This is a genomic window from Shewanella jiangmenensis, from assembly GCF_018596335.1.
Taxonomy (GTDB): Bacteria; Pseudomonadota; Gammaproteobacteria; order Enterobacterales; family Shewanellaceae; genus Shewanella; species Shewanella jiangmenensis.
In genome coordinates, this window is sequence record NZ_JAHEPS010000006.1 from 173,015 (window position 1) to 230,685 (window position 57,671).

The 57,671-nt window shown below is 54.4% G+C and carries 43 protein-coding genes and 1 pseudogene (1 of these 44 cut by a window edge); 23 read left to right on the forward strand and 21 right to left on the reverse strand.

Going from position 1 to position 57,671, the window contains the following annotated elements:
• Positions 1-259 precede the first annotated feature (259 nt).
• Positions 260-1,606, reverse strand: coding sequence for an aminotransferase-like domain-containing protein (locus KJI95_RS15255; protein ID WP_214508050.1), 1,347 nt, complete (start codon positions 1,604-1,606; stop codon positions 260-262).
• Positions 1,607-1,757: 151 nt separating this feature from the next.
• Between KJI95_RS15255 and KJI95_RS15260 the strand changes: the two genes are divergently transcribed.
• Both KJI95_RS15260 and KJI95_RS15265 read left to right on the forward strand, forming a co-directional pair.
• Positions 1,758-2,312, forward strand: a complete 555-nt coding sequence (locus KJI95_RS15260; protein ID WP_214508105.1) for a LysE family translocator — start codon at positions 1,758-1,760, stop codon at positions 2,310-2,312.
• A gap of 244 nt (positions 2,313-2,556) precedes the next feature.
• Positions 2,557-4,290, forward strand: coding sequence for a SulP family inorganic anion transporter (locus KJI95_RS15265; RefSeq protein WP_214508106.1), 1,734 nt, complete (start codon positions 2,557-2,559; stop codon positions 4,288-4,290).
• Between the two features lie 229 nt (positions 4,291-4,519).
• On the opposite strand, the gene KJI95_RS15270 is transcribed toward KJI95_RS15265, so the two are convergent.
• From KJI95_RS15270 to ppk1, 3 genes and pseudogenes are all read right to left on the reverse strand, one after another.
• Entirely contained in the window at positions 4,520-4,717 is a 198-nt protein-coding gene (locus tag KJI95_RS15270) for a hypothetical protein (RefSeq protein WP_214508051.1), read from the reverse strand.
• Positions 4,718-5,043: 326 nt separating this feature from the next.
• Positions 5,044-6,513 carry a Ppx/GppA phosphatase family protein gene (locus KJI95_RS15275; protein WP_214508107.1) on the reverse strand — a complete coding sequence of 490 codons (1,470 nt, stop codon included), beginning with the start codon at positions 6,511-6,513 and terminating at the stop codon, positions 5,044-5,046.
• 230 nt (positions 6,514-6,743) lie between these two features.
• Positions 6,744-8,894: pseudogene (gene ppk1, locus KJI95_RS15280) on the reverse strand (polyphosphate kinase 1); the annotation flags it as partial.
• 273 nt (positions 8,895-9,167) lie between these two features.
• Here ppk1 and yegD point away from each other — a divergent pair.
• Together yegD and KJI95_RS15290 are read left to right on the forward strand one after the other, a co-directional pair.
• Positions 9,168-10,568: a molecular chaperone gene (gene yegD, locus KJI95_RS15285; RefSeq protein ID WP_214508052.1), complete on the forward strand. Its 1,401-nt coding sequence runs from the start codon at positions 9,168-9,170 to the stop codon at positions 10,566-10,568.
• A gap of 286 nt (positions 10,569-10,854) precedes the next feature.
• Positions 10,855-11,304 carry a CreA family protein gene (locus KJI95_RS15290; protein WP_214508108.1) on the forward strand — a complete coding sequence of 150 codons (450 nt, stop codon included), beginning with the start codon at positions 10,855-10,857 and terminating at the stop codon, positions 11,302-11,304.
• A 211-nt stretch (positions 11,305-11,515) separates the two neighbouring features.
• Here KJI95_RS15290 and KJI95_RS15295 read toward each other — a convergent pair whose 3' ends face one another.
• The 4 genes from KJI95_RS15295 to KJI95_RS15310 form a co-directional block, all read right to left on the reverse strand.
• Complete coding sequence (locus tag KJI95_RS15295) at positions 11,516-12,256, reverse strand: carbonic anhydrase (RefSeq protein WP_214508053.1); 741 nt, start codon at positions 12,254-12,256, stop codon at positions 11,516-11,518.
• Between the two features lie 213 nt (positions 12,257-12,469).
• Positions 12,470-13,663 (reverse strand): cystathionine beta-lyase, encoded by a 1,194-nt coding sequence (locus KJI95_RS15300; RefSeq protein WP_214508054.1) that lies wholly within the window; start codon positions 13,661-13,663, stop codon positions 12,470-12,472.
• A 339-nt stretch (positions 13,664-14,002) separates the two neighbouring features.
• Positions 14,003-16,267, reverse strand: coding sequence for a two-component system response regulator (locus KJI95_RS15305; RefSeq protein WP_214508055.1), 2,265 nt, complete (start codon positions 16,265-16,267; stop codon positions 14,003-14,005).
• Positions 16,260-18,293: a sensor histidine kinase gene (locus KJI95_RS15310; RefSeq protein WP_214508056.1), complete on the reverse strand. Its 2,034-nt coding sequence runs from the start codon at positions 18,291-18,293 to the stop codon at positions 16,260-16,262. Before KJI95_RS15310 ends, KJI95_RS15305 begins: the two co-directional genes overlap by 8 nt.
• Before the next feature lie 152 nt (positions 18,294-18,445).
• Between KJI95_RS15310 and KJI95_RS15315 the strand changes: the two genes are divergently transcribed.
• Positions 18,446-20,458 (forward strand): HAMP domain-containing methyl-accepting chemotaxis protein, encoded by a 2,013-nt coding sequence (locus KJI95_RS15315; RefSeq protein WP_214508057.1) that lies wholly within the window; start codon positions 18,446-18,448, stop codon positions 20,456-20,458.
• Positions 20,459-20,792: 334 nt separating this feature from the next.
• Here KJI95_RS15315 and KJI95_RS15320 read toward each other — a convergent pair whose 3' ends face one another.
• The 4 genes from KJI95_RS15320 to KJI95_RS15335 all read right to left on the reverse strand — a co-directional run bounded on the left by KJI95_RS15320 (position 20,793) and on the right by KJI95_RS15335 (position 24,662).
• Positions 20,793-21,848 carry a GGDEF domain-containing protein gene (locus KJI95_RS15320; protein ID WP_214508058.1) on the reverse strand — a complete coding sequence of 352 codons (1,056 nt, stop codon included), beginning with the start codon at positions 21,846-21,848 and terminating at the stop codon, positions 20,793-20,795.
• Positions 21,849-21,984: 136 nt separating this feature from the next.
• Positions 21,985-22,845, reverse strand: coding sequence for a hypothetical protein (locus KJI95_RS15325; protein WP_214508059.1), 861 nt, complete (start codon positions 22,843-22,845; stop codon positions 21,985-21,987).
• A 423-nt stretch (positions 22,846-23,268) separates the two neighbouring features.
• Positions 23,269-24,201 (reverse strand): ATP-grasp domain-containing protein, encoded by a 933-nt coding sequence (locus KJI95_RS15330; protein WP_214508060.1) that lies wholly within the window; start codon positions 24,199-24,201, stop codon positions 23,269-23,271.
• Positions 24,202-24,221: 20 nt separating this feature from the next.
• Positions 24,222-24,662 carry a MaoP family protein gene (locus KJI95_RS15335; protein ID WP_214508061.1) on the reverse strand — a complete coding sequence of 147 codons (441 nt, stop codon included), beginning with the start codon at positions 24,660-24,662 and terminating at the stop codon, positions 24,222-24,224.
• Positions 24,663-24,796: 134 nt separating this feature from the next.
• Here KJI95_RS15335 and hdfR point away from each other — a divergent pair, with 134 nt between their 5' ends.
• Positions 24,797-25,675: an HTH-type transcriptional regulator HdfR gene (gene hdfR, locus KJI95_RS15340; RefSeq protein ID WP_214508062.1), complete on the forward strand. Its 879-nt coding sequence runs from the start codon at positions 24,797-24,799 to the stop codon at positions 25,673-25,675.
• Between the two features lie 34 nt (positions 25,676-25,709).
• Here the strand turns inward: hdfR and KJI95_RS15345 are convergent, their stop codons facing one another.
• Positions 25,710-26,072, reverse strand: coding sequence for a diacylglycerol kinase (locus KJI95_RS15345; protein ID WP_214508063.1), 363 nt, complete (start codon positions 26,070-26,072; stop codon positions 25,710-25,712).
• Positions 26,073-26,548: 476 nt separating this feature from the next.
• Between KJI95_RS15345 and KJI95_RS15350 the strand changes: the two genes are divergently transcribed.
• The 3 genes from KJI95_RS15350 (at position 26,549) to KJI95_RS15360 (ending at position 29,335) form a co-directional block, all read left to right on the forward strand.
• Positions 26,549-27,547: a DNA ligase gene (locus tag KJI95_RS15350; protein WP_214508064.1), complete on the forward strand. Its 999-nt coding sequence runs from the start codon at positions 26,549-26,551 to the stop codon at positions 27,545-27,547.
• Between the two features lie 96 nt (positions 27,548-27,643).
• Positions 27,644-28,120, forward strand: coding sequence for a low molecular weight protein-tyrosine-phosphatase (locus tag KJI95_RS15355; protein ID WP_214508065.1), 477 nt, complete (start codon positions 27,644-27,646; stop codon positions 28,118-28,120).
• A 45-nt stretch (positions 28,121-28,165) separates the two neighbouring features.
• Positions 28,166-29,335, forward strand: coding sequence for a nuclease-related domain-containing protein (locus tag KJI95_RS15360; RefSeq protein WP_214508066.1), 1,170 nt, complete (start codon positions 28,166-28,168; stop codon positions 29,333-29,335).
• Positions 29,336-29,390: 55 nt separating this feature from the next.
• Here KJI95_RS15360 and KJI95_RS15365 read toward each other — a convergent pair whose 3' ends face one another.
• A complete protein-coding gene (locus KJI95_RS15365) occupies positions 29,391-29,666 on the reverse strand; it encodes an HU family DNA-binding protein (protein ID WP_214508067.1) in 276 nt (91 codons plus the stop codon).
• A gap of 789 nt (positions 29,667-30,455) precedes the next feature.
• On the opposite strand from KJI95_RS15365, the gene KJI95_RS15370 reads away from it, so the two are divergent.
• From KJI95_RS15370 to rplY, 4 genes are all read left to right on the forward strand, one after another.
• Complete coding sequence (locus KJI95_RS15370; RefSeq protein ID WP_214508068.1) at positions 30,456-31,862, forward strand: L,D-transpeptidase family protein; 1,407 nt, start codon at positions 30,456-30,458, stop codon at positions 31,860-31,862.
• 162 nt (positions 31,863-32,024) lie between these two features.
• A complete protein-coding gene (gene mepK / locus KJI95_RS15375; RefSeq protein WP_214508069.1) occupies positions 32,025-32,573 on the forward strand; it encodes a peptidoglycan L,D-endopeptidase MepK in 549 nt (182 codons plus the stop codon).
• Positions 32,574-32,623: 50 nt separating this feature from the next.
• On the forward strand, positions 32,624-32,956 hold the full coding sequence (locus tag KJI95_RS15380) for a hypothetical protein (RefSeq protein WP_214508070.1): 333 nt from the start codon (positions 32,624-32,626) through the stop codon (positions 32,954-32,956).
• A 245-nt stretch (positions 32,957-33,201) separates the two neighbouring features.
• Positions 33,202-33,489 carry a 50S ribosomal protein L25 gene (gene rplY / locus KJI95_RS15385; protein WP_214508071.1) on the forward strand — a complete coding sequence of 96 codons (288 nt, stop codon included), beginning with the start codon at positions 33,202-33,204 and terminating at the stop codon, positions 33,487-33,489.
• Positions 33,490-33,684: 195 nt separating this feature from the next.
• Here rplY and tamB read toward each other — a convergent pair whose 3' ends face one another.
• Together tamB and KJI95_RS15395 are read right to left on the reverse strand one after the other, a co-directional pair.
• Positions 33,685-37,827, reverse strand: coding sequence for an autotransporter assembly complex protein TamB (gene tamB, locus KJI95_RS15390; RefSeq protein WP_214508072.1), 4,143 nt, complete (start codon positions 37,825-37,827; stop codon positions 33,685-33,687).
• On the reverse strand, positions 37,824-39,665 hold the full coding sequence (locus KJI95_RS15395; protein WP_214508073.1) for an autotransporter assembly complex protein TamA: 1,842 nt from the start codon (positions 39,663-39,665) through the stop codon (positions 37,824-37,826). The genes tamB and KJI95_RS15395 overlap by 4 nt, the downstream gene beginning before the upstream one ends.
• Positions 39,666-39,808: 143 nt before the next feature.
• On the opposite strand from KJI95_RS15395, the gene KJI95_RS15400 reads away from it, so the two are divergent.
• From KJI95_RS15400 to KJI95_RS15435, 8 genes are all read left to right on the forward strand, one after another.
• The gene (locus tag KJI95_RS15400; protein ID WP_214508074.1) at positions 39,809-40,858 is read left to right on the forward strand and encodes an isoaspartyl peptidase/L-asparaginase family protein; all 1,050 of its coding nucleotides are present in this window, start codon (positions 39,809-39,811) and stop codon (positions 40,856-40,858) included.
• A gap of 167 nt (positions 40,859-41,025) precedes the next feature.
• Entirely contained in the window at positions 41,026-41,442 is a 417-nt protein-coding gene (locus KJI95_RS15405) for a CBS domain-containing protein (RefSeq protein WP_214508075.1), read from the forward strand.
• A gap of 89 nt (positions 41,443-41,531) precedes the next feature.
• Entirely contained in the window at positions 41,532-45,419 is a 3,888-nt protein-coding gene (gene hrpA / locus KJI95_RS15410) for an ATP-dependent RNA helicase HrpA (RefSeq protein ID WP_250885878.1), read from the forward strand.
• A 657-nt stretch (positions 45,420-46,076) separates the two neighbouring features.
• Positions 46,077-46,238, forward strand: coding sequence for a periplasmic nitrate reductase, NapE protein (locus KJI95_RS15415; RefSeq protein WP_214508077.1), 162 nt, complete (start codon positions 46,077-46,079; stop codon positions 46,236-46,238).
• Between the two features lie 46 nt (positions 46,239-46,284).
• Positions 46,285-46,542, forward strand: coding sequence for a chaperone NapD (locus KJI95_RS15420; protein ID WP_214508078.1), 258 nt, complete (start codon positions 46,285-46,287; stop codon positions 46,540-46,542).
• A 2-nt stretch (positions 46,543-46,544) separates the two neighbouring features.
• Entirely contained in the window at positions 46,545-49,034 is a 2,490-nt protein-coding gene (napA, locus tag KJI95_RS15425; RefSeq protein WP_214508109.1) for a nitrate reductase catalytic subunit NapA, read from the forward strand.
• 11 nt (positions 49,035-49,045) lie between these two features.
• Positions 49,046-49,519: a nitrate reductase cytochrome c-type subunit gene (locus tag KJI95_RS15430; RefSeq protein WP_214508079.1), complete on the forward strand. Its 474-nt coding sequence runs from the start codon at positions 49,046-49,048 to the stop codon at positions 49,517-49,519.
• 8 nt (positions 49,520-49,527) lie between these two features.
• Complete coding sequence (locus KJI95_RS15435; RefSeq protein WP_214508080.1) at positions 49,528-50,115, forward strand: cytochrome c3 family protein; 588 nt, start codon at positions 49,528-49,530, stop codon at positions 50,113-50,115.
• Positions 50,116-50,270: 155 nt separating this feature from the next.
• Here the strand turns inward: KJI95_RS15435 and KJI95_RS15440 are convergent, their stop codons facing one another.
• The 4 genes from KJI95_RS15440 to KJI95_RS15455 all read right to left on the reverse strand — a co-directional run bounded on the left by KJI95_RS15440 (position 50,271) and on the right by KJI95_RS15455 (position 54,965).
• A complete protein-coding gene (locus tag KJI95_RS15440; RefSeq protein WP_214508081.1) occupies positions 50,271-51,074 on the reverse strand; it encodes a DUF1338 domain-containing protein in 804 nt (267 codons plus the stop codon).
• A 39-nt stretch (positions 51,075-51,113) separates the two neighbouring features.
• On the reverse strand, positions 51,114-52,628 hold the full coding sequence (gene astD / locus KJI95_RS15445; protein ID WP_214508082.1) for a succinylglutamate-semialdehyde dehydrogenase: 1,515 nt from the start codon (positions 52,626-52,628) through the stop codon (positions 51,114-51,116).
• The gene (astA, locus tag KJI95_RS15450) at positions 52,625-53,671 is read right to left on the reverse strand and encodes an arginine N-succinyltransferase (protein ID WP_214508083.1); all 1,047 of its coding nucleotides are present in this window, start codon (positions 53,669-53,671) and stop codon (positions 52,625-52,627) included. Before astA ends, astD begins: the two co-directional genes overlap by 4 nt.
• Positions 53,672-53,747: 76 nt before the next feature.
• A complete protein-coding gene (locus KJI95_RS15455; RefSeq protein ID WP_214508084.1) occupies positions 53,748-54,965 on the reverse strand; it encodes an aspartate aminotransferase family protein in 1,218 nt (405 codons plus the stop codon).
• A 310-nt stretch (positions 54,966-55,275) separates the two neighbouring features.
• Between KJI95_RS15455 and KJI95_RS15460 the strand changes: the two genes are divergently transcribed.
• On the forward strand, positions 55,276-55,704 hold the full coding sequence (locus KJI95_RS15460; RefSeq protein ID WP_214508085.1) for an Lrp/AsnC family transcriptional regulator: 429 nt from the start codon (positions 55,276-55,278) through the stop codon (positions 55,702-55,704).
• A gap of 49 nt (positions 55,705-55,753) precedes the next feature.
• Here KJI95_RS15460 and KJI95_RS15465 read toward each other — a convergent pair whose 3' ends face one another.
• A complete protein-coding gene (locus tag KJI95_RS15465) occupies positions 55,754-56,653 on the reverse strand; it encodes a LysR family transcriptional regulator (protein ID WP_214508086.1) in 900 nt (299 codons plus the stop codon).
• Between the two features lie 168 nt (positions 56,654-56,821).
• Between KJI95_RS15465 and hutH the strand changes: the two genes are divergently transcribed.
• Positions 56,822-57,671, forward strand: partial view of a histidine ammonia-lyase gene (gene hutH / locus KJI95_RS15470; RefSeq protein WP_214508087.1) — the 5' portion only. It continues 644 nt past the right edge of the window; the window shows 850 of its 1,494 coding nt (coding positions 1-850); it begins with the start codon at positions 56,822-56,824; its stop codon lies beyond the right edge, outside the window.

The following is a 57,671-nucleotide window of genomic DNA, read 5'->3' on the forward strand; positions in this document are numbered from 1 at the left end:
TTGCGAAAAACATATATTACTGAATAGCCCGCAGGCTGTCGCCGGATTTAGGGTGGATTTACAAGGCTCAGGCGATGAGCTGTATGTGTTTTGCGGCAGCGATTTTGCGTTGACTGATTTTAAAAGCCGCAAAGCCAGCGTCACAAAACCAACGCCGCAAAACCAGCGCGACAACACCAGTGCCACAAAACCAGCTTCACAGAATCAGCGCCGCGCAATCAACGCCCAAAACCCAAACTGCAGTTAGTCGCGAAAGCGGTTAAACCACAGGGTCGCCCTCGGTCATCAGCAGCGCAAGGGTCGATTCTATGGCTTCAAACACGGTGTTTTCGTCACCCACAGGGATACGGCCAAAGCTTAGGCGCAGGCCATGGGCTGGGCCGCCAAAATCGGCAAGGCTTCGCACCAGAATACCCTTGGCGGCAAGGTGGGCTATCACCACGCCGGCGCTCATGGTGTCAGGCAGCATCAGCATGGCGTTAAGCCCGCGGCTGCGGCCGTTGAGCTTAAGCCTTGCTGTCATCTCGATAAAGCGGCGTTGCAGCGCCTTGATACGCTGATCCCGCAGCTGATGAATACCGCCCCGTCGAATAATTTCACAGCCAAGTTCCACAATAAGCCCCGATACCATCCAGCACTGAGCGTGGATGCTCTGGTTAACTCGGGCATGCAGCGAGGGTGGCAGCAGCATAAATCCAAACCTGAGGCCGCCCGCGAAGCGTTTTGACAAACTGGACAGGTACACCACCTTGCCCGAATCCCCCGCAAGCTGCCAAAGCGTGGGCTCGCGCTCATCCTGGGTGCAGTAATTAACATCATCTTCAATCAGTAGCAGATTGTGGTTTTTTGCAAGTGAAATCAGCTGCGTGCGCTGAGTCTTGCTGTATCCGAAACAGGCTGGGTTTTGATTGTTTGGCGTAAGGTAAAGGGCTTTGGGGGCGTGGGATTTAATGGCGTCTTCAAGGGCTTCGAGCTCAAGGCCCTCGTCGGTTAAGGGGATACCTACCAGCTTAAGCCCAAGCTCGGCGGCGGCCTTATTGAGCCCCGGGTAGCACCAGGCCTCGTGCAGCACTGTGTCACCCGGCAGACATTGGGCTGACAGCGCGGCAAAAATGCCCTGCTGCGCGCCCTGGGTGAACACCAGTTTGCCATCAAAAAGATTGAAGCCTTCGTCACGCAAAAAGCGCTCGACTGTCTCGTATTGGCTAGGCTGAGGTGAGCCCTGATAACCAAGCAGGTTGGTGAGGCGCTCAGGATCGCGCCCAAGCTGCACCAGGGCTTCGCCAAGGATAGCTGTTTGATCTGTCATGCTCTGCTGGCAGGTCGAAAGGTCGAGCGGCCCGGCAGCCTGAACAAGCTGGGTGTTTCGCACATAGGTGCCATCGCCGACCCGCGCTTCCAGCCAGCCTTGCTCTATGGCCCGGCCGTAGGCGCGGGTGACTGTGCCCAGGGTGATACCGAGTGCATCCGCAAGCCGCCGCTGCGGTGGCAGTTTACTGCCAGCACTCAGACTGCCGTCACTGACCGCTTCGCCGATGGCGCTGGCCAGTTGCTCGTATTTATTACCAGCGAATCTATGCAGTTGCGGCAGCCAAATTGTACTCATGACAATATTCCAATTGATCAACAATTGATCTCTATAGTATTGCTATATTTAGCCGGTATCAAGGCGGTAATGTATCAATACAATTTTCGGAGGAGCTGTGGACACATCACTTGGCGAGCTTATTATTTCGGCGGCACTTTTTTGTGCCACCATGACCATGACTCCGGGGCCAAACAACGTGCTGCTCGCCCAGTCCGGCGCTAACTTTGGGGTGCGCCGAACCTTGCGCCATATTGTCGGCATTCGCCTTGGCACCACGTCGCTGCATTTGGCCATGTTGGCGGGGCTTGGGGCGCTGTTTGAGGGCATTCCGGCGCTGCATCAGGTACTTAAACTGGTGGCGGTGACGTATTTGGTTTGGCTTGCCTACAGCATAGGCACGGCGCCGGTGTCACAGGTAGCAGCGGGGGATGCGCGTCAGCCGCTTGGCGTGGTTGAAGCGGCGATGTTTCAGTGGATCAATCCCAAAAGCTGGCTTGCGGTGATGACCCTTTGCAGCGCCTTTACCCTAAGTGGCGACGGTTACTGGCAAAGCGCGGTATTGATGGTGCTGGTGTTCAATCTGGTGGGGTTTCCGGCATCCTTTACCTGGGTGCTGCTCGGTCAGGCGATTGGCCGCTTTCTTGGCAGCCATAACCGCAAACGGGCATTTAATCTGTCGATGGCCGTGTTACTGCTCGCGACCTTGCCTATGATTATTGTCTGACTGAACTTCCGGCCCATGACCGTATAAGCGTGGGCAAGATGTCATCCCGACGTTTTATCCTGAAATTCAGCCTTGAAATTGTGTCCTAAAATTGGGCCTCGAAATGGCCAGCAGCCCTGACCATTTGAATTATTTTTGCTGGCAGGGATAGACAAACTGCGCTAATTCAAGGATAAGGCGGGGAAAGGCTTAAGTTACAAGGCCGTAGTTACAAGGAGTCTGAGTGTCTGCGTTGTTGTCCCTGATGCCGGGCCTGGCATCGTTTAAAGATTATCGCAAAGAGTGGTTCAAGGACGATCTCCGCGCGGCGTTTTCTGTCAGCGCCGTGGCGTTGCCGGTCGGGATTGCCTATGCCCAGTTAACGGGCGTCAATCCGCTGGTAGGTCTCTATTCCTGCGTGTTGCCCATGTTGGTGTACGCGCTCTTTGGTACCTCAAGGCAATTGATTGTTGGCCCGGACGCCGCGACCTGCGCCGTTATCGCCGCTGTGGTCACGCCGCTTGCCGCCGGTGACAGCACCAAGCACTGGCAACTGGTGATGACCATGACGGCCATGACCGGGATCTGGTGTCTGATTGCCAGCCGCTTCAAACTGGGGATCCTGGCCGATTTTCTCTCCAAACCCATCCTGATGGGGCTCATCAACGGTGTCGCTATCACCATCATAGTGGGGCAGGCCTCCAAGGTGCTTGGTTTCAGTTTTGATGAGCGCTATCTGCTTGACCGTCTGGCAGCGGCGCCCAACTATCTGTCTGAAATCCACTGGGCGACCCTGGCTATGAGTTTGTCGGCGGTGCTGGTGTTTTTGGTGGTGAAGCGTTTTCGCCCGGGCTGGCCGGCAGCCATGATAGTCATTGCCGCGAGTACCACAGTCGCCTGGTTGTTTGGGCTTGAAAAGTTTGATGTGGCGCTGGTTGGGGATGTGACGGTGAATCTCACCTCGCTGCAGATGCCAGCCTTTGATATCGGCATTGCCCGCGAATTGGTGATGCCGGCGCTTAACCTGGCGATGGTAAGCTTTGTCAGCATGATGCTGACAGCAAGAAGCTTTGCTGCCAAAAATGGCTACGACATCGACCCTGACAAAGAATTCCGTGCGCTCGGCCTTGCCAACCTCGCGTCGGCCTTTTCCCAGGGCTTTGCGGTCAGCGGCGCCGATTCCCGCACTGCGGTAAACGATGCCAGCGGTGGAAAGACGCAGCTGGTGTCGCTGATAGCTGCGCTGGTGATTGGACTGATTGCCTGGCTTTTTACCGCGCCGCTTGCCTTTATTCCACAAGCTGCCCTTGGGGTCGTGCTGGTGGTGGCGTCCTGGTCGCTGATTGATTTAAAAAACCTGTGGCGGCTTCGTACCCGAGACCGGCGCGCCTTTTTGTTGGCGCTGACCACCTTTGTGGCGGTGCTGCTGATTGGGGTAATCCCCGGCATCACCCTTGCGGTGCTGCTTGGCTTGTTCCAGTTTTTGCAGGTGGTGATGCGCCCAAGCGATCAGTGTCTCGGGCTTGATTCCAAAGGCACGCTTCGAAGCCTTGATGGCACTGACAAGGCGGCAGCGGTACCGGGCGTGTTTATCTACCGCTTTAACTCGCCGCTGACGTATTTTAACGCCAGCTACTTCAAGCGCCGTTTGCTTGAAAAAATTGCCGCTGAAAGTGAAACGCCGCAGGTGGTGATTATTGATGCGGTGCCCTGTTTTACCCATCCGGATATCAGTGTGATGGCGATGCTGTCGGATCTGTTCCATTTGCTTAAACGTAAGCAAATCCGCCTTATTCTTGCCGGCCGTAAGCGTCAGCTGATGTCCTGGTGCGAGGCGCAGGGCATACCCACAGGTGAGGGTGGGTTGTTGGTACGATCTGATTTGTATCTGGCGCTGAAGATGAGCCAGTCTTATAAGCAGGCGCTGGCGGATGGTCAGGCACCAGTGCTAAAGCGGCCACCGGAAATGGACTTGGTGCTGGAGCACAGTCACCTGTAACCTACAGCACTTTATGCAGAGAAAAGGATTCTGCACATAAAAAAGCCCCGCGATTGCGGGGCTTTTTTGTGACTTTCTTTCGTTATTTACCACTGTGTGTTCGTGACCATTCGTCTCGTGCTTGTTCCGAGCGCTTTAATCTGGAGCATGCACTGAGAGCGTTTACCGAGCTTGCCGTCACTATCCTTCCTGTTGCAAAAGCGCGTTGTGGCTTTGCGTTGGCGCTAATCTATTCACGCCCCAACAATTCGCAGGGGATCATCCCCTGATAGAAGTAGTAACCGGCAGGACCCAGCAGCAAACTCAGTACACACCAGAGCAGCCGTTGACTGCTCTTGATGCTCGCATCATTACGGATTGCTTTGTAACCAAACAGACAGTGCAGCACAACCAAAAGTGCCAGCAGCACTAAAGTAGTGATTTCCATATGCAATTAACCTTAAGAAATGACCTTAAAGGCGCGCATCTTGCGCTGTTCCCAAACTCATTATTGTTATCGACCGGTTGGTGGTGTGCTTGCCGACACCCGAAAAGGGCCTCAAAGGCAGCGCCACCTGCACCATTTTACAGTAGCCAACTGGTACGTATGTAACGAATTGTATCGATATGGCGTAACCTTAGCCACCCAAATTTCACCGCGCTGCCTAAAACTTGCCCGAAATGTGAACTGGAAAGTGGCTCAAAACGGGCTCAATTCCCATACTGAGCTGCCATGGCGGGCGAACAGCCATGGCGCGGCCGGCGGGTAAGATATCAGTCTTCGGCATCCTCTGTCGACAGCTCGCTGTCGAGCCTCAATTGCAGCCCAAGCTGTGCCATGTGCTTTTTCTCACGTTTGAGATCTTTAAGCAGCAACTCGACCCGGGCGCTTTGCTCCGGGATAAGGGCAAGCTCGTTTTCGCCAAGCACACTGCAGCTTAGCCGCAGCGAGCGGGCGACCCGACCAAGGTTAACCAGTATGGCGAGCCTCAGCAGACACAGGAGTTTTACCAATACCTCACGCCGACCATCCGGCAGGCTGTTGATGGTATCGAACTGCGGCTTTTTGTGCTGGCTGCCAATCAGCAGCGCCAGGTCTTGCTGCAGATCCTGACTGAAACCGGGTAAATCACTGTGGGCAATGATGTAACCGCCATGCTTGTGGTGGGCGCGGGAGTTAATGTGAATGCCAATTTCATGGAGCATGGCGGCGTAGGCGAGCAGCCGTGCATGGGGCCGCAGCTGCCAGCTGTCAGCCACCGAATCAAACAGTGCCATGGCCGAATCGCGCACCTTGGCGCCATGTTTGGTATCGACATGATAAAGCTGGGCAATGCTGTCGACAGTGCGGTGGCGTATGTCCTGAAAAAGATCTATCTGTGCAAGCTCATACAATACGCCTTCGCGCAGCGCCGCCGGTGTTGGCGTGAGCTTGTCGATTTCAAGGCGTCTGAAAAAACTGATGAGGATCGCAAGCCCCGCCGGCACCAGCGGTATGCGTTTGCGCTCAATATTGGCAAACTCAAGCTTATCTACGTGTCCTGCCTGTACCAGCTTGAGTTTTAGCTCCCGAAGCCGGCTAAGGGTGACAGTCTCATCCTGAAAATATTCCTGCAGCGCTTCGCAAATGGCTTTGACTGAGCCAGAGCTGCCAAGCACCAGATCCCAGCGACCCTCAAAATACTCTTTTGACAGCGATGAAAACTGCTTGTCGGCGGCGGCCTGGGCGGCGCGAAACGCGCTTAGTGAAAGGCTGCCGTCGGCAAAAAAGCGCTCGTTGTAACTGACGCAGCCGCAGCGCAGGCTTGAAAGCTTAACCGGCTGATTTTTATTGCCAATAATAACTTCGGTCGAGCCGCCGCCTATATCGATGACCAGATTGTGCTTATCCAGCACCTGGCTTTGTGCTATGCCGGCATAGATGAGCCGCGCCTCTTCATGGCCGGAAATCACCTCGATCGGGTAAGGGATAACCTTGAGCGCGGCTTTTAGGAATTTGTCACGGTTTTTGGCGACCCGCAGGGTGTGGGTCGCCACCAGACGCACCCGGGTTTCGCACAGATCGGAAAAGCGCTGACCGAAGTTTCGAAGGCATTCAAGTCCACGGGCGATGGCGTCATCACAGAGATAGCCTTCGGGGCTTAAGCCCTGTGCCAGCCGCACCTGCTCTTTTTCTTTGTGCAAAATCTGCAGGCTGCCATCCTGCTCCCGCGCAATCATCAGATGAAAGCTGTTGGAGCCCATGTCGATGGCGACAAAATGCCGTTGTTGTGATGCAGACAAATTGGGTTCTCCGCAATGGTTTAACTGGCTTGGGGCATGGTGGCGGCCGGACTTTTTACCTGCTCTTCAACCCTGTTTTCAGCTGCATTGCTGTCAGGTGAATTGCTGTCAGTTGAATTGCTATCAGGCGAAGGCGCTGCCTTAGCTGCGCTGGTTTGAGGCTCAGCAAGGCCGCTTTGCGGCTCGGCAAAGGCGCTTTGTGCCATTAATTCCTCAGCTTCACGCGCCGCGGCCTGGGCGAGGCGACTCGCCTCATCCTCTTTGGCAAATCTGGCCGCCTGCAGCTTCTCAAACTGACTCAAATACTGATGAATCGCCGTTTGGGAGCGCACTTTACGTTTATTGCCGCGATTGCGATAGGGGTTACTCTGCTCTTTGTTGATAATTCGCGCTTTGGTGTTGTCTGACCATTGCAGCGCCAGCAAATCCATCACCATTTGCTTGAGGTGCGGGTCGTAAATGGGCGCTGTGACTTCAATGCGGCTGTCGATATTGCGCGCCATCCAGTCGGCCGAGCACAAAAACAGCCGGTTTTCGCCGCCTGCGTGGAACAGCATGACCCGCGAATGCTCAAGGAACCGGTCGACTATGCTTATTACCTCGATATTGTCACTGATCCCGCTGATTTGCGGCACCAGCGAGCACATGCCGCGGATAATGAGACGGATTTTTACCCCAGCCATGGATGCATCATAAAGCTTGCTGATAAGCTGCTCATCCACCAGGTTATTGAGTTTTAAGGTAATGGCGGCGCGGCTGCCCATGCGGGCGTGCAGGATTTCATCGTCAATCAGTGAAATCAGCTTCTGACGCGCATCGAAGGGCGACACCAGCAGGTGTTTAAAGTTATCGCGTCTGTAAGGATGCTCAATTAAATCAAATACCTGCTCAACTTCTTTGGCAATTTCCTGATTGGCGGTAAAAAGCGCCAGGTCGGTGTACACCTTGGCGGTGCCTTCGTTGAAGTTGCCTGAGCCAACGTGGCAATAAAGCCGCGTTTCGCCTTGCTCCTCGCGCCCAATCAGGCACAGTTTGGAGTGCACTTTAAGGCTTGGAATGCCGTGGTGTACCTTAACGCCTGCTTCTGCGAGGATGCGGGTCCATTCAATATTGTGCTCTTCATCGAAGCGGGCACGCAGCTCAATCACCGCCGTGACCTGTTTGCCGTTTTTCACTGCATCGATAAGGGATTGCATCACCCGGGATTTACGCGCCACCCGGTACAGATTGATTTTGATGAACTTCACCGCCGGATCGAACGCCGCCTGACGCACCATCTCAGTAAAATGGGAAAACTTGTGATAGGGGTAGTTCAGCATGATGTCGGCGCGGGAGATGGCATCAAAACTGCTGCCACAGCGCTCAAAACCGCTGCTGTCCAGCGGCGGCAGTTTATCGTTCTCAAGGTATTTGCGGCCGGGATTGGGAAAGGCGATAAAGTCTTTAAAGCTGTGGTAGCGGCCGCCCGGCACCAGACACTCGGTGGAGCTGATGCCAAGCTGCTCTTTAAGCATCACCAGCATGTGCTCAGGCATGTCTTTATCGTACACCAAACGCACCGGCTCGGCGGTGAGGCGTTTTCGAAGGCCGCGGGTCATTTTTTCAAGCTGGCTTTGGTCGAGCTCATCTGTGATGTCGAAGTCGGCATCACGTGTCAGCTTCATCGAATAGGCATCTATGCTGTCGTATTCGAAAAAGGGCGAGAACAGGTCATCCAGACAATGGCGGATAATGTTATCCAGCAAAATCAGGTGCTTTTTGGTCTTGGATTTTTCCGCCGGCAGCTCAACAAAGCGCGGCACGTTTTTGGTCGGCACTTCAACCAGCGCATACTGGCGCCGCTCTTTGCCGTGCAGGCACACCGCGAGGTACGTGGCGTTGTCGTTGATATATTTCATCACCGAGCGGTGATTGGAGACGATAAGCGGCGCGATGTGGCGCTTTAAATGATCGCGAAAATGCACCTTGAGCCAGTGGCTGTGAAACTCACTTAGCTGCTGCTCGTTGATAAGCAGAATATTGCGGCGCACCAGCTCCCGCATCAGCTCGCTGTAAATGGCGTCAAACCGTTCCTGCAGCGTCAGCACCCGGGTCTGAATTTTTGCCAGCAGATGCCTGCTGGTGTTGGGGCCATCCTGCAGGCTTGAGAGCAAAATACTGCGCCGCACCGATGCCACCCGAACCCGGAAAAACTCGTCCATGTTGCTGGAAAAGATGCCCAAAAAGCGAATGCGCTCCACCAGCGGCACCTCGGGATCGCAGGCTTCCTGCAACACACGTTCGTTAAACGACAGCCAGGACAGTTCCTTGTTGATAAACATCTTGTCGGTATTGGGAGACACTCGCAAACTCCTTTGAGCGGCTTGGCAGTGCAGACGCCGGGACGCTGACACAATATCAGCCCTGAGGGCCGATGAAAACCACGGCGGTCACAGTCGATGAAATTGCCTTCAAGTGATTGGCAATATTGAAAAAGTATAGCTACCGCACTGAGGTTATCTCAATAAGATGTCAGAATGATGAACGCCGTCATACCCAAGTCAGACAACAGGGCTTTCAAGGAGGCGGGGATTTTGGTACCTTGGCCGGCTTTTTGATGTGTTGGAGAATGGACCGTGTTTGCAGGCTTTGACTATGGCAGTGCCAACTGTGCGCTGGCGCTGTGTGAAAAGGGCGAGGTATCTATGCTGCCCATTGGCGAGCGCGGCGGCCATTATCTGATGTCGGTGGTGTATGCGCTGGATGTGAGTTTTATCGCCGAAGCCGTGGTTCAGCGCCTTGGCGGTGATGCCGGCCGCGAGCTTGCCAAAGCCCGCAGCGCCGAGCTTGCCCGCGCGAGACGGATGCGTCTGGAGCTTGACCTAAGCCCCGGCGATGACACAGTGTTTATCGGCGAAGCGGCGCTCAATGCCTATCTCGATACACCGGAAGAAGGCTTTTTTGTGCGCTCGCCCAAATCCTTTCTGGGCGCATCGGGGCTCAGACCCGAGCAGGTGGCGCTGTTTGAAGACATAGTCACCCTGATGATGCTTGAAGTTAAAGCGCGCGGTGAAGCCTGCATCAATGCAGGCAAACTCAGCCGGGCTGTGATTGGGCGGCCGGTGAATTTTCAGGGCAGCGGCGGCGAAGAAGCCAACCAACAGGCCGAGACTATCCTTCGCACCGCGGCAATGCGCGCCGGTTTTGACACAGTGGAGTTTTTGTTTGAGCCACTGGCGGCCGCGTTTGATTTTGAGGCAAGCCTTGAAACCGATAAGCGGGTGCTGGTGGTGGACGTGGGCGGCGGCACCACAGATTGCTCGCTGGTCAACATGGGGCCAAATCGGCGCGCCACGCTTGAGCGTGATGGCGATTGCCTTGGCCACAGCGGTCAGCGCATCGGCGGCAACGATTTGGACATTGCCCTCGCCATGGAAACCCTGATGCCCCATTATGGGCTTGGCAGTGAGCTCAATACCGGCAAGCCGATGCCGCGCCAGCCCTTCTGGCAGGCGGTGGCCATTAATGATGTGGGCGCCCAGCGCGAGTTTTTAAGCTTAAGTTATACAACCTTGCTTAAAGAGCTGATGAAAGATGCCAAGGCGCCCGAGGCGTTGCAGCGGCTGGTAAAACTCAGACGCGATCAGCAACATTTTCAGCTGGTCAAAGCGGCGGAGCTTGCCAAAATTGGCCTGAGTGAACGGGAGCTGGTGCAGGTTACCCATCCGGATGGCAGTGATACCGAGGTGAGTGAAGCGGCGTTTTCGCAATCGATTTCGCCCCTGATGCAGCGCATTGAAGAGCTGATGCGCGCCGCGGTGGCAGAAGATGTGCTGCCGGATGTGATTTACGTTACCGGCGGCAGCAGCCGCTGCCCGGCGGTGGCAAGCCGGATTGCCTCTGTGTATCCGGCGGTGCCTGTGGTGCAGGGCGATCACTTCGGCTCGGTGACTTCGGGTCTTGCCCGCCGCGCCGAGCTGTTGTTTGCGGGCGCAGGCACAGGCACAGGCACAGGCACAGGCACTGGCACTGACTGAGGCACTGCCGCTGGCACAGATTTCGGATCTGGCTCTGGCGAGACTTGCGACTGATAAACCCGCCTGCTTTTCTCTGGTCTAAGACTGATTGTGCTGTTTGAAAAAGCAGCTGCTGGCGCTTAGAGCATTCAGCAAAATAACGTTAGAGGGACTGTGGATGATACACACAAACGCAAAGCAGCGCGCCGGCGCTCGGCTTTTAGGCTCAAGTGTCAGAGGCTTGAAGGTTCAAGCCTCTAAGGTCAAAGCCTCGAAGGTCTCGGGCGTGCTGTTTATCGCAGCGGCCATGCTCTCGCTCACAGGCTGTGGTGACGATGTGGGCAAGGTGAGCCTTGGACTTTTTACAACCAAGGATGTGGTGATAGAGGCGCAGGGCGATCCCAAGGTGCCGGGTGTTACCTGCCATATCAGCCGGGTAAAGGCCGATTTGTCGTTGGCCGATCCGTCCGACATGTCGATAAGTTGCCGCCAGACCGGGCCCATCAGCGCCGCTGATATTGCCGCCATTGATAAAAGCAAGGAAGGCGAGGTGGTGTTTTCAAGCTCCTTGAGTGTGCTTTTCAAGACATTGAAAGTGAGGCGGATTTACGATTCTGGCTCGCAAACGCTGCTGTATTTGTCGTACTCCACCAAAGAAACCTCCGGCAGCCACAAGCACTCGCTCTCCACCGTACCGCTGTTTGGCACCGACGCCTGGCAGGCGCCGGTAGCTTCCAGCCCAGGCAAGGGTAACTGAGCTTGATAAGTCAGGGCTTTATAAGTCAGAGCTTTATAAATCATAGCTTTATAAATCAGGGCGTTATCAAGCAGAGCTGCAAACAGCGTTGAATGCTCCAGAAGTTCATAAAGACAAAAGCTCATCAAGACAAAAGCCCGGCACGTGCCGGGCTTTGTTTTTGGGTAGGTTTAACCTACATCACTTTTGAACCGCCGTTATTGAACCGCCGTTATTGAACCACGATGCGGGCGTTAACCGGCTGCACCGGACGGGCATTGTTCGGATACAGTTTGGTAAAGGCCTTCAGCTCATCGGCTGACAGGGTTTGCACATCTTTAAGCACCACCCAGCGTACGCCCTCAGAGCAGGGAGGCGTGGTCAACGAGCCGCTGAAGCGGTAGTAATCCAGCGACTTGGGGAAAAAGGCGTTTGGCGACAGCTCGCCGCTGAAGGGCACGGCATCCGATGCAGATTTGGGGTAAGCGCCGGACAGGGTAGCAAAACCGCTGTTGGAGGCACCTTCTTCAAACATGATGCCAATCACCGCCAGGCGGCCGTCGCTGTCGGCATGAACAAAGTGGGCTTCGAGCGGATATTGCTTGCCATTGATGGTGTTTTCGCTCGGCGCATGCATGTGTACCTGCTTGAGTTCGAAGCGGTTGCCTTCCAGCGTCAGGCTGTTGCCTTCACCAAAGTTGGCCTGCAGAGTGTGACCGTTATTGATAACGCTGGTCACCTTGCCCTGATAGTCGAGTTGTAGCGGTGACAGCGGAGCATCAGCCACGGGACGAATGTCGATTGGGCTTTGGTTGACGCCGTCTTTACAGAGGGCGAATTCACTTTTGAGTGAGCCCCAGTACTCAGGGGCGCCTTTTCCTTCGTAAGACCAGTGGCCGTCGCCGGCAAGGGCATTGCCGCAAACGGCCAGCAAGGCGCCGGCAATCAATGTCTTGGTGAATGAAATGCTCATGTCAGTTTCCTTTTCTACTTGTTTTTCACTATTGAAAGTTCACTTGACGCTAAAGTAGAGATGCAAACTTAACTGAGACTTAACATTTGCCCTGTGTGGCCGTCGCCATTAGACAAAAACCTCACAAAAGTGAGGTTTTTAGTATAAACGCATGCTGTGCTGAAACCTGTTGGCAGCAAGTATGCGCTAAAACCAAGTGTTTGGCGGCGGTAATTACCGCCCCATCAGTTGGTTATAACGGGCAAAACCCTGCTCCAGATCGGCAATCAAATCCTCCGGATCTTCAAGACCAATGTGCACCCGAATAAGCGGCTTGCTGCTATCCCATGTGGTGGCCGAGCGAATATTCTGAATACCGTTCACCCACAGGATAAGGCTTTCAAACCCGCCCCAGGAAAAGCCCATTTTGAAGTGATCCATACCCTCGACAAAGGCCTGCATGGCGTCACTGCTGCCGTCTTTTAGCACGAACGAGAAAAGGCCGTTGCTCGCGGTAAAGTCACGTTTAAAAAACGCGTGGCCCGGGCAACTTGGGAAGGCCGGATGGCGCAGATGATCCACTTCTGGGCGCGCCGCAAGCCAATTGGCAACGGCGAGGGCATTCTTTTCGTGCTGCGCCATCCGTACTCCCAGGGTACGAAGGCCGCGCGCGGCAAGATACACATCGTCCGGCGAGGTGGTTTGCCCAAGCAGGTAGCTGTGCTCACGCAGTTTGTCCCAATGGGCGGCATTGGCGGTGGCGGTGCCGATCATCACATCCGAGTGGCCGACAATATACTTGGTGGCTGCCTGAATCGAAATGTCGACCCCAAGCTCAAACGGGCGGCTGTTGATGGGCGATGCCCAGGTGTTATCAAGAATAACCACCATGCCATGTTCATGGGCGATGCGGGCGAGGGTGGGTACGTCCTGTACTTCCATGGTGATGGAGCCGGGTGACTCGACAAACAGCACCTTGGTATTGGGGCGGATAAGCGCCTGAATTCCTTCGCCAATCAACGGATCGTAATAGGTGGTTTCGATGCCGTAATTGGCCAGCAGCTTGTTGCACAGGTCGCGGGTGGGCTCGTACACGCTGTCAACCATCAAGAGGTGATCGCCTGCTTTAAGAAACGCGAGCAGCGCCGCTGAAATCGCGGCGGCGCCACTGGGATACAGCGCCGTGCCAGCGCCGCCTTCAAGCCCGGCAATGGCAGCCTGAAACCCAAAATGGGTTGGGGTGCCGCGCCGGCCATAAAAGAGCTCGCCTTCATGCTTGTGCTTGGCCGCGTGGCGCATGTCATCAAGGGTATCGAATACCACAGTCGATGCGCGGAACACCGGCGGGTTAATGACGCCTTTGCTGTATTTCTTTTCCCGCCCAAGACTCACGATTTTGGTGGCGGTTTTCATGGATTTATCTGACATAGGCTTCCTGAACTGGGATATCCGAATTTTGGCCATCTTACCATGCAGACGGCTGAAATCCAGTTCACAGGCAGGGGATAAGGCGGCCTTAGTGTCAGCCTGGGCTGACACGCCCGCGAACAACAGTCATGGGCAACCTCACGGTATTGTTAACAGACCTCGAGCCCTTTGCATCAAGGCAGGGAATCTGTGCGCTAAGGCGGGGAGAGTGGCAACGGTAGCCTGTGCCTCTGTTGCAGTAGCGTCAGTCCTTGGAAAGCAGAGTATCTGACGGGCACTCATTGCAGAAGTATTCCAAGTACAAGCATCAACGGCTCAGCCCATGAACGACTCAGCCCATCAACAGCCACAGAGCGACAGTGCCGCCTCGATGGCGAGTGGCCGATAATAGTAGTAGCCCTGTACGTAACGCACCCCGAGGGCTGCGAGCAAATCAAGCTGCGCCTCGGTTTCAACGCCTTCGACTATAATGCGCTTGCCAAGCTCGTCTCCAAGGCGCAGCACACAGTTAAGCACGGCAACTGCATCCGGGCTTTGGTCGAGGGAGGCGACAAACGCCCGGTCGACCTTGATGATTTGCACCGGCAGGTTGAGAAGGTAGCTTAAGGATGAAAATCCGACCCCAAAGTCATCAAGACAAATGACAAAGCCCAACTGATGCAACTTTTTAAGATGCGATATCGCTTCATCCGACTGAATAAGCACGCTTTCGGTGACTTCAAGCTCGACCTCGTCAAAGGCGATGCCAGCCTGCTCAAATACGGCGGCAAGCTCGGTGACAAAACTGCCATATTGCAGTGAATTGGCCGAGATATTGATGGAGACGGGCAGTGTAAGGGCGGGGTATTGGCGGCGAATATCGCAGTACGCCCTTGCGATATAGAGGTCGAACTCATAGTAAAGCCCGGATTTTTCAACCTGCGGCATAAAGTCGCCGGGCGGAATAAGGCCTTTTTGCGGATGTTGCCAACGCACCAGCGCTTCGTAGCCGATAAGGTTGCCACTTTGTACCTCAACCTTGGGCTGCAACATTAAAAACAGCTCATTATTTTCAAGCGCATTACGCAGGTCACTGATAATACTGACATTGTCCAGCAAGGCACGCTGATAGCCGTGGCTGTAGTCTTCACCCGCGCCGCGCCTGTGGGCCTTGGCGTAGCGTAGCGCCGCTTCGGCCTGACTGATGAGTTCACTCATATCGCACCGCTCCAGCCGTTCATACTGGCTGGCTCCGAGGGTGATGCTGAAACGAATTTTGTCTTTACAGGTCGCAAGGGCGGAAGTGAGCTGCACCGCAAGGTCTTTGGCCGGCATGGTGCTGCCCGGCAGCAAAATGGCAAACACGTCGGAGTGAAGTCTTGCGCAGCGCGCTTTATCGCCGAATGTGCGGCGCAGCAGCGCCGCCACATCACCAAGGAGGGCATTGCCATAGTCAAAACCCATGGAGTCAGTGACCTGATGAAAATCATCAATGTCGAGAAGATAAAGCGTGCCTGCACCTGTTTCGCCTTTGGCGCAGAGCACTTGCGCCTGCTCGGTCAGCCCAAGCCTGCTGTTAAGCCCTGTCAGCTCATCGACATAGGCGGCGCGGTTTAAATGGGTAAAAAATTTGGCGTTCTCAAGCCCAAGCGCCACGTTTAAGCAAAACATCTGCAAAAGTTCATGGTCGGCATGGGCAAGGTTCTGGGCATTGTCGGCAACGATAACGCCGCGCCAGCCAGAGGGCGTACTGAGGTAAAGGCAACTTGTTTGCTCCTGAAACAAGTGGGTTTGCGCGGCCAATGTGGCGTGCACCAGGGCCACTTCCCGCATATCGCCGTGGATCTGATCGAGCCCCATGCCGCGAAGCTGCTGGAATTTATCGCTGGTGGCCACCACAAAAAACTCATCCGCGCTTTTTGGGAGTGCCAAAGGCGCGTCGCTTGGGCGCTGCGACACGCAAAACAGGCTATCGGCCTCGATATGAAACAGGGCGTTAATCTGCTCAAGTACGCCGCCGGCAAAATCATGCACCGAGCGCTCCTGAAACAAGTCCGCTGCCGCCTTGATAACAGCCCGTAATCCCTCGCGGCTGCGGGCGATGGCGGCAAGATGCTGGTAAGCACGAATACCCGCTGCCACCACGGCAAACAGCCGTCCACGGGTCAGCTCGCTCTTGGTCTTGTAGGAGTTGATTTCATATCTCAGCATCACTTCTTCTTCGGGGGAGTAACCCGGCTGACCGGTGCGAAGCACAATCTGCAGATGGTTGTTTTTAAGCTCATTACGTATTCTGTCGACCAGCAAAAAGCCGGCATCGTCGGATTCCATCACCACGTCAAGCAGCACTATCGCCATGTCCGGGTGAGCTTTAATAAGCTCAAATCCTTCGCGGGCACTGTAGGCACTGACAAATTCCAGCGGCCGGTCGTAAATAACGAGGTTTTTAAGCGCGAGGCGGGTCACATCGTGCACCGATGCTTCGTCATCGACAATCCCAATAAGCCAGCTGCCATTATCGCAGCCGATTGCGCCAGCACCGGGCGTATCGGCTTTGGCTGGATTGCCATCGGCGCCTTTTGGGTGCTCGTGCCTGTCGTCGAAAATATTGATGAAATCACTCATTGGCGTGTTGGTCCGGTGCGTTGATTGGCAGGCTGATATTGAACTGGGTACCCTCGGCTGAGGAGTGAACTTCGATGGTGCCACCCAAAAGGGCGGTGACTATGTTGTAGACTATGTTAAGCCCAAGCCCTGAGCCGCCCTGGCCCATCTTGGTGGTGAAGAAGGGGTCGAAGATCCGGCCAAGGTTTTCTTCCGTTACGCCGCCGCCATTATCGGAGACCTGCAGTAATACGTTGGCTGAGTTTGGCTGGCGCGCCACCGTCAGGCTGATTTTGCCTTCGCTTCGGCCATCAAGCCCGTGGATAAGGGCGTTGTTAACCAGATTGGTCACCACCTGACCCAGCGGGCCTGGGTAGCTTTGCATCTGTATCGCGTCTTCGCAGTCGATGTGATACTCATAGGGCGTTTTTTTGAGCTGGTGATGCAGAGTGAGCATCACTTCGTCGATGACTTCTTTAAGGTTAAACGAGCGGCGCACCTCACTGGACTGGTCAATTGCAACCTGTTTGAAGCTTTGCACTAAATTGGCCGCCCGGCCCAGTGCCCGCTGCATTACATCGAGCCCTTCCAGGCATTCGTGTTCAAACCGCTCGACATCTGTCATCCGCATCTGGCCATTTTTGAGCTTGTCGATAAAGGAGCGCAGCTGCACATCAAAGGTGGAGCTCATGGTAACAGCGACCCCGATGGGGGTATTGACCTCGTGGGACACGCCGGCAACCAGCGAGCCCAGCGACGCCAGCTTTTCTGACTGAATAAGGCGGTTTTGGGTTTGCTGTAAATGGGTTAATGCCGCCTGCAGCCGCTCACTCTCTTTGGCAAGTTGAAGCTGATTTTGCCGCTCTGCGTCGCGCAGTGAATCAATTTCCTTGAGCTCCGTCTGGAATGCATCGAGCCCTGAAAAGATGTCGCCAAGCTCGTCCTGCTCGTGTTTGAGAGTCAAATCCCGCTCGCCGCTACGCATCCTGTTGACCGCAACCACGAGTTCAGCGACCGGCAGGTAAATACGTTTCTGCACAAACCAGATAATCCAGCCAAGCAGCAGGGCTCCGGCCACCACCAATACCGACACGATTATCTGGTGCGTCCGGCTGGTGTCGTTGATGCTGCTTACACCTTCTTTCACTTTTAAACGGTAGGTGGTGACCGCATCAAAGATTTGCTGCTCGAGCTTGGTGTATTCCTGATGCTCAATATCGTCAAGGGCCTTGGCGGTCACTTTTTTATTTGCCGGGTTATACAGGGCAAACAATGCTTGTCCCTCGGAGCGAATGCTGTTTATTAACCGTTTGATTTCATTCAGCGTGATAACTTCAACAGGCCGCTGCTCCAGCGGCTCAAGGGCTGCCATGGTTGAGTCGAAACTATACAGCACCTCATAAAAGCGTTTTTTCGCATTAGGGTCTTCCAGCAGATACGCCGACAGTATGTTTTCCAGAGCGTCCGCATAGGCGGCAAGCTGGGTGTATAGCTTTACACCGGGTAAATCGTCGTCACGGATTTCGTCGATTGAGGACTTGCCGGCATCTTTATATTCCTCATCGGACGCCCGCTGTAAAAGTGCCACTAACGGCATGCAGGCGTCGGTGATGAGCCGCTTGACCTGTTCCTTACTCTCCAACTCTTTTGCCGGTGAGTAGGTGTTAAATATCCGGCTTTGGTAGTCGGTTTCAAGATTGCCAAAGCTGCGTGCTATTGCCTGGAAACTGTGCTCGGTTTCAGAATCGAGTTTGAGCGCCAGCACGCTTGCGATAGCGTTTTGAAATACCTCGCGATTATCTTCAAATTCTTGTTTTTCTTCCTGTTCACCAAGCAGGTACTCGGTGGCGTTGGAGTTCATCAACCTAAGCCGCCCAAGCATCACTTCGGCGGCCTGGGAGATAGGTAGGTCTTCCTCAAGGATAGGGCTGATAATGTGCTGCGCCTTGGCAGACAGATACAGCAGCAAACCACCAAACAGCAGCTGTAGTACAGTCTGCACCACCAAAAACAGCACAATGCTGGTTCGTAACGAAAGATGCGGCATAGGAAATGTTTGCTTAATTTTTCCTTAAAAATAGCAGCTAGGTTGCGACGCTACCAAAGTGCTACTTAACTTAATTCACAGCGGAACCTGCCGCTGATTGCCTGTTTAAAGACGGCAACTTGTTAAATGGTGATGCCAAAAAAGGTTGATTTATGAACATGAAACTCTCGCACACCCTATATTCCGGATTCGGCTTATTGCTGATTATTTCAGTGGTGCTGACCTTGATAGTCTGGAAGGAAACACTTGATACCAAAAGTATCGCCAAGGAAGTGCAGAATGATGATGTACCCGGATTGGTACAGTACGTCGCAGTGCGTAAGTCGTTATCTTCAGTAAAAGCATCCGCAATGGAATACCTGCATCGTCAGACTGAGGCCAAGGCCGAGTTCCAGTCTGGCAAAGCAGCACTGCAGGAGGCGTATCGCAAACTGGTACCGCTCGAAAATATTAAAGACAGCGACAAAGAAAAAATGCGCAAGATTGAGCAGCTTTTCAGCGGTTATCTTAATGTGGTTGAAGCGCAGGTGTTTTCGCGCTATCGGCCGGAAGACGAATCTTGGGTCAAAGAAGAGTTAAACAAGTACATAGATACCACCGGCAAAGACATCGAGACCCTGCTGGACACCCTGAAGCAGGAAGAATTTGATGAAGCATTGCTGTCGGCGGATCTGGCGGAGTCAATTGGTGATGATTTGCCTGGAGTAAGATATTACCTTGAGTTGGTTGATGAAATCGGCGATATGCAAATGTCCCTTGTGAAGTACGTCGGTGGCGATATGGGTCAGAAAGCGGCTTTCGAAAAAGATCGCGATACCTTTAAAGAGTATTTGGCCAAATTACGGCCACTGGAGCAAAAGCCTTCCGATATCGCTAACTTCCAGCAAATCGATGCCGCTCTATCTGAATTGGAAACGCTTGCTCAGGAGATATTCAGCCGTTACGACTCATCGGCCAGAAGCAACGCCATAAAGGCGATGCAGCAAGCTGAGAAGGATTATCTGTTGCCGCTTGAAGAGATCCTCAATGTGTCTGCTGATGAGGAGCAAGCTGATTCCGGTAAAGGTTTGGATTCTTTGGTGTCATCTATGGATTTTATCGTAACCTTGCTGCTGGTGAACTGCGCGGCGGTGATGGTGATTGGTATTGCGATTGCCATGTGGATCACCGGCTCTGTTGGCCGGCGTTTGGGCACTGTGATGGACAAAGCTCGGGGTATCGCCGCAGGTAACCTTACTCTTGCCACGCTGACCGACGACAGAGGCGATGAAATCAGTCATGTCAGCAATGCCGTCAACGACATGCAGTCGAATTTACGCAACCTGATTGGCCAAATTCAGCAGGTTTCATCGGAAGTCAGAAGCACCTCCCAGTCGGTGGAGCAGCTTTCTTCTGAGCTTGATAAAGGCAGCCAGGAGCAGGCCGATAAGTCGCAGATGATTGCCGCCGCGGTAGAAGAAATGGCCGCCTCGGTCGATGAAGTGAGCCACCAAAGCCATGATGCCGCCGATGCAGCCCAGCTTGCCGGTGACAATGCCCAGCAGGGCGGCAAACTGATGCAGCGCACCGTGGACAGTATCAATAAGATTTCACGGGTGGTGAACGACACCTCCACCACAGTGGTGCACCTTGGCAAGCGCAGTGATGAAATCGGCACTGTGATAAGCGTTATTACCGATATCGCCGAGCAAACCAATCTGCTGGCGCTGAATGCCGCGATTGAAGCGGCCCGTGCCGGTGAGCTTGGGCGAGGCTTTGCGGTAGTGGCCGATGAAGTGCGTGGCCTTGCCGAGCGCACCTCCCGCGCCACCAAGGATGTGAGTAACCTTATCACCTCCATTCAGCAGGAAACCCAGCTTGCAGTGTCCCGCACTCAGGAAGGTACAGTTCTTGTGGATGAAGGGGTGAAACTTGCCAATGAGGCAGGGCAGGCACTGCATCTTATCGTTGAGCGCTCCCTTGCCCTTAACAACATGGTGCACGCCATTGCGGCTGCGAGCAATGAGCAATCGAAGGCGACACAGGAGATCTCCCGTGATATCACCGCGATAAGTGATATTGCCCAGCACGCCGTGCAGCTTAATCGCAATGGCGCCGCGGCGGTGAACGCACTCGATAAAGGGGTGCAACGCCTCGACCAATTGCTTGGCCAGTTCAGGCTCTGAGCATACAGCGCCAGCCCAGCGACGGCAGCTGCGAAGTTGGGTTAAAAGCGATGCTGAAAAAGCGCTGGTGAAAAAGTCAGTCAGAATAGATTAGGTCATTAGTGCTGAGCTAGTACAGCTGAGCTAGTACAGATGAGTTGGTACAGCTGAGTAATCAGCACTGGCCCATGCAAATAAAAAACGCCCCGACCAGTTGGGGCGTTTTTGTGTAGCGTAAACGCAGTGGTAACTGTTATCCAACGAGCCCTCAGCGCGCTTATCTTTGATTTACCCTTTGCAGTGCTATCCCGGACTTGCCCTTTTCGGCACTATCCCGGACTTGCCCGCTGCTGCGTTAACCCTGGATCGGCATTACCCGGTTGCGGCCGAGGCGCTTGGCTTCGTAAAGTAGTTTGTCGGCGGCTTCAATCAGCTCAATTGCGCTGGTTTTTGGCTGCCACTGGGCAACCCCAAAGGAGGCGCGGATGGTGTCAATTTTGGCATCGCGGCGCCTGTCTTTGAGGGTGAGCTTTTCAATGCCGCGGCGCAGTGCCTCGGCCAGTTGCCGTGCGACTCTGAGGTTACTTTTAGGTACCAATAGCGCAAATTCTTCACCGCCGTAGCGGTAACATTTAATGCCGTCGCGGCAGGCGTCTGTCATACGCTTTGCGACCAGTTTCAATACCTGATCCCCAAGCTGATGGCCGTAGTTGTCGTTAAAGGCCTTGAAGTGATCGACATCGGCAAGGATAAGGCAGGTACCTTCGGGTGCCTGCGCCAGAATCCCCTGCAGATCGGCATCAAATGCGCGCCGATTAAAGCAGCCGGTCAGGGCATCAAACAGCACATCTCGCTCACTGGCCGCGAGGCGCTCCTTAAGTGCAGAAATCTCCTGCTGCGCTTTGGATAACTGGCCGGTGAAGTAGCTGGTGGACTGACGTATTGTGTCTGACTCTTTCACCAGGCTTCGCACTAAATCAAGTACCTGCTCAAGGCTGACACCTTCGGATTCAATCCGCTCGAGCCGATTGAAATTTGCATCGATTTTTTGCTGAAACACCGCCGCGTCGAGATTGGTGTCCTGCAGCTGATTGGCAAGCTCTGCGGCCATGGCTTCCAGATTCTGGCGCATATCCCGTACATCAAGCTCAACCGGATCGGCCACAAACTCTCGATACAGTAATTCGCCATTGACCGGCGGGCAGGTTTGGTAGCGGGACAGGGTGTCATCCATCGCTTTGTTCAGCTCGGGTTGCTGCTCGCCGACGTAGGCGTACCAGAGCGCGTAATTGGTTGGTGTAGTTGGAATTTGATGCTTAAGCATCAGCGGCACTGCTTTTTTTAACCGGCTGGCGGCGGTTTGCAGCAGGGCTTTGGCGCCTTCGTCTGGGGCAGGGGTGGTGTCGGACATGATTTCCTGGGCGCAAACATGCTTGAAAATAATATTTCAATCATAGCGTTATTGCGCTCGGATTCAAATTTCCCTTTGCTGAAAATGCGCCCATTTAGGGGGCGCATCCAGGTTCAACCAGCGCGGTAACAGGGAGTTAAAAACGGTAACTGACGGAAATCACTGGACCAAGGAAACTGAAGAAAATGTTGTAGTCGGCAACCTTGATGTTATCGCTTGCCTGGGTGATATCCACATCGACCCGGTAGTAGTTGTACGCCAGTGCCAGGGTCCAATTGTCAGCGAGGTTGGCGGTAACGCCGGCTCGGACATCGGTCAGGGCACCTTCCATATCATTGAGCTTAAGATAAAAGTATTGGCCATGGGCACTGAGTTCCCAGTCTGGCAAAAACTCATAGCGTGCCATCAGGCCAAGATCCGGCAGCGGCGCAGTCACATCGTTGCTCACTATCTGCGGAATAGGGCGCTGGCCGCAGAGGTTGCCGTTAAGCTCGGTGGCAAGACAGGCGCCGATTTCACCGGAAAACTCTGACTTGATAAACATGGTGTGCAGACCGAGGGTCAGTCCAAGGCTGTAATGGGTGCCTTCGAAGAGATCGTAACCGTAGCCCAGGCGCAGTATGTCGATGTTCAGGGTGGTATTTAGCCTGCCACCGGCGCGGATTTCATAGACAGTGTCATCTATCTGCACCTGAAACGGGCGGCTTATGGCGTTGGTTTCGGCGCTGCGGTGCAGCTGCTTCCAATCGGCAAACAAATGATGGCGATCGCCAAGGGCGTACTCGAGTTCGAGAAACGGCAAAAACTGCTGCTCAGCAAGTTGCAGATCGCCTTCAAAATCAAGCCGGAAATCTTCGCCGACTATTGGGTCGGTGACATCGATGCTGGAATCAGACTGAGAGTAAAATCCTCCCACTCGGATAGTCATGTCCTTGGCGAGCAAACACGGGCTGATCCCTGCCAGTGACAAACACAATACAGAAAGAAATCCCCGCATTGTCGCTCCTGATGTTTTTATTCGTTTGTTATTGTTTTAGGCGCAAGTGCACAACCTTGTTTTTGCAGCGATGGGGCTTTGTTGTATTCGCTAAGCCTTGATGCCGGGGGGCAGTGGCGTACCCATCAACACAAAAGTTACTGCTCATTTCAGGGCAATTGCGCTTAAGGGCTATCAAGCTTAAGGGTTATCGCCGGTTTACGCTGCAGGGATGAGTTTAACCACAATTCAGCCGGATTGTGAAATAAATGTATGCAAATGTGTTGGCTTTTTGCCGAAGATCAAAAAAGCACCCGATTGGGTGCTTTTGATAATCGCCAAACGCCAACTTTCATCTTGGGGGCAGTGTTTAAGGCAAGTGCGTTAGAAAACGCAGCATAGTGCTGTCTGAAAAACCGCCCTCAGTTTGGCAAAGGCGGCATTTTAGTCTGACGCCAACTCACTGCTGCCATTGAACATGCCAAGGCGGATGCGGATAAAGTGCAGGATTTGTGAGGCAATATCCACCTTAAGGCATGACTCGAGTCCTTCAAAACCCGGCGAGGAATTGGCTTCACAGATTTTATAGTGGCCGTTGTCGAACAGCAGGTCGATACCGGCGACGTCCAAATCGAGGATGTTGGCGGTCTGGGTGGCAAGCCACTCGATTTCGGGTGTGATTTCAAAGGGCAAGGCCGAGCCTCCGGCGCTGACATTGGCTTTGAAACTGTCTTCGGCGGCGCGCCGCTCAAAGCAGCCCACCACACGGCCACCAATGGTGAACACCCTCAAATCGCGGCCATGGCTGCTTGCGATAAATTCCTGCAATATGATGTTGGCATTTTTGTTTGTTGCCTCAATGAGTTGCATCAAATCATCGAATTCACGCGGCTTGTGGGATAAAAATACGCCGCTGCCCTGAGAGCCGGAAAGGGTTTTAATCACCACCGGAAAGCCGAGATGACTTTGCACCAGTTCAATATCGACCGGAAATTTGACCAGCATGGTCTTGGGGGTTGGCATGTTCTTTTCAGCCAACAGCTGCTGGGAGAACAGCTTGTCTTTCACGGTTTCGATGGCGCGGGACGAATTGAGGCAGTAAACCCCAAGTCGCTCCAGGTGGCGGATGATGGCGAGGGCAAAATACGTCGTGCCCGAGCCCATGCGCGGAATAATAAAATCGGGTAATTCCACCGGTTGGCCATTGAGCAGTATGCTCTTGTTGTCCTCCCGGGTGACGGTCAGATCGAATTCATCCGGCGCATAGACCTTGAGATCTATGTTGTCGGCCTTGGCGGCCTCCAGCAAACGTTGAATTTCGTAAAGTTCAGGTTTGAGCTGAGTGGCGGTTTCTTTATATAAAATCCAGCCGCGCATTCAGGGGTTAACCTTAAAAATCATGGTGTGTCCTCAGCTTCCTCGTCATCGGAAAGCTCATCGTCATCACCGATATCATCGACTTCGATATCGGTTTCAGGGGCGGTGGCGGGCACATGCACTGTGCCTGTCACGGCGTAGAAAGGCTTGCCTTTGGCAAGTTTGCAATACTTTATCCAGATCTGCTCCAGTATGCTACCCGGAGCCTTGTTGTTGCGCACAACATCGACAAAGTGTGCTTCTTCCGTGGTCAAGGGTTGACGAGAGCCCTCTGACAGGGCACGCATGGCGTCGCCATGAAGCTCGAGCAGCTCGGCTTCTTTATTGGTAAAGTCGCCGGAGCGACGAAACCCTTTGGGGAAATTGGCATCGTCATAGAAACGTTTTTTTGATTGAAAGCTGACCGGTTCAACTGTGCTGTACCCTTGGCAGCTTCCATAGGCAACTGACTGTTCTGACATTGTCTTTTCCTTGCAATAAACAAAAGCGTGTAGCGGGCTTTCCCTAAGCTGTGGGATAATTTGCAACTGGAGTATTGGCTAGTATCCTTGATTTAGGAATCAAAAAATTTTGGTCTTGTTGGTCAAAGAATTTTATGGACACTGATCTGCTTAAAACCTTTCTGGAAGTCTCCCGCACCCGACATTTTGGTAAGGCGGCAGAAAACCTGTACTTAACCCGAAGTGCCGTGAGCTTTCGGGTAAAACAACTCGAAACCATTCTCGGAGTCGAGCTGTTTGAGAGACAGCGAAACAATATTCAGCCGACGCCTGCGGGAGAGCGGATGCTTAACCATGCCGAGGCTGTGCTGACCGCATGGGAGCGCGCCAAGCAGGACGTGTCGTTAAGCCGGCTGCAATCAACCCAGCTGACCATAGGTGCTGGCCCCAATATCTGGGATGCGTTTTTGCAGGGGAATCTGCAGTCGCTGCATCAGGGATTGCCCGGCGTGGCGCTGCGCACAGAGGTATTGCCGCAAAATGTGATGACTCGTCAACTGATGGAGCGCACGCTCGACATGGCGATTTCGTTCGATCCACCCAAAATGGAAGATTACGAACAAATCCGCATCGGCGTGGTGCAGCTGTATCTGGTGAGCAGTGAGGGGCCGTTAACGCTGGCGCAGTGTCAGGAGCGGCATTACATCAAAGTGGACTGGGGCACGGCGTTTAACATTCTGCATGCGCAGGAGTTTGGCAATTTGCCGCTGCCGGTGCTGCATACCAGCTCATCCCGGATAGCGCTGGATTTTGTGCTCAATAATGGCGGCAGTGCGTTTTTGCCCGATCATATGGTCAGCCAGTTGCTTGAGCGCGGCGAGCTTTTCAGGGTGTCCGGTGCCCAGTCTATTCCGCGTAATGTGTACGTGGTGTATTGGGCGCAAAGTGATCGCCGTGACCAAATCGAGCGCGCGGTGTCGCTGTTGCAGCGGGATGACGACGAGCTTGCCGCCATCGCCGCATCGCAGTCGTAGCAGTAGCAGTAGCAGTAGCATTAGCATTAGCAGCTTAGAACAGCAGTACAGCTCCCCACACCACAACGCAGAGGGTCAGGCTCATAAATACCGCCGCAGAGGCGATATCTTTGGCCTGGCCTGAAAGTGGGTGGATTTCATCGCCAATCCGGTCGACCACGGCTTCAATGGCGGAGTTTAGCAGCTCAACGATGAGCACAATAAACACCGCCATGATCATCAATACCTTCTCGATGACAGTCACATCAAACCACAGCGCCAGCGGGATCATCACCGCCGCGAGCAGCAGCTCCTGTCTGAAGGCTGCCTCGTGAGTCCAGGCCGATTTAAGCCCCTTGAACGAAAAGCCGGTGGCGCGAATTACCCGTTTTATGCCGTGATTGTTGGCTGGTTTCATTGAGTTCCCCCGAAAATACATCTCACCGGTGCCGGATAAGACCAGCCGGTACGGTTTTGTTTGTTATCTTTTTGCCCCTGTACTTATAAAGCCAGTGCTTATAACGCCAATACCGGTATGCACACAGCTTGCGTGTACATCGGCAGGTCGCAAGCCGGTGCAGCAAAAATGGCGGCCAGTATATGCCAGTGCCGTCGACAATAACAATGAGTTAACGGGGCTGACTTGCGGATATCACTGCCGTTAACAAGGTCCGGTTTCGGGGCTTAGTAGAAGTTCTGTCTATACTAAAGGCCTCGGCCCGTGAATGCTTGCAGCAGCAATGGATTCAAGGCGCAGATGATGGCGGCAAAGCCGGTGATTGCCGCTGCAATTTTTTGACGAGTGTTTACCTGAAGCATTCACGCCACCGCTTCGGGAAGAGCTTGCGAAAGAACAGGATTTAAGCCGCTTAAAGTGGGAACAGGGAGGTTGCCATGAAACATGACAACATTCATTTTTTCTGTCTTTCGGTGTTTTATCGCCGTATTGCCCGCAGCGGCTTGATAGTTTGTGCTGGGCTAATTGCCGGTATGCTGCCACCAACTTTTGCCATCGGAGCCGAGAAGCCGCAGGCGGCAGATCAAAGCACAAGTCAGACATCTAAGCGCGCCGAGCCTGCTTCGATACCAGCCACTGCGCCCTTACAATTTGCTTCCAAAGTTCCTTTGCAACTTGCTACCAGCGCACCGCTGCCGCCTGACTCTGAAATTGCCGCCTACCTTGTCAGTGAAAAACTCGATGGGGTTCGCGGCCGCTGGAACGGCCGTACCCTCGAGTCAAGAACCGGCAATCTGATTGCTGCGCCTGCCTGGTTTACTGCGAAGTTCCCCAAAAACGTGACGCTTGATGGCGAACTTTGGGCTGGCCGCGGGCGGTTTGAATGGACCAGTGCACTACTGCGCTCAAGCGGGCGTGATAGCGACTGGCAGGCGCTGCGCTTTATGGTGTTTGACTCGCCCATGAATAATTTACCCTTTCGTGAGCGCCTCGTAAGGCTTGAAGATGTTATTGCAGCGAGCCACTGTGATTATCTTTTGCTTATTCCTCAGCTTACTTTCACCGATGTCGATTCACTTAAGGCGCACTTTTCACTCATGGTTAGTCACGGCGCCGAGGGACTGATGTTGCACCACGGTGATGCCCGCTACATTGATGGCAGAAATCCTTTGCTAATCAAGCTTAAACCCCTTAACGATGCCGAAGGGGAAGTGATAGGCTATAAGCCGGGCCGCGGTGAACTGACCGGCCTCATGGGCGCACTTAAATTGCGACTTGCAGACGGCAGTGAGTTTTTTCTGGGCACAGGTTTTGATTTGGCAACCCGCCGCACGCCGCCGCCCATAGGCACCATGGTGACCTTTGAGTACAACGGTCTGACAAAGAGCGGCAAACCCAAGGGAGCGCGCTTTTTACGGGTAAGGCCGCGGGAATAGCAGTGAGAATGCAGTGGATGTGGCCTAAACATATGCCGTTGAAGCGCGCTATTGTCACAATAACAACTTGATTTGCAAATAAGAGGTAAGACGCCGATGTCAGAGCCATTAAAGTCAGTGCTTTTTGTGTGTATGGGGAATATTTGCCGCTCACCGACAGCGGAGGCTGTGTTTCGAAAGCGCTCAGCGGCAGCGGGGCTCAGTCTTGAAATCGATTCTGCGGGCACCATTGCCTACCATCAGGGCGAAGCGCCGGATCCGCGGACGGTGGCCGCAGGCGCCGCCCGTGGATATGATTTTTCCGGCATACGCGCCAGACAGGTAACGGATAGCGATTTTGACCGCTTTGACCTGATTTTGGCCGCAGACAGGCAAAACCTTAAGGATCTCACACAGCGCTGCCCAGCAGAATATCAACACAAGCTGAGATTAATCTTGTCATTTGGCCACAGCAGCAATCAGGAAGTGCCGGACCCTTACTATGGCGGCAAGGCGGGATTTGAAACCGTGCTGGACTTACTTGAGCAAAGCAGCGACGGCTTGATTGCGGCTATTCGTGAGGGTGGCCTCTAACTGCCATCTCCGCACAAACTGCAGGTGTGACTTGGCTCTTAAGGATTGAAAAGGAATTTAATCATTAAAACAATATATTATTTTTTCTGCCTGATGCTGCTGCCTCTGAATGTTGGTTTTGCTGCTGCCAACGCATCCGAGGGTGACGCTCAGTCCAGTCCAATTCAAGCAAACACTCTGCAGCAGGGCAAGACATCGGTTAAACCTGATCAATATACCGAAGGGACCTGTTTGCTTATTGCCAGCGAGCGTGACCGCTACGCCGAAGGCAGTCGACAGCAGCAGGAATTGACTGCCAGCTTTCAACGTCACTGTGTCTCGCCGCGTAAAGTACAGGGGAAATCACTCGCTGAATTGGTAGAGAAAGCCGAGCTGGAAGATAGAGCAGGGGGAGTGACGGGGGCAAATGGTGCAGAAGGCGCAGAAGTGGCAGAACGCGCAAAGCGCAGCGCACAGTCTGAGGTAGCGCATCGGGGCACAGCTGTGGTTGCAGTGCCGGGCGCTCAGTCCCTTAGGGTCACTGACACCGATGTTTCGCTTCCGCCACATGAGCAAATACTGCGCTTTACCCTGAAGGGTTTGATGTTTCTGGTCTTAGGCGCTTTGCTGCTGGCACTTTTGGCGGCGGTATTTTCCACCAACTCTGCCAAACGCCGTGGCGAGCAGGGCGAAAAGGCAATAGCAGATATTATTCGGACGCATTATCGGGGTGAGCGATATGGCCTGTTCACCAATTTACTTTTTCCGGTGAACGGCGGCATGACAACAGAGGTAGATTTACTGCTGATAAGGCCAAATTTCGTCCTGGTGATTGAAAGTAAGCATTACAGCGGTTGGATTTTTGCGAGTCCCCACGCCAAAACCTGGAAACAGGTGCTGCATCGCAAACACTCGTCATTTCAAAATCCGGTACATCAGAACTTTGGTCATTGTGAGGCCGTAAAGGCGGCGTTTGGCATCGACGATGTAAGTTCTTTGGTGGTGTTTGGAGTCGATGCCACGTTCAAAACACCGTATCCCGACGGAGTCATTTCAATTGGCTCGTTAACAGCGACATTGCAACTGCTTGAAGATAGATATAGCGGTAAAAATTTAGATTGTTATCAAGAGTATATTTCAGTTGCCCGTGAAATTAAGCAAGCCTCGGATGACGACGCCCACCAACAGCATTTTCGTGCACTTGGCACACGCCTCGGCTCCGACCTATCAACCTGATACGAGCGCAGCGAACAGCATTACTCTCTGTTGCAGAGCGTTAGCGCATTCGGCCTCAGGCGTTAATTAACTGCTTTAATGCGGCCGATACCTTAAAACTTGGCTGGTTAAAGCCCACAGTTTCCATCAATTCACCCGTTTGTGGGTTTCGCACCTGCCGTGGCAAATGGTATCTCAATTCAAAGGTGCCAAATTGCGGCAGGTACAGGGTTTCACCTTCTTCCAGTGCCCGCTGAATTTGCACGAGAATTTCATCGAGTTGGCGTTTCGCGGCGCTTTGACTGATACCGAGTGTCTTTGCCATTTGGCGGCACAGGGTGGATTTATTCATGGATTGGTGGTCTTTCAGCTAAAAAAGCCGCCATTTATAGCAGCTTGAGCGCTGACTTCAACCAATAATGCCCGGCAGCGGCTTGTTTGCCGCCTTTGTATGCAATTGGCTCTGACGCTGAATGCTTTGCGATAAGGTTGCTCAGCCACTGCGGTATTGAGCGATGCTTTTTGATGGGCAAATTTTTATGAAGGCAAGCTTGTTCAAGGGGCAGCTTGTTGCATTTAGTGGCGCGTCGAGTCCTCAGCCCATTGGCGGCACGGTTTCTCGCTTTGTATGAGCAGATTTTTTGAATAACCAGCGCCGCAATCAGTTTTAGACAGGGCAAAGCGGCGGTGCGATGATGTAATGAGGCGGGCAGGGTCTTGCCCGACGTGCGCAGCGGTAAAGGGAGTGTCTATGGGGTCTATCCGCACATTCAGCAGCACTGTTATCAGGATAACCAGCTGCAGACTCTGCAACGTAGAAAAGCGCCGTCGCTTAAACGCTGCAATCCTCATTTTGCTGCTGAGCGGCGCTTTGCCAAATCACGCTTGTGCTAATGCTCCGGCATTTATTGCCAGCTCCGTCGCGCTCTTGGCCTTAGCACCTATCTTAACCTTAGCGCCTATCTCAACCTTGGCTCCTATCTCAACCTCAGCGCCTATATCTGCTTCCTCTACTTCAGATCTAGTCGGTAATATAGTTGCTATCGAGGGATCGGCACCTGTAAGCGTATCCGCAGCGATTGGCACAGCGAGCCTTGAAACCGAAAAGCGTGCCGGCGCAGTTCGGGCGCAGCTGCGGGACATGGCAACGCTGCTGTTACTGGTGTCGCCGGATAGCGATGGGCGACTGAGAGATGTGGTTGTCAGTATGGATTTGGACGAGCGAGCGCTGATGCGGGATATCGCGCTTCTGGGTGAAACCTGGCAGGCACTTGGTCTTGGCAGCCAACATCTGAGCCATCAGGGCCTGAATCATCACGAGCTGAATAATAATGATCTGACTATTGGCCCGGAGTCTGCTGTGCCGACGCCGGCCGATGAGAGTGCACAGGTCGACCTTGAGTCAGCCACGGGCAATCATCAGTTAACCCAAGAGGCATCGCCTGAAAGAGCGGGGGAGGCAGAGCTTGCCGCCACCCTCCGCGCCCTTGAGCCCGATGGCGACTATCCGGCGCTGATGCGGCAAATTCGTCATTTACTGCAACTTGCGGCAGCTGACTGGCCTTCGCTGACACTTGAGCAGCCATTAAGGCCGGGTGATACATTTTTTGAGATGCAGACACTGATTACCATGTTGCAGGCGCTGGCGGAGGCGTCGAGCGACCCGTTAAGTGACGGTCAGGCTATCACTGAAACGGGCTACTATGATGGCGCACTGGTGGAGGCGGTCAAAGCCTTTCAGCGGCGGCATGGCTTGTCACAGGATGGGGTTATTGGTCCTAAAACACTGAAATGGCTCAATATGACCCCAAAGGCGCGCGCGACGCTGCTCGCGCGGGGCTATGTCAAAAAAACGCGGGAAAGTCGCGCGCTGCCCGAAAGCTATGTGTTGGTGAATATTCCCGGCTTTTCCCTTGCCTTGGTTGACCGGGGCAATACAGTGCTGAGCTCACGGGTGATTGTTGGCAAACTGAGTCGTAAAACGCCGCTGCTTGAGAGCGAGATAAGCGCGGTGGTGGTCAATCCATCGTGGCGGGTGCCAAGGCGGCTGGTGAAACAGGATGTTCTGCCCAAGGTGGCCCGCGATGGCAGCTATCTTGCCCATAAAGGTTTTATTGTCACCGATTACGATGGGGTCGAAGTGCATGAAACGCCAGCTTTCTTTCAGCAGGCTGCCTTGGGGGCTTTTCCCTATCGGCTGGAGCAGCGGCCGGGCGACCACAATTCACTGGGGCGCTTTAAGCTGCATTTTGCCAACGATGACAGCATTTATCTGCACGATACGCCTGAAAAGCACCTTTACGGCCGGGCTAACCGCGCGCTGTCATCCGGCTGTGTGCGGGTTGAGAAAATCGCGGAGCTTGCCGACTGGTTTGCCCGCAATCGGGTAACCGATGCGCGCCGCTGGCAACAAACCCTGGCCGAGCCGCACACGACCCGCTGGTTCAGCATGAAACAAACCATGCCGGTGCGGTTTGTCTATTGGACCAGCTGGATAGACAGCGAGGGCAGGGCTCAGTACCGCGACGACATCTATGGCCTGCTTTAGCCCGGTTTTGTGGCTATTTTCTTGATTTTTAGTCAATCAGTGTCACGCTCAGTTTATACACTTTGTTTCAGCGCAGCATCGATGCAAGCTAATGCTTGATCATATGGGTCTTTCGTTATACTTTTCGTCTGAGTTGTCCAAAAATAATACAAAGGTGATTGAGTGACTGATTTCTCTCCTGCTCGCAGGCAATTATTGCTTGGGCTGGGCAGCGCGGCCATGGTTTCCATGATCTCTTCCCCCGCGTTTGCAAGCCGTTCAACCCAAGGCAGCAGGATGCTGACGATGTTAAACCTTCACACCCGCGAAGTGGAAAAAGGGGCGTATTGGGTCGATGGAACCTATCAAAAGCCGATTTTAACCGGTTTTGATCGCCTGCTTCGGGATCATCGCGCCAATGTAGCGGCGCCGATGGACAAGCGGTTGTACGATTTACTGTATTATTTGCAGGAAAATTTAAAGACCCGCGAAACCATCCATATCATTTCCGGTTATCGTTCACCCCAGACCAACAATATGTTGGCCAAAAAGAGTGGTGGCGTTGCCAAGAAGAGCCTGCATATGGAAGGCAAAGCGATTGATATCGCCATCCCCGGCATCAAGCTCGATAAAGTGCGTGATGCGGCCAAGGAGCTTCAGCTCGGCGGTGTGGGTTATTATCCCAAGTCGGGTTTTGTCCATGTGGATGTGGGCCGGGTTCGCAGCTGGTAAGTGGAAAGTGCTTGAGCTGACAAGCCGTAGACGCAGTCACTGATGCGAATGTGGCAATAACTGAGCTTATCGGCAAACACAGAAACTCTCTTTCTGGCAAGTACAGAAAAAGTACCGACAAAAGTACAAACAAACGAACATCAAGAGCCGCTCAGGAACTCCGGGCGGCTTTTTTGTTGCCATTTTTTAATGCTTTGCTTCTGCTTAGCGCTCTGCCGAAGTCAGGCTTTACTTTTGCAGAAGTGATGCTTGATTCTAGTGCCAGGGTTCGAATGGGTGTTGTTTTTGCTCTCTTAATCCGGGAACTCTCCTCACTGCTGCTGATAGCAGCATTGGTACCTGTCAATCTCAACTATCAATCTCAACTTACAGACTCAAATTAATAAACTCAGATTAATAAACTCTGCTATCACGCTCAATCTGCACCATCTAATCCAGCAATATACGCGCCGCTGACAAAAATACCCCATTCCATCAGCGGTTGACGCGTGGGTGCTGGGGGAAGTTTGCTTGCTGCTGGGTGATCAGTGTGTTAGTATTCGCGCGCTTTGAACTCTTCAAAGCGGGTGCAACCTGGTTGGTCGAAAATTGGGCTGCATTTTAACTTTTTGATATGAGTGATAAAAACATGTCTTACACTATTCCTGCACAAACCCGCACTGAGATCGGGAAAGGTTCGAGCCGCCGCCTGCGTCGTGAGGGTAAAGTTCCTGCTGTTATCTACGGTGTTGGCAAAGAGCCAGTTTCCATCGTATTCGAGCACAAGGACATCATCAACATCCAGACCAACGCTGACTTCTACACCAGCGAGCTGACCATCGTTCTGGATGGCAAAGAAGTTAAAGTACGCGCTCAGGCTATGCAGCGTCACATCTTCAAGCCGCTGATCGACCACGTAGACTTCGTTTACGCCTAATCGATTTTCGAGCTGAAAAAAGCGCCCATTGGGCGCTTTTTTTATGCCTGTTATTCCTGTTAGTTAGCTCGGTTTTCAATTGCTGTTGCTTGATGATTGCTAATGTCGGACTGGGTGGATGTGGCGTTTAGTGATGAGTATCAGAACCGGCATCAGGCTGGTGGGCGAGGGCCGCACCAGCCTGATGACGAGGTGTTATAAATCGAAGTTGTAATAGATATCCAGTGACTGGCCGAGGGTGCCGGACACGGTTTCGAGGTACAGCTGTGACAGCAGATAGTAGCGCACTGTCATTTCGTAGCCCGGGTTAAACACGCCAACCCCGTATTTCACCATCAGGTTTTCGCCGATGTAACCGCTGATGGCGACCTTGCCGTCATCGTTGGCATCGAGCTGCACATTGGAAAAACCAAAGCTTTCAACCAGCGAGGTGGCGGTGCTGCCAATATTGTTGATAGCGCCCCCCGACAGTGACGAGCTTACCGACAGCGCGGCGCTCATCATCATCGCGTTGTTATCACCTGTGCCGTTGGCATCAAATCCCTTGCCCTTGAGGATGTAGGACAGGATTTCGGCCTGCTCTTTGGAGGGGTTTGAGAACAAAGTGACCAGCGGCGCCATGCCGGTGCCTGTGATGCGCACGCCAGCCACCATGTCTTCTTCTTTGATTTCGCGCACTGCCTCGATATTGAGGTTCGGCAGCTGCGGCGGGCCGACAAACTGAACCTCGCCTTTAGGGATTTTCAGTGTTTGGCCCATAAACTTGTAGGTGCCACTTTTCACTTTCACTTCGCCGAACAGCAGCGGCGGCTTAAAAGCCTGTTGCTGCAGGCGGAGGGTACCATCAAGCTTGCCATGAAGGCCCATGCCGTCGATGCGTATTTCATCGCCAACCCGGATATTCAGATCTGCCGTCACGCCGTAGGGGCTGGTTTGCTCGGCGGCCTGGGCAATGGAGTCGTTAAACACCACGTCGCTTGAAACCGCCACGCCGCCATCGGCAAGCTGAACAATCTTGATTTGGCCGGTGGGGATATTAACGCTGCCTTTGACATCCATCATCGCGGAATCGAAGGTCAGCTTCAGATCCGGCGATACATCCAAAAGTGCCATCGGCGGAACAATGACTGCAAGCTTGTTGCCTTTTACCGCGAGCTCACCGCTGAATTTGCCGTCCGGCCAGGCGAGGGTGCCATCAATGCCGCCATCACCATTGCCCATCAGCCAGTTACCGGAAAGACTCGCCTGCTGACCGGCAAAATTCATCGCCAGATTCAGGTTACTGAGCAGGGTTGGGTTTGAGCTTGCCGAAAAGGCCGCATTTTTAAGGGCAAGATGACCGCTGACGTTGGGCTGCATCAGGCTGCCAGCGAGCGAAAGTTCGCTGCTAATCACCCCTTCGAGAGTATCCAGCTGGGGCAAAAATTCTTTCAGCGGTGCAAGGTTTACCCGCTCAAGATTGATTTGACCATCAAGGCGCCTGTCAGGGGTAACCGCGACTTCAATGTGGCTGTTGATTGACGCAAGCCGCTCCGATAAAAAGGTCAGATCCGTTACCAGCGCCGCCGGTGTCAGAGAGGCTTTAAGCGAAACGTCCTGATAGCCAAGCTCGACAATCTGGCCCTTGGGGCGCTTCATGGTAAATTCGCCCGGGCTCAATACGAGGCTAAGCTCGCCCGATGGCTTGGTTTTGCCGCTCCAGCGCACCGTGCTGTCAAGGCTTGCCTGCCCAAGCCAATCCACATTCTTTGGCAGCAGTTTATCTATCACCTTGCCGGGCTCGCCGCGATAACTTAGCTGAATATCGCCGCGCTCACCGAGTACGGCATCTTTAACCAGGCACAGATTACTGTGCTCATGGTTTAAACAGGCGGCGCTGAGCAGGCCCTGATTTATGTCGAGTTGCCAGTTAAAGCGCATCGGCTGCGACAGGGTCCAGGCGCCAAACTCGGTGCCGAGATTAAGACTGCTCAGGGTCGCGTTAACCTTCCGGCGCTTGTCATCAAACTCGCTTTGCAGCTGAGTTGCGAGCACCAAATCGCCAAAGGTCTGGGCTGTCAGGCTTTGACGATTCAAATCCCCCTTGGCACCCACGGTCAGCGATTCCAGTTTGCGGCCGGCGAGGTTTACCTGCTCGGCCTTGGCCGACAGTGAAAACTCATGCTGACTCAGTGGCTGATACAGCCCCTTGATATTGAGCGTCGTGAGGGACACGCCGCCAAGCAGCAGACCATCGCCGCTGGCATTGAGGCTGACCAAAGGCGCTTTTTGTGCGCCGCTCACTTCAAAGCGAGCGTTCAGGGTGCCATCAAAGTCAGCGCCAAGGCTTGAGAGATCCGGCGCGTTGAGTTCACCCAAAAAGGCCCAGCGCTCTTTGGTTTCGCCGCTTAGCACCAGCTTGGCGCCAAGGGCGGTAAGTTCGAAGTCTCGGGCGCTCAGGTGCAGCTGGTCATTCACGCTGACACTGCCAGCGGCCGTGACCGGAAATCCATCCAGCTCGCCGTTAAGCTGCGCTTTTTCAAGCGCCACCTGCCAGTGAAGGGCGTTTTCATCGGCAAAATCCAGTGTGCCGCTGTTAGCAAAGCGGCCGCTGACACTGCCAGATGGCAGGGGCGCTGCACCTTCAGGCAGGATGATTTTGGATGGCTGAATATTGTCCATCACCACATTGGCCTGCCAGCTGAGTGCTTTTTGGTAATCCAAAAAGCCGTCGAGACTCAGTTTGCCAAGCTCGCCGTCGGCGCTGAAACTTGCGATATCAAGCTTTTGATTTTCATGTTGAAGCTTGGCATCAAGGGTAAGCGGCGCGTTAAATGGCGTCGTTACCTTGCCGCTAAGCTCGGCGCTTTGGCCATTGAGGGTGCCGGAGGCGTTAAGCTTAAGCGCCTCGGCAAGGTACTCAGGCTCCTTGAGCGGCCATCCGGCGCGGGCAGCCTCCAGGGATAGGGTAAAGGGCAGCTCGGGGTTGGCGGGTTTGGCGGTGGCGCTGAGATTAAGCTCAACTGTGCCTTTGGCGCCAAGGCTCAGCGCAAGCTCAGTCATGCTGCCTTTGGCGTTAAGACTCAGAGCCTGCTTACCGAGTTCGGGCAGGATTTTGGGGCTATCTGCGGATGCATTCAGCGCGATATCGAGGGGATAGTCCTTGCTTAAATCCACCATGCCCTTAAGCGACAGGCTCGCCTCGGGATGGGTGATTTCAAGCGTTCTGATGTTAAGCGATGAGCCCAGCATCAGCGCGCTTAATTTCACAAGATTTATCTGCTCCTGATGGGCGGCAATATCCAAGCTGGTATCGGCAAGCTCGGCGCCAAGGATATCGATATTAAGCGGCAGCACCACTTCAGGCAGCTGGGCCAGTGGCCAGCTATTTGCGTCACTTTCAGAGCCCGTGGCCGCTTTGGCCGCTGTGGCAGAAGTGACAGGGTTGGCACTGGCAGCGTTGGCTGTGCCTGGGTTTGCAGTGCCTGAGTATGCAGTGCCAGGATTAGCAGCGTCAGGCGCGCTTTGCGTGTTTGTCGTTACAGCTCCAGTCTCAGCTTTATTGGCATCAGCCGCCGCATTGGCAGCAGCGTCTGTGACTACCTGGGCTGTAGTAGTGGCTGCGACTTGCTCCCCAGCCGGTGCATCAGCAGGCGGAATAAACACGCTGAGGCCCTGGGAACTGAGCTTTGAGATAACCAAGGTCTCATCCCACTCGGCGGCGGCATCAAGGCGTGTTGCCCCAAAGCGCATCGCATCCACACGTATGTCAGCCTGATTTATTACCGCCGAATCGAGGGCAATGCTGAAGGGAAGCTCAATCGGGCCACTTGGCTCCTCTGGCTCGGGTTTGGGCTCACCCGCCGGCAGCGACGCTGTGTCGATGGCAACCTCAAGGCCTTGGATATCAAGCGCATTAACGCAAAGCCTTTTGGTCAGCAAACAGGATGGCTGCCAGCCAAGGTGCAGGTTATCGGCTTTGACATCAATGCCGTCCATCGACCAGGCGACATCGGCGAGGGTCAGTGCCTTGTTCAGCGTGCCTTCGACATAGGTCGCCTTGAGATTGGGGACGAATTTTACCGCCAACGCAATGGCACTGCGGGCGCCAAAGCCGGTGCCAAGTATCAGCGCGGCAATGATAAGCAGCGCCAGCGGCACGTAAACCACAGTGCGGACACAGAGTTTAAAAAGACCCCAGGGGTGATACCAGCGGCCTTTGGGCGTTGACACCTGCTCGCTGGCTGCGGGCTTGTCGCCGGCAGCTGTGTTGTCACTGGCTGCGGTGTTGTCGATAGCTGGATGGATTGACTGAGCGCCAGCGTCTTGCTCGCCCGGTTTATGTTTATCAGTACTCATAGCTCGCTCCCCATGGTCAGGTGAATACGCCAGGAGCGCTCAAGGGTTTCGGTTTCATTCAGGCCAACACCCACATCAAATTTGATGGGGCCGATGGGCGAAATCCAGTGGATCCCGCCGCCCACCGACACCACAGGTTCAAACTGGTCTTTATCAAAGGCATTACCCGCATCGACAAAGCTGCCAAGGCGCCAGGTGGGAGTGAGGTAGTACTGATATTCAACACTGCCAACGGCCAGATAGCGGCCGCCGACTACTTCGCGGGCGGTCACGCCGTCGGAGTTGGTGTATTCAAAGTAAGGCCCGAGCTCCTGATAGGCATAGCCGCGGATACTCTGATCGCCACCGGCAAAATAGCGCAGCGACGGTGGCACCAGCGCCAAATCCGAATCGCTCACCAGGTTGAGGCCAAAATCGGCGCGGGCAACGATTCGGTGCTTGTCAAAGAAGGTATCAATCCACTTGAACTTGGCCTGAATACGGGTCAGGCGAGTGTCGGAGCCAAGGCTTGGATCGGCATAGTCGAGGCTGTAAGAGTGGCGATAGCCCCATTTGGGGTCGAGACTGGCATCGCCGCGCACCGTGCTCGACAAACTGAAACCACCGAGTAAAAACAGCGGATCGTAGTCAATTTCGGATTGGGTATAGGCTTCGCGGATAAAGTCGACCGAATAGCCCATCAGCCAGCCGCTTTCCAGGGTTTGCTGGCGCAGCGCGCCAATAAGCTGCTTGCTCGATTCAAGCTGGCCGGTGTTGGCAAAATCCAGCTCCTCCGGCACATACACCTGGGTCACACCGTATTTGTCCCGCAGGAGCCCCAAGCGAATTTTCAGCTGATCATCGAGAGGATGAGTAAGGGGTATGGTGTAGGTGGTTAAAAACTTCGGCCGGTCGGGCGACCACTCAAGGCTCGTTTCCTGCGAGTGGCCGTGGCGGTTTATTTGCGGCGTACGCCAGGTAACCCGCACCCGCGGCTCAAAGGCGCTGTCTGAACTTGAGCCGATATCGGCGCCAAGACCAAGCTCAATCGAATGATCCGGGCGATTTTCAACTTCGACCCTCACCGGCACCTGACCGTCGCTGGCCTTGTCGATTTGTGGTAGCACCTTTATCGAACGGAAGTAGCCGGTTTCCTGCAACTGGCTGTTAAAGGTCGACAGGCGGCGGGTTGCGTAGGGCGACTCTTCATCAAACGGAATGAGTTTATCCAAAAAGCCGTCTTTCAGGGTTGAGCCTTCAAAGGTGACAGTGCCAAAGCGGTAACGCTCCCCTGAATTAAAATGCAGGCTGATGGTGGCGCGGTTTTCGTCGCGATTGACGCGGATTTCAGACTTGGCATAACTGCCGTCAAAATAACCGCGCGATAATGCCAGCGCGCCAAGTTCGGCTTTGACGCTTTCATATTTGCCGTGATTGAGCACATCGCCGGGTTTAAGGCTGACGCCGTCAAGCCAGCGGGAGAAACTCGGGTCATGCAACATGTCGCCATGAAAGCGAATGTCGACCCAGTCGATGCGGGTCGGCTCGCCTGCGGCCACGTCAAGCGTGAGCTGCCAGGGGCCTTTTTCAGGCCGCTCGAGGGTCGGCGTGAGCTCGCCGTGGTAGTAACCCACCGACTGCAGCGCTGCGGTCACGCTGTCATCGACGTTGAACAAAAAGGCGCGCCGCTGCACTTCGTTTTCCGGCAGCGTGCCAAGGTGGGCGAGGATATTTTTGCTGAGCGCTTCATCAACGCCTTTGACGGTGACGCGCAGAACAGGATCGGCGCCAAGCACCAGAGGAGAGAGAGTCAGGGTCGCAGCAAAAAGCCCGCCCCGGTATAAGGCTGAGAATTTCAAGGTGCGCAAAAATCCAGAATTGCTGTCAATATTCCATTGAATTCAATTGTCACCCCATCAACTGTCGCAGGCAAGTTGGGATTGAGTTAGCATGCGAAAATCGTTAAAAAGAACACAGAGTTGTCACACGAAAGAAGGATAACATGCACAAAACTCTTGCCCTCGCAACCTTGCTCTTAAGTTTTGGAGTCACTATGCCGTCCCATGCAAAATCCGATACCCCAGCGGCTGACCGTCCGTTCGGGATTGCTATCCACGGTGGTGCCGGCACCATTTCCCGCGCCAAACTCACCGAGGCGCAGGAGAAAGAATATAAGGCCACGCTGGAAAAGGCGGTGAACGCCGGTCACAGTATTCTGGCAAGCGGCGGCGACAGTCTGGATGCCATCAAGGCCGCCATCAATATTATGGAAGACAGCCCGCTGTTTAACGCAGGCGTCGGCGCCGTGTATACCTTTGATGGTGCCCACGAGCTCGATGCGTCGGTGATGGACGGTAAAACCATGAATGCCGGCGCGGTTGCCGGGGTAAAACACATAAAAAACCCCATTGATTTGGCGCTGCTGGTAATGAATAAGTCAGATCATGTGATGCTTGCAGGCGCGGGCGCCGAAGAGTTTGCCCTGACCCAGGGCATGACATTGGTGCCGGCCAACACCTTTGATACCGAGCCGCGTTATCAGCAATTGCTCGATGCCAAGGCCAAAATCAAGGCCGCAGAAGCGGCCACCAAGGATTTTCAGGCGTCAGCCACCAGTCTGGATCTGGATTACAAATTCGGCACAGTGGGCGCCGTGGCGCTGGATAAAAACGGCAATCTTGCCGCCGGAACCTCCACCGGCGGCATGACCGCCAAACGCTTTGGCCGTATTGGTGACTCACCGGTTATCGGCGCCGGCACCTATGCCGAAAATGGTGTCTGCGCCGTGTCGGCCACGGGCCATGGCGAGTACTTTATCCGTTATCAGGTTGCCGGCGATATCTGCGCCCGCATCAAGTACCAGCAAAAAACGGTGCAGGATGCCGCCGATGAAGTGGTGATGAAACGCCTGGTCGGGGCGGGCGGCAGCGGCGGCATTATCGCCATCGATGGCAAAGGTAACATCGCCATGCCCTTTAACACCGAAGGCATGTACCGCGCGAGCCGCGTTGGCAATGAGGCGCCGGTGATGATGATCTGGAACGACAGATAAGGCATCAAGACCGAACCGCTTTGCAGTCCGAGTGCAAACCCCTTGGCGAAACCCTGTAGTTTGGTGAAGTCATGGAGTTTGCCGATTGACACAATCGTAATCCTTGACAAGCGAAAGGCGCTGTTTTTTCCTACAATGGGAAATGAACCATCTGACAGGGGAATGCCATGGATTCGATTAAGGTCAGAGAGCATATGGACAGGCAAGCCATTTTGCTCAAGCCTGACATGACGCTTGCCACTGCAGTTGAATTATTGCTGCAACATAAAAAGAACGGTGCGGCTGTGGTGGATGAAAGCCAGCATTTGGTTGGCTTTCTGTCGCAGCAGGATTGTTTGGCTGTGATGCTTAAAAGCAGCTATCACTGTGATTTAACGGCAATTGTGGCCGACTGTATGCGCTCAGAAGTGTTGTCGGTGAGCCCGGATGACAGTGTGCTTCGGCTTGCCGAGCAGATGACAGGTGCCAAACCCAAGATTTATCCGGTGGTTGAAAATGGCCGAGTGGTTGGCACCATCAACCGCACCAATGTGCTGGCCGCGATGAATACCTATATGCAGCAGTGCTATCTCGCGCCCGCGTAAACGCGCCTGCCTGCCCAAAAAAGCCCCGCTCGCGGGGCTTTTTTATACCCAAAGCCGGCACTTCTTGTTAGGATCGGCCTCTTTGTTTGATGTATTGGAAATCGGTTTTGAGCGCTTCACACCACCCGCTATCCCGAGCTTATTTACAGGAATGTTTTCAATCGGATGCCATGCGTATTCGCCGCGAGCTGCGCGATGTTGAGCGGCTCAAAGACGAAGATGCACGGGCCGAAAAACTCGCCTCGCTGACGGAGCGCGCCAAGGCCGCCCAGGCCAAAGTCGAGGCGCGGCTTGCCAACCGGCCGGCGATTGAATACCCCGATAATTTACCGGTTTCGCAAAAGCGCGATGAAATTGCTGCCGCCATCGCCGCCCATCAGGTGGTGATAGTGGCCGGTGAAACCGGCTCGGGCAAAACCACCCAGCTGCCAAAAATCTGTTTGGAGCTTGGGCTTGGCAGCCGCGGCATTATCGGTCACACCCAGCCACGGCGTCTGGCCGCTCGCAGTGTGGCAAACCGGGTTGCCGAAGAGCTTAAAAGTCCGCTCGGTGAAGCGGTGGGCTTTAAGGTGCGCTTTGCCGATGCCATCAATGAAAACAGTTACATCAAGCTGATGACCGACGGTATTTTGCTGGCGGAGTTGTCATCCGATAAGTTCCTTAACCAGTACGATGCCATCATCATCGACGAGGCCCATGAGCGCAGCCTCAACATCGACTTTATTCTGGGCTATTTAAAGCAGTTGCTGCCCAAGCGCCCGGATCTGAAACTTATCATTACCTCGGCTACCATCGATGTGGACCGTTTCTCCAAACACTTTGGCAATGCGCCTGTGATTGAAGTGTCGGGCCGCACCTATCCGGTGGAAACCCGCTACCGCCCCTTGGTCAAAGATGATGCACCGGATCTTGACCAGATGGACGGCATCTTCGAAGCGGTTGAGGAGCTGATGGCCGAAGGCCCGGGCGATATTTTGATATTTATGACCGGCGAGCGGGAAATTCGCGACACCGCCGAGCAGCTCTCCAAACGCCATTACCGCGATACCGAAGTGTTGCCGCTGTACGCAAGGCTCTCCTACGGTGAGCAGTCCAAGGTGTTTAAGCCCCACAGCGGACGGCGCATCGTGCTTGCCACCAACGTGGCTGAAACTTCACTTACGGTGCCCGGCATTCGCTACGTGATTGACCCGGGTACAGCGCGCATCAGCCGTTACAGCTATCGCACCAAGGTGCAGCGCCTGCCGATTGAACCTATCAGTCAGGCCAGCGCCAACCAGCGCCAGGGCCGCTGCGGCCGGGTAGGGCCGGGCATTTGTATTCGCCTGTACGATGAGCAGGATTTCCTGTCGCGGCCGGAGTTTACCGATCCGGAAATTCTGCGTACCAACCTCGCGTCGGTGATTTTGCAGATGCTCGCCATCGGTCTTGGCGATATCAAGGGTTTCCCCTTCATTCAGCCGCCCGATGAGCGCCATATCAAAGACGGCTTTTTGCTGCTTGAAGAACTTGAGGCTATCCGCCTTAAAAAAGGCGAGCCGCAGATGACGCCCCTTGGGCGTCAGCTTGCCCATGTGCCGTTGGACCCAAGGCTTGCGCGCATGGTGCTGGAGGCATCTAAGCGCGGCGCGCTCCATGAGGCGCTGGTGGTCACCTCGGCGCTCTCCATCCAGGATCCCCGCGAGCGCCCGGCAGAGAAAAAGCAGGCCGCCGATGAGTCCCATAGTCGCTTTGCCGACAAAGACTCTGACTTTGTCTCGCTGCTGAACCTGTGGAATTACCTTAAAGAGCAGCAAAAGGCGCTGTCGGCGAGTCAGTTCCGAAAGCTGTGTCAGCAGGAGTATCTGGCTTATTTGCGGGTGCGCGAATGGCAGGATCTCTACACCCAGGTGCGCCAGAGCGTGCATGAGCTGAAACTCAAGCTCAATACTGTGCCCGCCGATTACGACAGCCTGCACCGCGCCATTTTGTCGGGGCTGCTCAGTCACATCGGCTTTAAAGACAATAACAACGAGTATCTGGGCGCCCGTAACCGCCGCTTTTATGTGTTCCCGGGCTCGCCGCTTGCCAAAAAAGGCCCCAAGTGGATAGTCGCGGCTGAGCTTACTGAAACCAGTCGTCTGTTTGCCCGTGGCTGCGCCAAAATTGAGCCTGAATGGCTTGAAGAGCTGGCCGCACATCTCATTAAAAAGCAGCACAATGAGCCGCACTTTGAGGCAAATCAGGGCGCGGTGGTGGCGTTCGAGAATCAGGTGCTGTACGGCCTCACCATAGTTAACCGGCGCAAGGTGCAGTACGGCGCCATTAATCCGGAGGAAGCGCGGGAAATCTTTATTCGCTGCGCCCTTGCCGAAGGTGAGCTTAAAACCAAAGAAGCCTTTTTCCTGCATAACCAAAAGCTGCTGGAAGAGGTGGAAGAGCTTGAGCACAAGTCCCGCCGGCGCGACATTCTGGTGGACGAGCAGGTGCTGTTTGATTTCTACGATGCCCGCCTGCCGGAAGGTATTTTTAATGCGCCGAGGCTTTACAGCTGGTGGAAAGAGGCCAAACGCAAAGAGCCAAATCTCCTCAACTTTACCGAGGAGATGCTGTATGCCCGTAGCACAGGCCATGTGTCCAAACTCGATTTTCCTGACAAGTGGCAGCAGGGCAACTTAAGTTTTGCCGTGAGTTACCAGTTTGAGCCCGGCACCGACGATGACGGCGTCAGTATTCATATTCCGGTGGCGCTGCTCAATCAGGTTGAAGACAGTGGCTTTGATTTTCTGGTGCCGGGGTTACTTGAAGAAAAGTGCATGGCGCTGATTAAATCCCTGCCAAAGGCGCTGCGGCGTAACTTTGTACCGGCGCCGGATTATGCCCGCGCGGCGGTGGAGTCCATGGACAAATCCCTGCCCTTGTTGGAGGCACTCGCCAAGCGGCTGTTGCGGATGACAGGCACTAAAGTGAGCGGCGAGGATTTTGCCGAGGCCGAGCTGCCCATGCACCTTAAAATGAACTTCATTATCGAAGATGATAACGGCAAGCCGGTCGCCCGTGGCCGCGACCTTGATGCACTCAAGGCGTCGCTTCAGGGGGTGGTTGCCAAGGCCATTCGTCAGGTGGCTAAGGCAGGCATAGAGCAAGCTGGGCTTACTGAGTGGACTATCGATGAATTGCCTTCACAGTACCAGCGCCGCAAGGGAAGCTACGAAGTGAAGGCATACCCAGCGTTGGTGGATGACAAATCCAGTGTTGCGGTGAAACTCTTTGATGATGAACATCAGGCAAAAATGGCCCACGCGAAGGGCGTTAGAAGGCTGCTGCTTATCAATATTCCGTCACCGGTGAAGCACCTGCAGCAGGCGCTGCCGAATAAAGCCAAGCTTGCCATGTACTTTAACCCCTTCGGGCAGGTGCAGCTGCTGATTGACGACATTATCGATGCCGCGGTGGCGCAGATAATGGATGCGAGCAAGCTGGATGTGCGCAGCAAAGCCGGGTTTGATGCCGCAAGGGATGCGGTGCGCGCCGAGCTTAACGAAGTTGCCGAGGGCATAGCGCTTAAGGTCGAGCAAATTCTCACGCTGCACAACGGCATCAAAAAGCGCCTCAAGGGAAAAATCAGCCTCGATATTGCTTTTGCCATGAGCGATATTCAGGCGCAGCTCGACAAGCTGGTGTACAAGGGCTTTGTGGCCGATTGCGGCTATAGTCGTTTGGGCGATGTCATTCGCTATCTTAAAGCCATTGATTATCGGTTGGAAAAACTGCCGGTTGACCCAACGCGGGACAAGCTGCAGCTGCTGTCGGTGCAAAAGGTTGAGCAGGCGCTGGCGGCGCAGCTTGCCAAGGTGCCCAAAAGCTTGCCGGTACCGGCGCATTTGCTGGAGGCGCGCTGGCTGATTGAGGAGCTCAGGGTGTCACTCTTTGCCCAGGTGCTCGGCACGGCGGTGCCGATTTCTGAAAAGCGGGTACTGCTGCATATTCAGCAGTAAAGCCGCCCGCAGTCATGCCGGCTGAACGCCTGTCGTTTAGCCTAAGCCGCTTGGTCTAAGTCGCTTGGTCTAAGCCGCTTGGCTTTGCATCGACAACGGCAAACGTAAAGGCGTAAGCCGGTAAAACGTAAGGCATGTTTCTCTTCCCAATGGCGCTTCGGCGCCATTTTTCTTGGCTCTTCACTTCGGGCGAATACACGCGCGCTTTGGCAGCGCTGTTTTGAACTTTTACATCGCAGGCGCTTCAGCTGTGATGGCGCGTGCTTCGTGCGATGTAGCAATTTAACAAGCTGTGATCCTAATCACAGCCGCAAATGGCTGCCGATCTACTCCTTTGTAAATATTTTTCAAAAATCCGTCATTCGACGGTAGTCAAAATCCCTGTAAAACGTCTAGCTTTAGAACATCCGCAATAGCTGATATGTGCTTATTACGACTGAATAATCGAAAAATGCGCTTGCAAATCATGATCTATATAAAAATTGCGGAAAATAGATGATCTGGATCAAGCTGCATTCTGTTTACCGATTTCGGGGTATACAGTTTGTTAACAGTGAGCGCGTATGATCAATTCAGAAAGCAATGCTGCCGTAACTGACTGAACCCAAAGTGATGATGCAGCCCAATCGGGCATGACCCGATGCCATCGGAGGACACATGAGTGCTGATCCCAACAACACCCAAAAGAGCCTGGAACTGAAGATTTTTATCTTTCTGACCGTGTTTCTTGCGCCGCTGCTGGCCGTAGGCCTGGTGTCGGCCTATGGCTTTGCCATCTGGCTTGGCCAAATCTTTACCGGCCCACCGGGCGCCGGTTAACTCAAAAAACCTATAAAGAATCAATAACCTTACTTGGAAATATCCAATGAGCAATGAGCTTCATGTTACCAGCCTGATAGTGCAGGTGTTACCGGAGAAAATGGCCGAGGTGAGGGGGCAGATTTTGCAAATGCCCAACGCCGAGCTGTCCGTTAACAATGACGTCAAGTTGGTCGTGGTGCTGGAAGGAAGCTCCCAAAAGCAGTTGTTGGCCGGTATCGAAGCCATCAACGCCTTGCCGGGAGTCATGTCGGCAACCATGGTCTATCACCAGAGCGAAGTGCTGGAAGAGGATGAGCAATGAAAATGAACAGACGTGAATTTATGAAGGCCAACGCCGCACTGGCCGCCGCCAGTGTCGCCGGATTGGCATTGCCGACTTCGGCAAGCAATCTCATCACCAGCTCAGAGCAGACCAAGCTCGACTGGAACAAGGCACCTTGCCGATTTTGTGGTACCGGCTGCTCGGTGATGGTCGCCACCCGCGACGGCCGTGTGGTTGCCACCCACGGCGATGCCAACAGCGAAGTAAACCGTGGCCTTAACTGCATCAAGGGATACTTCCTCTCCAAAATCATGTACGCCAAAGACCGTCTGCAAACGCCCATGCTGCGTATGACCAATGGCCAGTACGACAAAAACGGCGAATTTACCCCGATCAGCTGGGACAAAGCCTTCGATGTGATGGCCGAAAAATGGAAAGCCACCATCAAGGAAAAAGGCCCAACCGCCGTGGGTATGTTTGGCTCAGGCCAGTGGACCGTGTGGGAAGGTTATGCCGCGTCCAAGCTGATGAAGGCCGGTTTTGGCTCCAACAACATCGACCCCAACGCCCGTCACTGTATGGCTTCAGCCGTAGTGGGCTTTATGCGCACCTTCGGTATGGATGAGCCCATGGGCTGTTACGATGACATGGAAGCCGCCGACGCTTTTGTGCTGTGGGGTTCAAACATGGCCGAAATGCACCCCATTCTGTGGAGCCGTGTGACCGACCGTCGCTTGAGCGCGCCCCACGTTAAAGTTGCCGTGCTGTCTACCTTCGAGCACCGCTCCTTTGAACTTGCCGACTTGCCTGTGGTGTTCACGCCACAAACCGACCTGGCCATCCTTAACTTTATCGCCAACTACATCATCCAGAACAACATGGTTAACCAGGACTTTGTGTCCAAGCACGTTAACTTCCGTCAGGGTGTGACTGACATTGGATACGGTCTGCGTCCGACCCATCCATTACAGCAGAAGGCGAAAAACGTTAAGACTGCCGACGAGTCAAGCCCCATTGACTTTGATGCCTTCAAGGCCTTTGTGTCTGAGTACACAGCCGAGAAAGTGGCCAAGATGTCCGGTGTGTCTGAAGACAAACTGGTGGAACTTGCCAAACTGTATGCCGATCCCAATACCAAGGTCACCTCGTTCTGGACCATGGGCTTTAACCAGCATACCCGCGGCGTATGGTGTAACAACCTGATTTACAACATCCACCTGCTGACAGGCAAGATCTCTACCCCAGGTAACAGCCCATTCTCGCTGACCGGTCAGCCATCGGCCTGCGGTACTGCGCGCGAAGTGGGTACCTTCTCCCACCGTCTGCCTGCCGACATGGTGGTGACCAATCCCAAGCACCGCGCTGTGGCGGAAGGTATCTGGAAAATCCCGGCCGGCATTATTCCGCCCAAGCCCGGTTACCACGCGGTTGAGCAAAACCGCCGCCTGAAAGATGGCGATCTGAACTGCTACTGGGTTCAGGTGAACAACAACATGCAGGCCGCGCCCAACATGATGGAAGAAACGCTGCCAGGTTACCGTAACCCAGCCAACTTCATTGTGGTGTCGGATGCCTACCCAACCGTGACCACCCAGGCTGCCGACCTTATCCTGCCTGCTGCCATGTGGGTTGAGAAAGAGGGCGCCTATGGTAACGCCGAGCGCCGTACCCAGTTCTGGCACCAGCTGGTGAAAGCACCGGGCGAGTCGCGCTCTGACTTGTGGCAGCTGATGGAGTTCTCCAAGCGCTTTACCACCGACGAAGTGTGGCCAAAAGACGTGCTCGAGGCCAACCCGTCTTACAAGGGCAAGACCCTGTTTGAGGTGCTGTTTAAAAACGGCAACGTGGACAAGTTCCCGCTGTCAGACCGCGATGCCAAGTATGCCAACGACGAAGCCGAGCACTTTGGTTTCTACGTGCAAAAAGGGCTTTTCGAAGAGTACGCCACCTTCGGCCGCGGCCATGCCCACGATTTGGCACCCTTTGACATGTACCACGAAGCCCACGGCCTGCGCTGGCCTGTGGTCGATGGCAAAGAAACCCTGTGGCGCTACCGTGAGGGCAGCGATCCGTACGTCAAGCCCGGCAAAGGCTTTGAGTTCTACGGCAAGCCCGATGGCAAGGCCGTGATTTTCGCGCTGCCCTATGAGCCCGCTGCCGAGTCACCGGATGAAGAGTTTGATATGTGGCTCTCTACCGGCCGCGTGCTCGAGCATTGGCACTCAGGCTCTATGACACAGCGTGTGCCTGAGCTGTACAAGGCGTTTCCGGATGCGGTGTGCTTTATGCACCCGGACGATGCCAAGGCCCGTGGTCTGCGCCGTGGCGATGAGGTCAAAGTGGTGTCACGCCGTGGCGAAATCCGCACCCGCGTTGAAACCCGTGGCCGTAACAAGCCGCCTCAAGGCCTGGTGTTTGTGCCCTGGTTTGATGCCAGCCAGCTCATTAACAAGGTTACGCTGGATGCGACAGATCCTTTGTCCAAACAGACCGACTTCAAGAAATGTGCGGTGAAAGTGCTGAAGGCCTGAGGAGACGAACCATGAAAACCATTAAAACCCTGTCTGCGCTGGCGCTGATGTCCTTTGCTCTGCTTGGCAATGCCGCCTCCGTACCGGAAGACAAGATTGACACCCTGCGTCTGGCGCCACTTGACAGCGAGCCAACGCCACCGGCGATGCAGCAGGTGCTCAACAAAGACATCAAGCAGGCGCGCAGCTACCCGATGCAGCCGCCCATCATTCCGCACAAGATTGATGGTTATCAGCTGGATTTGAAGGTGAACAAGTGTATGTCCTGCCACGCCCGTACCCGTACCGGCGAGTCGCAGGCGCCGATGGTGAGCGTGACCCACTACATGGACAGGGAAAACAACTTCCTGGCCGAACTGTCGCCACGCCGCTACTTCTGCGTCCAGTGCCACGTGCCGCAGCTTGATGCCAAGATCTTGGTTGAAAACGATTTTATCGATCTTGATCACCTGCTCAAAGCGGAACAAACCCAGGCCAAACACTAGGAGTCATTATGCGGGAAAAGCTTGCAAGAATTTGGCAAACCCTCAGAAAGCCCAGTGTGCATTACAGCCTGGGGTTCCTGACCCTCGGTGGCTTTGTGGCCGGGGTGATCTTCTGGGGTGGTTTCAACACCGCCCTCGAAGCCACCAACCAGGAAGCCTTCTGTATCGGTTGCCACGAGATGGAAAACAACGTCTATGAAGAACTCAAGACGACCATCCACTTCACCAACCGAAGCGGCGTGCGTGCTACCTGTCCTGACTGTCACGTGCCGCACAACTGGACTGACAAAATCGCCCGCAAGATGCAGGCATCCAAGGAAGTGTGGGGTAAGGTGTTTGGCACCATCAACACCCGCGAGAAGTTTGAGGAAAAACGCCGTGAGCTGGCCGAGCACGAATGGGCCCGCTTAAAGGCCAACGACTCGCTTGAGTGCCGTAACTGCCACAACTTCGATTACATGGACTTTACCCGTCAGTCCAAGCGCGCCGCCGAGATGCACTCCACCTCGCTGGCGAGCGGTGAAAAGACCTGTATCGATTGCCACAAGGGCATCGCGCACCATCTGCCTGATATGTCTGGTGTCAAAGGCTGGTAAGAAACCATCTCTCCAAAGCAAAAAACCGTGGCTCGCCACGGTTTTTTTATGTATTCCTGACGCGTTACCGTCTGTAGCGTTCGCAGCCAAGAGGCCAGCGTATAAACAACAAAAAGCCCGGCCATTTGGCCGGGCTTTCTTATCCAACCCCAAGGTTAGCGGGCGTTGGTGCTCTCAAAAATCTTGTCGGCAGACGCTGCCACAAAGCCTGGGTACAGGCGGCCATCGTCCATTGGGAAGCGGCGGGCAAACTCGTAGAAACAGCTTGGGATCATACGCTTGCCGTCAATGAACTCGACCATGGCTTCATCGGCCAGGGTAGATGACTGCTTGAGCTTCACCTCTTCGCTGCCCTTAATTTCACCGCCTGAGGTGTTGAGGGCAAAGCCTGCGGCCTTGAGCGCATCGTTCACCGAACCGAGGGTCTCGAAGTTTTTCAGAGCGTTAACTGACACAGTGAAGTGGTTGGCACGGAATCCCCACACAGAAACCCAGGCGGCGTATTCACTTTCTTCGAGCAGGGTTTCGTAGGTCGCCTGGTCTATGTCCCAGTGACGGCCTGAATAGAGGAAGTTATCGGCGGTTACGGCCGCAGCATCAATCTGGTCAACCAGCTTGTGCACTATGGTCTGCAGTTCGGCAGAGCATTTTTCCAAAAGCAGCTCGGAGATAAACACTTTGGGCTGGGTCGCATCGGGATGCTCAAAATGCTTGGCATACAGCTTTTTGGTTTCGAAGTGGTATTCGCCACATTCCACATAGCCAAGGACGCGGAAGTGGGCGGCGAGTTTTTCCAGGTTAATCTTCTCGATGTTGAACGTGCGCAGCGCGATGTGGTCATTCTGCACGTCATCCTGCTGGGAAGAGCCGAGCAGGGCGTGGATCTTCTTCGCTGACGGGGTTACCGCCACATAGTCCTGCCACAGGTTGGAGAAGAGGTCATTAATCTGGTTGTGCATGGTTATTTATCCTGGTGGTACATAGTTAAGTGTTGTAAATCAAATACTCAGACCCGGGCTCAGGCTAGCTGGCAGGCTGACGCTGCTGGCTTCAACCGAAGAGACAGGGTAGGCGCAGTAATCGGCCGCGTAGTAGGCGCTGGCTCTGTGATTACCGCTGGCACCGATGCCGCCGAATGGCGCGGCGCTGGAGGCGCCGGTAATGGGCTTGTTCCAGTTGACAATGCCTGCGCGAATGCGGCGGTAAAAGTGCTGATAATCTGCTTCGCTATCGGCAAGCAGCCCCGCCGACAGGCCAAATGCGGTATTATTCGCTTCCTCGATGGCCGCGTCAAAGTCGTTATAGCGGTATACCTTGAGCAGGGGACCGAAGTGTTCTTCATCGGGCAGAGGCAACGCCTTGGTGACATCAATAATGCCCGGAGTAACAAAACTCAATGCCGGGTCAGGCTGGGTCAGCTCAATCAGTGATACCCCACCAAGCGCCTGGATATCAGTCTGGGCCTTGACCATGGCCGCCGCGGCCTTGGCACTTATCATGGCACCATAGAAGGGCTGGGTTTCTGCGAAGGGTTCGGCAACCTTTATCTTTGCGGTGGCCTCAAGCAGTTTGGCAAGAATAGCATCGCCATTGGCATCGTTTTTAATAAACAGGCGGCGGGCACAGGTGCAGCGCTGACCGCTGGAGATAAAGGCCGACTGGATGATGTCATGCACGGCCGCATCGATATTGGCCACATCTTTGACGATAAGCGGGTTATTGCCGCCCATTTCCAGCGCCAGAATTTTGCCCGGCTGACCGGCATACTGCTGATGCAGTAAATGGCCGGTGTTTGAGCTACCGGTGAAAAAGAGGCCATCGATGCCGGGGTGTCCCGCCAGCGCCTTGCCGGTTTCCACTTCGCCCTGCAAAAGATTAATCACGCCTGCGGGCAATCCGGCTTGTTGCCAAAGCTTCACGGTAAATTCGGCCACTTTGGGCGTGAGCTCCGATGGCTTGAACAGCACGGTATTACCGGCGATAAGCGCAGGCACTATGTGGCCGTTTGGCAGATGCCCCGGGAAGTTATAGGGGCCAAAAACCGCCACTACCCCATGAGGCTTGTGACGAATAAAGGCGCGGGCACCGGCCATGGGGTTTTCCACTGTACCTGTGCGTTCATTGTGGGCCTTGATGGAAATGGCAATCTTGCCTGTCATGGCGGCCACTTCGGTGCGGCTCTCCCACAGCGCTTTGCCGGTTTCCTCGGCGATGAGGCGTGCCATGGCTTCAGCATTCGCGGTCAATTGGGCGGCGAAGGCTTCTACAATCGCAAGGCGCTCGGTCAGCGCCATATCTGACCATTGGTAAAAGGCGGCTCTTGCGGCAACCACGGCGGCGTTAACCTGTGCGGCGTCGGCGCCTTTGCCGCGCCAGATGACCTCGCCATTGGCGGGGTTAACTGACGCAAAGGCCTTGCCGTTGCCAGCTTGCCACTCACCGGCAATGTACTGGCATGGGTGGTCTGGCTGGTCTGGCTGGCCTGGCAGGATGTTATCGATAGCTGAGTTCATTTGGCCCCCTTGTCGAGATTTAAGTAGCGTACCGAGTCACCGTTGGTGACCTTGAGCAGATCGGCCATGGCCGGGCTCATCATCAGGCTGTGTGTTTCGGTATCGAGGCGGCATTCATCGCTGACGGTAGCGCGGAATTCCTTTGAATCGCAGTTGCTGACCGCCAATTGACTGGTGCCTTTGCACTGCAACGGGTCGTGGTTTATTACCACCCTGGCTCTGTGGCTCTGGCGTACCGACTTGATCTGTTTGAGCTGGGCTTCCACCGTGGGGCCGGCATCAAAGAGATCCACATAACCACGGTGCATAAAACCTTCGTTTTCCAGCAGCTTAAGTGCTGGCACCGTGTTTTCATGCACCTGGCCTATGGTGTCTCTGGCGGCCTCGGGCAGCAGATCAACATAAATAGGATAACGGGGCATGAGATCGGCGATAAAGCCCTTGTTGCCAACGCCAATCAGGTAATCCGCTTTGGAGAACTCCATGTTAAGGAAGCTTTTGCGCAGCCAACTCCAAAACGGTGGCTGGCCATCTTCACCGGCGGCGCCACGCATCTCGGCGATCACCAGTTTGGAGAAGCGCTTGGGATGCTCGGCCATAAACATAAAGCGCACCTTGGACAGGAAGCGGCCATTAAGCCCCACCCGAAAAGGCTCACGCAGGAACAGGGTGCAGATCTCGCTCACGCCTGTGTAGTCGTTGCCAAGTGTCAGCACTTCCACCGGATTGAAGATATCCAGCTCTTTACACTGGTGCACCATGGTGCTCTTGTGGAAATGGTACAGGGGGTTGGCAAGGCCAACGGACGCCTCAATACCGGACACCCCGAGGATCTCGCCGCTTAGTGTGTCTTCCAGTACGAACAGGTAACCCTGATCGCCCGGAGCCTGAACATCGGCATTGAAACTGTCTTCAGAATGGACAATCTTCTGAGTGAGCTTATTCTCACACAGGGGCAGGGAGGTAAAGCCCGCGCCGGACTCCCGCGCCATGGTCATCAGCGCCGGAAAATCCGAGCCCTGGATAGGACGAATAAGTAACATAATTCGGTTCTCTTGGTATGTGTGGAGGGCGACAGGGTAGTTCCCCATCGCCTGCTGCACAGATGCCTAAGGCGGCTTAACCTGCGTTAAGTCTGGCAACCAATTTGGCGATGGCGGCGTCGAAACGCGCCAGGCCTTCCCGAATATCGGCCTCTGGAATAACAAGCGATGGCGCAAAACGCACCACGTTTTGACCGGCCATCAGCACCAATACGCCTTCATCGGCGGCCGCGAGCATAAAGTCGCGGGCCTTGCCGGCGTAGTCGGCATTAAGCGCTGCGCCAAGGAGCAGGCCTTTGCCGCGCACTTCACTGAATACCTGGTACTTGTCGTTGATGGCCTTCAAACCATCGCGGTACAGCTGTTCACGGGCTTTCACACCGTCCAGCACTTCCGGAGTGTTCACTGTGTTGAATGCAGCGAGGCCAACGGCGCAGGCCAGTGGGTTACCGCCATAGGTGCTGCCGTGGGTGCCGACGACCAGATGCTTGGCAAGCTCGCTGGTGGTGAGCATGGCGCCGATGGGGAAGCCGCCACCCAACGCTTTGGCGGTGGTAAGGACGTCAGGCGTTACGCCAAGGCCCATATAGGCATAGAGCTCGCCGGTACGGCCAACGCCGGTTTGTACTTCATCGAATACCAAGAGGGCATTGTGCTTATCACAAAGCTCACGCACGCCTTTGATGAATTCGGCCGTTGGGGCAATGATGCCGCCTTCGCCCTGCAGCGGCTCGAGTACCACGGCGCAGGTGCGATCAGAGATCAGCGCCTTGAGGCTGTCTAAGTTGTTGTATTCAGCGTGATCGATGTCGGCAGGCTTGGGGCCGAAACCATCAGAGTAGGCGGCCTGGCCACCTACAGACACGGTAAACAGGGTGCGGCCGTGGAAGGCTTGCTTGAAGGCGATGATCTGTGACTTGTGGGCGCCGTGGTTATTCAGCGCTACACGGCGAACCAGCTTCAGCGCCGCTTCGTTGGCTTCGGCGCCTGAGTTGGCGAAATAGACTTTTTCGGCAAAGGTGTTGTCAACCAGCGCTTTGGCCAGCATCAGCGCGGGCTCGTTGGTCATGGTGTTGGACAGGTGCCACAGCTTGCCGGCCTGCTCAGTCAGGGCATTGACCAGCACAGGATGACAGTGACCTAGGCAGTTAACCGCAATGCCACCGGCAAAATCGATAAACTCGCGGCCTTGCTGATCCCAAATGCGGGAACCCAAACCTTTAACCGGGATAATGGCTGATGGAGCGTAGTTGGGTACCATCACGTCGTCGAACATACTTCTGTTGATCTGCATGCAAAGCCTCTGTTTTTGTATTGTTTTATTGTCGGGCGCAAGGCCCTTTATTTAGTTATCCCTGTATTATATTGAGCAGAAGTTGCAATTTGCAGCAGCGATATTGGCATATTGAAAGTAATGTGTGACAAAATGACGTTAAGATTTGCCATAATGACGGCCTCTAAAGCAAAGCCATAAGCCATAACGGTCGGTGCCCGAAAGTGGTTGCTGGCATGGAAGAGTGCCAGGCCTGGCGGCTTACCGCGAATTTACCCGGCGACTGCGCAGCGGCGCAGAGACGCAGTGACGAAGTGACAGGAAAAAAACCATGATAAGCAAAGAAGACGAGCGTCTGCTGGCGCTACTGAAAAATAACGCCCGCATCAGCGTGTCGGATATTGCCCGCTCACTGGATCTGTCACGCTCCACGGTGCAGACCCGTATCGCCAGGCTCGAGCAAACCGGCGTTATCAAAGGCTATGGGGTAGAGCTTGGCGAGGCCTATACCAGTAATCTGGTGTCGGCCCATGTGGCCATTAAGGTCAAGCAAAAGTTCACCACCAAAACCAACGTTGAGCTTAAAAAGATGCACATGATAAGCGAGCTTTACGCCATCAGCGGTGAGTACGATCTGATTGCCGTGGTGCAGGCGCAAACCACAGAGCAGCTAAGCCATTTGCTGGATGATATTGGTAACCTCGATGGGGTAGAGCGCACCACCTCATCGGTTATTCTCGAAACCAAATTTCGCCGCTGAGTCGCTGAGTTGCTGAGTCGCTGAGTTACTGAAAGTGACCAAACGCCGCTCAATCCCCTTGATGCCAGCGCTTGATTTCGTCAATCAGGGCCTCAGCCAGGGGCGTGGCAGTATTGTGTTTGGACGTGATCAGCATCAGCGGGATTTGGTAGGAATATTTTTGCGGCAAAATAGCGCGAAACAGCCCCTTGTCGACCCAGTGGCTGGCATAGTGCTCCGGCAGATACCCAATAAATTTGCCCGATAAAATCAGGTGCGCAATGCCTTCGTCATGATAGGCGCTGGCGGTATTTTGATAGTTGAGGTCATCGTTGCGGCTTTCTTTGTCGCGCATATAGTTGCTGGTCACTATCTCGGCCTGGGGCAGCAGCGACTGTATCTTCCCTGCCGGCGCATCAAACAGCGGATGGGTGGCGGCGCAATATAAATAGTTGGTTTCGCTGTGAAGCGGATGGTAATCAAGCCCCCGCAGCTGATGACGACTCACCCCAATGCCAACCAGAGAGCGGCCGTTGACCACCGAAGTTTCCACTTCCCGTGCCTCACACACGTTGATATCAAACTGAATGTGGCGGCTTCGTGACTTAAGACTGGCGATAACCTGGCCAACCCGGCAGCGCGGATCGCTCACCATGGTATCGATAATGGCGATGGTGGCCCGTCCGGCCAGTTCCTGTTTGGCACTGGCGATGGTGGCAGCAAAGGCTTCGCACTGCGAAAGCAGCTCAAGCGATGCCTGATACGTAGTGCGGCCGGATTCGGTCAGCTCAAAGCCGCTGCGCCCGCGCTTACACAGGGTTACCCCAAGGCGCACTTCCAGATCCGAAAGGTGGCTGCTGATGGTGGAGCGGCCAATATTCAAACGGGATTCGGCCGCCGACAGACCACCGCACTTAACGATGGCAACAAAAATTCGCAGCAGTTTTAAATCGACATCATGGATTTGCACTGGGTACTCACTGTGTTTAGCAAAGTATTGGTTCGATAAAATCGGAATAAGCTACGATTATTGTGCATTTATAAAACTTGGGCGGCAAGCTAGCATTGAGGTTATAGAATGCAGTGGCCTGGGCTGCTGCAACATAACAACGACAAAACAAATTGTTAGGAGCCAAAGATGAGCTTTAACTACGGTGTTGACCATCTTACCCTTGAGAAAGTAAATGCAATTGCCGATGGCAGCTTACAGGCCGTACTGAGCCCCGAGGCCATCGCCAAAATCAACGCAAGCCGCCACAACGTGGATGTGATGGCCGCATCGGATAAAGCCATTTACGGCATCAACACCGGCTTTGGCCCCCTGTGCGACACCCAGATCTCTCCGGCTGAAACCCATCTTTTGCAAAAAAACCTGCTCATCACCCACGCGGTGGGCGTAGGTGAGCCGATTGCCAAGTCCATCTCCAAGCTGATGCTTATCACCAAGGTGCACGCCCTGAGTCAGGGGTTTTCCGGTATTCGCCTCGAAGTGGTTGAGCGCATGCTCACCTTTATCGCCCTCGACCTTATTCCTGTGGTGCCTGAGCAGGGCTCTGTGGGCGCATCAGGCGACTTGGCGCCCCTGTCGCACCTCTTTTTGCCGCTGATTGGTGAAGGTGAGTTCTGGCAGGGTGACAGCATCATTTCTGCGGCCGATGCGCTTAAAGCCAACGGCCTTGCGCCCCTTGAACTTCATGCCAAAGAAGGACTGGCGCTGATTAACGGCACCCAGTTTATTTTGTCCCACGCCATCACCGCCCTGACCAAGATGGGCTATCTGCTTGATTTAGCAGATATGGCTGGCGCCATGAGCATTGAAGGTATGCAGGGCAGTCAGTCGCCGTTTCGCGCCGAGCTGCATGAAATCCGCCCCTTTGCCGGTAACATCGAAGTGGCCGCCCGTATGCGCAGCTTCTTTGCGGGCTCCGAGAACATGGCCTCCCACGCGGATTGCGACCGGGTGCAGGACCCATACTCGCTGCGCTGTA

Bases quoted from the DNA above. Each gene is read 5' to 3' on its own strand.
- KJI95_RS15435 (WP_214508080.1), top strand. From the start codon at position 49,528: ATGCGGGAAAAGCTTGCAAGAATTTGGCAAACCCTCAGAAAGCCCAGT.
- KJI95_RS15455 (WP_214508084.1), bottom strand. From the start codon at position 54,965: ATGCAGATCAACAGAAGTATGTTCGACGACGTGATGGTACCCAACTAC.
- KJI95_RS15320 (WP_214508058.1), bottom strand. From the start codon at position 21,848: ATGTCCGACACCACCCCTGCCCCAGACGAAGGCGCCAAAGCCCTGCTG.
- KJI95_RS15350 (WP_214508064.1), top strand. From the start codon at position 26,549: ATGAAACATGACAACATTCATTTTTTCTGTCTTTCGGTGTTTTATCGC.
- KJI95_RS15440 (WP_214508081.1), bottom strand. From the start codon at position 51,074: ATGCACAACCAGATTAATGACCTCTTCTCCAACCTGTGGCAGGACTAT.
- KJI95_RS15300 (WP_214508054.1), bottom strand. From the start codon at position 13,663: ATGTCAGATAAATCCATGAAAACCGCCACCAAAATCGTGAGTCTTGGG.
- KJI95_RS15295 (WP_214508053.1), bottom strand. From the start codon at position 12,256: ATGAGCATTTCATTCACCAAGACATTGATTGCCGGCGCCTTGCTGGCC.
- KJI95_RS15275 (WP_214508107.1), bottom strand. From the start codon at position 6,513: ATGGGCTCCAACAGCTTTCATCTGATGATTGCGCGGGAGCAGGATGGC.
- KJI95_RS15335 (WP_214508061.1), bottom strand. From the start codon at position 24,662: ATGTCAGAACAGTCAGTTGCCTATGGAAGCTGCCAAGGGTACAGCACA.
- KJI95_RS15255 (WP_214508050.1), bottom strand. From the start codon at position 1,606: ATGAGTACAATTTGGCTGCCGCAACTGCATAGATTCGCTGGTAATAAA.
- KJI95_RS15260 (WP_214508105.1), top strand. From the start codon at position 1,758: ATGACCATGACTCCGGGGCCAAACAACGTGCTGCTCGCCCAGTCCGGC.
- KJI95_RS15325 (WP_214508059.1), bottom strand. From the start codon at position 22,845: ATGCGGGGATTTCTTTCTGTATTGTGTTTGTCACTGGCAGGGATCAGC.
- KJI95_RS15420 (WP_214508078.1), top strand. From the start codon at position 46,285: ATGAGCAATGAGCTTCATGTTACCAGCCTGATAGTGCAGGTGTTACCG.
- astD (WP_214508082.1), bottom strand. From the start codon at position 52,628: ATGAACTCAGCTATCGATAACATCCTGCCAGGCCAGCCAGACCAGCCA.
- KJI95_RS15460 (WP_214508085.1), top strand. From the start codon at position 55,276: ATGATAAGCAAAGAAGACGAGCGTCTGCTGGCGCTACTGAAAAATAAC.
- KJI95_RS15290 (WP_214508108.1), top strand. From the start codon at position 10,855: ATGCTCTCGCTCACAGGCTGTGGTGACGATGTGGGCAAGGTGAGCCTT.
- KJI95_RS15400 (WP_214508074.1), top strand. From the start codon at position 39,809: ATGCACAAAACTCTTGCCCTCGCAACCTTGCTCTTAAGTTTTGGAGTC.
- KJI95_RS15305 (WP_214508055.1), bottom strand. From the start codon at position 16,267: ATGAGTGATTTCATCAATATTTTCGACGACAGGCACGAGCACCCAAAA.
- KJI95_RS15265 (WP_214508106.1), top strand. From the start codon at position 2,557: ATGCCGGGCCTGGCATCGTTTAAAGATTATCGCAAAGAGTGGTTCAAG.
- KJI95_RS15330 (WP_214508060.1), bottom strand. From the start codon at position 24,201: ATGCGCGGCTGGATTTTATATAAAGAAACCGCCACTCAGCTCAAACCT.
- KJI95_RS15405 (WP_214508075.1), top strand. From the start codon at position 41,026: ATGGATTCGATTAAGGTCAGAGAGCATATGGACAGGCAAGCCATTTTG.
- KJI95_RS15310 (WP_214508056.1), bottom strand. From the start codon at position 18,293: ATGCCGCATCTTTCGTTACGAACCAGCATTGTGCTGTTTTTGGTGGTG.
- KJI95_RS15270 (WP_214508051.1), bottom strand. From the start codon at position 4,717: ATGGAAATCACTACTTTAGTGCTGCTGGCACTTTTGGTTGTGCTGCAC.
- astA (WP_214508083.1), bottom strand. From the start codon at position 53,671: ATGTTACTTATTCGTCCTATCCAGGGCTCGGATTTTCCGGCGCTGATG.
- hrpA (WP_250885878.1), top strand. From the start codon at position 41,532: ATGTATTGGAAATCGGTTTTGAGCGCTTCACACCACCCGCTATCCCGA.
- KJI95_RS15415 (WP_214508077.1), top strand. From the start codon at position 46,077: ATGAGTGCTGATCCCAACAACACCCAAAAGAGCCTGGAACTGAAGATT.
- KJI95_RS15365 (WP_214508067.1), bottom strand. From the start codon at position 29,666: ATGAATAAATCCACCCTGTGCCGCCAAATGGCAAAGACACTCGGTATC.
- tamB (WP_214508072.1), bottom strand. From the start codon at position 37,827: ATGAGTACTGATAAACATAAACCGGGCGAGCAAGACGCTGGCGCTCAG.
- KJI95_RS15355 (WP_214508065.1), top strand. From the start codon at position 27,644: ATGTCAGAGCCATTAAAGTCAGTGCTTTTTGTGTGTATGGGGAATATT.
- KJI95_RS15345 (WP_214508063.1), bottom strand. From the start codon at position 26,072: ATGAAACCAGCCAACAATCACGGCATAAAACGGGTAATTCGCGCCACC.
- napA (WP_214508109.1), top strand. From the start codon at position 46,545: ATGAACAGACGTGAATTTATGAAGGCCAACGCCGCACTGGCCGCCGCC.
- rplY (WP_214508071.1), top strand. From the start codon at position 33,202: ATGTCTTACACTATTCCTGCACAAACCCGCACTGAGATCGGGAAAGGT.
- KJI95_RS15430 (WP_214508079.1), top strand. From the start codon at position 49,046: ATGAAAACCATTAAAACCCTGTCTGCGCTGGCGCTGATGTCCTTTGCT.
- KJI95_RS15315 (WP_214508057.1), top strand. From the start codon at position 18,446: ATGAACATGAAACTCTCGCACACCCTATATTCCGGATTCGGCTTATTG.
- hdfR (WP_214508062.1), top strand. From the start codon at position 24,797: ATGGACACTGATCTGCTTAAAACCTTTCTGGAAGTCTCCCGCACCCGA.
- KJI95_RS15370 (WP_214508068.1), top strand. From the start codon at position 30,456: ATGGCAACGCTGCTGTTACTGGTGTCGCCGGATAGCGATGGGCGACTG.